Below are 57671 nucleotides of genomic sequence, written 5' to 3'. Positions count from 1 at the left end.
AGCCCGCTTGCAGGGTCTTTTGCATGATTGTCGGCTCCTTATTCTCTATTTCTTGTCGGTCTGTCCGGACTGCCGGTTTGGCTGGGCGTTAAACTGCTGGCCGTTAACCGTTTTGCTGTCCGGGCCAGCAAGGTACAGGTAGGTCGGCATGATATCTTCGGGTGAGGCAACAGTAACGGGATTCTCCGCAGGAAACGCGGCCGCACGCATATTGGTGCGCGTCGCACCCGGGTTGATGCTGTTGATTCGTACCTGCGAGACCCCGTCCAGCTCATCCGCCAGGGTCTGCATGAAGCCTTCGGTGGCGAACTTGGAGACGGCATAGGCGCCCCAGAAGGCGCGGCCCTTGAGGCCGACGCCGGAGCCGGTGACGATAATCGAGGCGTCTTCGGCTTTTTCCATCAATGGCAACAGCGCTTTGGTCAGGCCGAACATGGCCGTCACGTTTACGCGCATGACCTTTTCGAATACATCCAGCCGATAATTCGCGATGGGCGTACGCTGGCCCAGTAGGCTGGCATTGTTGACCAGGCCGTGCAGTGCGCCGAATTCCTTTTCAATACCCTCGGCAAGTGCATCAAACTCCGCCTCTCCGACACTTTCCAGGTCCATCGGGAAAATAGCTGGCTGCGGGTGGCCGGCTGCCACGATTTCGTCGTACACCGCTTCGAGCTTGGCGGTGGTGCGGCCCAACAGGATCACTGTCGCGCCGTGTGCGGCAAAGGTCCTGGCGGCGGTTCGGCCAATGCCGTCGCCGGCGCCTGTCACCAGAATGATTCTGTTTTCCAGCAGGTTCGCCGGTGCCTGGTACTGGCTGGCATCATTGGTCATGGTACTTCCCGGAATGTCTTATTGGAGGTAGGTATTTTTGAGTAGCGGCCAGATTTCACTGCCATGGTCAACAATATGATCCGCGCCCCAGGTGTCGACTGCGGTTTCGCCGTCCAGGTACCCGTAGGTACAGGCAATGGTGGGCATCCCTGCGGCGCGACCGGCGGCAATGTCGCGCTCGTGGTCACCGACGTAGATGGCCTCTTCCGGAGCGCAGCCGATCTTTCGGCAGGCCAGCAGGATCGGGTCCGGGTGCGGCTTGCGCCTCTCGGCGTGCTCAGGGCAGATTACCGCGCCCGGGGTGGGCAGGTAGTCAAACGCCGCCATCAACGGGACGGTGTAGAGTTCTGGCTTGTTAGTGACAATGCCCCAGGCGATGCCGTGCTCGGCAAGTTTGTCTATCAGGTTTTCGAGCCCGGGAAACAGCACGGTCTTCTCGGCCAGGTGGGTTAGGTAGCGCGCCAGAAACCGGTCCCGTAACTCGATAAACCCGGCGTCGCCTTCATTGACGTCAAAGCCCAGCTTGACCATCGCGCGGGTGCCATTGGAAACCACCTCTCTTACCGCGGATTCGGGCAGGGGAGGCAGGTTGTCCTGCTGGCGGATTTCGTTGAGTACGACCGTAAAATCCGGCGCTGTATCAAACAGTGTGCCGTCGAGGTCGAACAGGACTGCGCGAAGCATGCGGGATTCCAGTTGTTTATTCAGGGCGCGTTACATGAACAAGATAGTTTACATCTACGTCGCCTTCCTTGAGCTTGTAGGCCTTGGTGAGCGGGTTGTAGGTCATGCCGGTTATGTGCTGCAGCTCCAGCCCAGCCTCCCTGATCCACTGCCCCATCTCTGAAGGGCGAATGAACTTGCCGTACTCGTGGGTGCCCTTGGGCAGCATCTTCATAACGTATTCTGCGCCGACAACGGCAAACAGCCAGGCTTTGGCGTTGCGGTTGATGGTGGAAAAAAACAGATTGCCGCCAGGTTTTACCAGAGCGGCGCAGGCGCGAATGACCGATGCCGGGTCCGGTACATGCTCCAGCATCTCCAGGCAGGTCACCACGTCAAAGCTTTCGGGCTCCTGTTCTGCCAGCTCTTCCGCTGTGATCTGCCGGTAATCGACCTTGGCGCCGGACTCCAGTGCATGCAGTTTCGCCACGGACAGCGGTGCCTCGCCCATGTCGATACCGGTGACTTCAGCACCGCGCTGGGCCATGGATTCCGCCAGGATGCCGCCGCCGCAACCTACGTCGAGCAGTTTCTTGCCGGCAACCCCGGCCCGGGCATCGATGTAATTGGCGCGCAGGGGGTTGATGTCATGCAGAGGCTTGAACTCGCCGCTCTTGTCCCACCAGCGGCTCGCCAGCTGTTCGAACTTGGCAATTTCAGATTGGTCGACGTTACGCATGGGTAAAGCCTGTATTTCAGATGTTGGTGCCGGAGGTTACCGCAGGGTGTGCGGGTGTTATTTCAGCGGGCGATATTAGCACGGCCGCCAAGCAACTGTCGGGAATGTGGGGAATATGTGAGGCAAAGAAGCGGGCAGGTTTTACGTGCCAACTCATTGCTGGCGAAAAAGTGAGCAGGGTGTCTGTTTTTGCTGCTGATTCAGCGTCTTGCGCTTGTCCCTGCGGCTGCTTTGCGGGTTGATGCCGGATAGTAGAACGGCGCCAATTATGGTACGATCGGGCGCTTTAACGCTGGTCTCTGCCGCGGGGGTAAAGTGGCATTCCAGCGACGTCTCAGGCGGCCTTTCCACGGCTTGCATTTGAATAGGAAAGCCAGGTTTTATGGGCGAGTTAGCCAAAGAAGTATCCCCGATAAACATCGAGGAAGAATTAAAGCAATCGTACCTGGATTACGCGATGAGCGTAATTGTGGGGCGGGCGCTTCCCGATGTGCGTGACGGGCTCAAGCCGGTGCACCGTCGCGTGCTGTTCGCGATGAACGAGCTGAAGAACGACTGGAACAAGCCGTACAAAAAATCAGCGCGTGTTGTTGGTGATGTGATCGGTAAGTACCACCCGCACGGCGATTCCGCGGTATACGACACCATCGTGCGTATGGCTCAGCCTTTTTCCATGCGCTACATGTTGGTGGACGGGCAGGGTAACTTCGGTTCCATTGATGGCGACGGCGCTGCTGCCATGCGATACACCGAGATTCGCATGGACAAGATCTCTCACGAGATCCTGGCGGACCTCGATAAGGAAACCGTTGATTTCGTAGATAACTACGACGGTTCCGAGCAGATCCCCGAAGTGCTGCCTTCCCGCGTGCCCAACCTGCTGGTAAACGGCTCCGCCGGTATCGCGGTGGGTATGGCGACGAATATCCCGCCGCACAACCTGTCCGAGGTGATCCGTGGCTGCCTGGCCCTGATCGATGACCCCGAGATCAGCGTTGACGGCCTGATGGAATATATCCCTGGCCCGGATTTCCCTACCGGGGCGACCATTAATGGCCGCGCTGGCATCCTGCTGGCCTACCGGACAGGGCGTGGCCGTATCTACGTACGCGCCAACGCCGAAATCGAGCGGGATGAGAAAAAGAACAAAGAAACCATCATCATCACCGAGATCCCGTACCAGCTGAACAAGGCGCGATTGATCGAGAAGATCGCCGAGCTGGTGAAGGATAAGAAAATTGATGGTATCTCCGAGCTGCGGGATGAGTCTGACAAGGACGGCCTGCGCGTGGTTGTGGAGCTCAAGCGCGGCGAGTCCGGCGAAGTGGTCTTGAACAACCTTTACTCGCAGACCCAGCTGGAAAGCGTTTTCGGTATCAACATGGTGGCGCTGGTCAACGGCCAGCCGAAAGTGCTCAATCTCAAGGAGCTGCTGGAGTACTTCGTTCGCCATCGCCAGGAAGTGGTGACGCGCCGTACGGTATACCTGCTGCGCAAGGCGCGTGAGCGCGGGCATATCCTCGAAGGTCTGGCAGTTGCCATCTCCAATATCGACGAGGTGATCGAGCTGATCAAGGCGTCTCCGAGTCCGGCCGAGGCAAAGGAAGCATTGATGGCTCGCGGCTGGGCTGTGGGCGATGTGCAGCAGTTCCTGGAGCGTGCCGGTGCCGACGCGTGTCGCCCGGATGACCTTCCGGCAGAATTTGGTCTGCGCGACGGTAACTATTACCTGTCAGCGGCCCAGGCCCAGGCGATTCTCGAGCTGCGCCTGCACCGTCTCACCGGGATGGAGCACGACAAGCTGCTGGCCGAGTACAAGGAGCGCCTGGAGCAGATCGCGGAATACCTCGAGATCTTGGGTAGCGCAGAGCGCCTGATGGAGGTAATCCGAGAGGAGCTGGAGATCCTGGACAAGGAGTTCGGTGACGAGCGACGTACCCAGATCGTTGAATCCCGTCAGGACCTTACCGTTGAGGACCTGATTACCCCGGAAGACCGTGTCGTGACCATCTCCCATGGTGGCTATGCCAAGGGGCAGCCGCTGGCGGACTATCAGGCACAGCGTCGCGGCGGTATGGGCAAGTCTGCAACCCAGGTGAAGGACGAGGACTTCGTCGAGCACCTGCTGATTGCCAATACCCACGATACCATCCTGTGTTTTACCAACGCGGGTAAGGTCTACTGGCTCAAGGTCTATGAATTTACCCCGGCAGGGCGCCAGTCCCGCGGCCGGCCGATCGTCAATATGCTGCCGCTGGAGCAGGGGGAGCGAATCAGCAGTATTCTGCCGGTCTCTACCTATGACGACGACAAGTACATTTTCTTCGCAACGGCCAATGGTACGGTCAAGAAGACCGCGCTTTCCGCTTATTCCCGCCCGCGCAGCGTAGGCCTGCGTGCGATTGAGCTGGAAGAAGGTGACAAGCTGGTCGGCACGGCCATTACCGATGCCTCACAGGACGTTGTGCTGTTTACCACTGGCGGTAAGGCCGCGCGCTTCAGTGGTGACGCGGTGCGCTCTATGGGGCGTGTATCTCGCGGCGTGCGCGGTATCCGTATGCCGGAAGGCGTGGAGGTTATCTCCATGGTGATTCCGGAAGAGGATGGCTCCGTGATGATCGTTACCGAAAATGGTTACGGCAAGCGCACCTCGGTGGATGATTTTCCGACCAAGGGTCGTGGCACCCAGGGTGTAAAGGCGATTGCCGAGAGCGAGCGCAACGGTGCCATGATTGGCGCCTGTCAGGTACACCAGGGTGAGGAGATCATGCTGATTTCGGATCAGGGTACCCTGGTGCGCACCCGCGTTAATGAAGTGTCTGAACTGGGCCGTAATACCCAGGGTGTTCGCGTGATTCGCCTGAAAGAGGGTGAAAAGCTGGTTGGCCTGGCGCGCGTTCAGGAAACCGAGTCTGATGACGAAGAAGGCTCAGAAGTCGCCGCGCCTGCGGAAGACTGATGGCAAGTTTGCGGGCCTCCGGGCCCGCAATATTACCCGCGCCGTAGCTGCCGCGGGATTATCACTCCACCTTCAGGGAAAGATGGTGTCTCCCGATGAGAAAATTCAATTTTTGTGCCGGTCCGGCTGCCTTACCTGAACCGGTTTTGCTGCAGGCGCAGCAGGAGCTGCTGGACTGGCAGGGGCGTGGCTGTTCGGTGATGGAAGTCAGTCACCGCTCGCCAGAATATGTGGAAGTCGCGCAGCAGGCGGAACAGGATCTGCGCGATCTGCTCTCGATCCCCTCCAACTATAAAGTGCTTTTCCTGCAGGGTGGGGCCAGTGCGCAATTTGGCGCGGTGCCGCTCAACCTGATGCAGTCGGAAAAGCCTTTGGCGCAATATATCCATAGCGGTCACTGGGCCAACAAGGCCATTGCCGAAGCGCGCCGTTTCGGCGAAGTAACGATTGCCGGTTCCTCCGAGGATAAGGGTTTCACTTATGCTCCGGCGGAAAGTGCTCTGAAGCTGGATCCGGCAGCGGATTACCTGCACTACACCCCGAATGAGACCATTGGTGGAGTGGAGTTCCCATATATCCCGGACTCCGAATCGCTGGGCGTGCCACTGGTTGCAGACATGTCCTCCAATATCCTGTCCCGCCCGCTGGATGTCAGTCGCTTCGGTGTGATTTACGCCGGTGCGCAGAAGAATATCGGGCCTTCCGGGTTGGCGGTGGTCATCGTCCGCGAGGACCTGCTGGATCGCGCGCGCCCTGAAATTCCCCGCATTCTGCACTGGCGTGTATCCGCCGATGCCGATTCGATGGACAACACTCCGCCGACCTTTGCCTGGTACCTTGCCGGGCTCGTCTTCAAGTGGTTAAAGGAGGTTGGCGGCCTCGAGGCGATGGAAGAATTGAACCGGCGCAAGGCTGAGAAGCTTTATGCCTATATCGACGGCAGTGACTTCTACAGCAACCCAATTGCCCGGGACAGCCGCTCGCGTATGAATGTGCCTTTCGTCCTGCGGGACGACAGCCTCGACGGGCTTTTCCTGCAGCAGTCGAAAGATGCCGGCCTGTTGAACCTGAAGGGGCATCGGGTGGTTGGGGGTATGCGCGCGAGTATCTATAACGCGATCCCTGAAGAGGCTGTGGATGCGCTGATCAGCTTTATGGACGATTTTGCCCGCCAGCACGGTTGATTCGTACACGGCCTGGCAGGTTTGACGCGTTTGCCGGAACCAGTGGGGCAGGTGTTTTTAGGGATGCTGGTACTAGGGGTGCTGGTATTGGGGATGCCGGTAATTAGGGATGAGAGATGTCTGACGAACATAAATTGAAAGAGCTGCGCGAGCGGATCGATGCCATCGATTCCGATATCGGCAAGTTGATTTCCGAGCGCGCGCGCTGTGCGCTTGAGGTTGCCGCGGTGAAAAAGGCCGCTACCGAATCGCCAGGTGCCGATACCACAGCGCCAACCCTCTATTATCGTCCGGAGCGTGAGGCGCAGGTGCTTCGCCGTGCCATGGAACGAAACAGCGGTCCTCTGGACGATGAGGAGATGGCTAGGCTTTTCCGCGAGATCATGTCCGCGTGTCTCGCGCTCGAGGAACCCATCAAGGTCGCTTTCCTGGGTCCGGAAGGGACTTTCACGCAACAGGCTGCCCTGAAGCATTTTGGTAACTCGGCGGTGACCCGTCCGCTCGGCGCGATCGACGAGGTGTTCCGTGAGGTTGAGGCCGGTGCGGTCAATTTTGGCGTAGTGCCGGTGGAGAACTCCACCGAGGGTGTGATCAACCATACCCTCGATACGTTCATGAATTCCAACCTGAGAATCTGCGGTGAGGTGGAGCTGCGTATCCACCATCACCTGATGATCTCGGATGTCACCCGCCAGGATTCCATCACCCGGGTGTACTCCCATGCGCAATCACTGGCCCAGTGCCGCAAGTGGCTGGACTCGCATTTCCCTCATGTTGAACGGATTGCGGTCGCGTCCAATGCAGAGGCCGCCCGGCGCGTAAAGGGGGAGTGGAACTCCGCGGCAATCGCCGGTGATATGGCCGCAGACCTTTATGGCCTGAAGATCCTTGCTGAAAAGATTGAAGACCAGCCGGATAACTCTACCCGCTTCCTGATCATCGGAACCCAGGAAGTTCCGGCCAGCGGCGATGACAAAACTTCGCTGATGGTCTCGATGCGTAACAATCCCGGTGCGCTGCATGACCTGCTGGAGCCGTTCCATCGCTACCGTATTGACCTGACCCGGGTGGAAACGCGGCCTTCGAGTTCAGGTACCTGGAATTACGTGTTCTTTATTGATTTTGCCGGGCATGTCGACGATGAGCGCGTCGCCAATACTCTCCACGACGTGGGTAATCGTGCGGCAGACCTGAAAGTGCTCGGGTCCTACCCGCGCGGTGTGCTGTGATGGAGCCGGTAATCAATCGTCTGGTGGTGTTCGGGGTCGGCCTGATTGGCGGCAGCCTTGCGCTGGCGTTGAAGCGTGCCGGCGCCTGCCGTGATGTGATCGGCGTGTTCCGCCGTGAGCGTTCGGCGCAGGAGGCGCTTGCCCTGGGGGTGTGTGATTGTGCTTATACCGACCCGAGGGATGTCTTGCCCGGGCTTGGTAAAGGCGATGTCGTTTTTGTCTCGGTACCCACCCTTGCCGTAGCGGGCGTCTTCGAGCAATTGCGCGAAAGCCTGCCAGAGGGAGTGACGGTTACGGATGGTGCCAGCGTAAAGGGCAGCGTCGTTGCGGCTGCGGAGAAAGTCTGGGGCGCCGTGCCGGAGTTCCTGGTGCCCGGCCACCCGATCGCCGGCTCGGAGCGCAGCGGTGCAGAGGCAGCCAAGGCCGATCTGTACAAACACCACCGGGTGATCCTGACCCCGATGGACTCTGTCAGTGGCGAGCATCTTGCCCGTGTTGAAGCCATGTGGGCTGCTGTCGGCGCTGAGGTCCTGACCATGTCTGTGGCGGAGCACGACGAAGTGCTGGCGGCTACCAGTCATTTGCCGCATGTCATTGCCTATGGCCTGGTCGATACCCTCGCGCACGATTCGGAAAACCAGAATATTTTTCGCTATGCGGCGGGGGGCTTCCGCGATTTCACCCGCATAGCCTCCAGCGACCCGGTAATGTGGCGTGACATCATGCTCGCCAATGGTCCGGCAATCCTGAAGTCAATCGACCTGTTTACTGCCAACCTCGGTGAATTGCGCAAGGCAATTGCCGATAGTGATGAGGCCCGTCTCACCGGTGTCTTTACGCGCGCAAAGGCCGCCAGGGATCGGTTTACCCGTATGCTCGCGCGCAAGTCTTTCTCGGAACCCTTGATAGAAGAAATGGATGATATGGAAGGAAAAGAGGTCACGTTTGTCGTACGTCCCGGCGGGACGGTGAATGGGGATATTCGCGTGCCCGGTGACAAGTCGATGTCACATCGCTCGATTATGCTGGGCTCGCTGGCCGAGGGGGTTACCGAGGTTGAGGGGTTCCTGGAGGGCGAGGACGCGCTCGCAACTCTGCAGGCGTTCCGGGATATGGGTGTTGTCATCGAGGGGCCGGACAAGGGCCGGGTCACCATTCACGGTGTTGGTATGCACGGTTTGAAAGCACCTGCGGGGCCGCTGTATCTGGGGAACTCCGGCACTTCCATGCGCCTGCTTGCAGGTCTGCTGGCCGGTCAGGCGTTTTCGGCGACGCTGACCGGTGATGAATCCCTGTCGCGCCGGCCAATGAATCGCGTTGCGGAGCCGCTGCGGCAGATGGGCGCGGACATCACGACTGCGGAGGCGGGCCGGCCGCCACTGCAGATCGGCGGTGGTGCAAAGCTGCAGGCGATCGACTACAAATTGCCGATGGCGAGTGCGCAGGTAAAGTCCTGTGTGCTGCTCGCCGGCCTCTATGCGGATGGGCGTACCTATACAACTGAGCCTGCGCCGACCCGAGACCATACCGAGCGTATGCTGAGTGGCTTCGGTTATGCGGTGGAGCGTGCGGGTGCGACTGCCTCCGTCAACGGTGGCGGCAAGCTGTTTGCGACAAAGATCGATGTGCCGGCAGATATATCCTCTGCCACATTCTTTATGGTTGCCGCGGCAATCACGCCGGGCTCCGATGTGACCCTGCGCCATGTTGGTATCAATCCGACCCGGGACGGGGTGATCAATATCCTGCGTCTTATGGGGGCGGACATCGAGCTGTCCAACCAGCACGAAGTGGGCGGTGAGCCGGTGGCGGATATCCGGGTGCGCTATGCATCGCTGAAAGGTATTCGCATCCCGGAGGACCAGGTACCCCTCGCAATCGATGAGTTCCCGGCGCTGTTTATCGCGGCCGCCTGTGCTGACGGCGAGACTATCCTGACTGGTGCGGAAGAGTTGCGGGTCAAGGAAAGTGATCGTATCCAGGCCATGGCGGACGGATTACTGTTGCTCGGTGTCGATGCCAGGCCCACGCCGGATGGCATCGTGATTCAGGGCAAGCCGGAGGGTCCGGCTTTTACCGGCGGTAGCGTGGACAGCTGCGGTGACCACCGTATCGCCATGTCCTTCACCGTTGCCGGGTTGCGCGCTGCGGATGCGATTACCATCGATAATTGTGCCAATGTCGCAACCTCATTCCCGAATTTTGATCAGCTGGCGGCAACGGTGGGCATCGGCCTGGACGTGCGCGACTGACTCCCGAAAAGTATTCAGAAGAGGTATTGAATGGCTGAGCAAGCCCCAGTAATCACCATCGACGGGCCCAGCGGCTCCGGCAAGGGCACTATCGCCAAGTTGCTGGCGGAGAAGTTGGGCTTTGCACTGCTCGACAGCGGTGCCCTGTATCGGCTCACGGCACTGGCCGCGATTCGGGCTGAAGCCGATCTGGAAGATGAGGCCGATGTGGCGCGTATCGCCAGCGGGATGGATATCTTCTTCGATGTGTCCGGTGAGGAGGTTGCAGTCACGCTGGATGAGGATGACGTGACCCGCGCAATCCGTATGGAGGATGTGAGCATGGCGGCATCCAGGGTCGCGGCTTTGCCGATGGTCCGTGCAGCGTTATTGGAGCGCCAGCGCGCATTTCGCAAGATGCCGGGCCTGGTCGCAGACGGGCGCGATATGGGAACCACAGTATTCCCCGACGCGCCGGTCAAGGTGTTCCTGACCGCCAGTGCGGAGGAAAGGGCGCAGCGGCGCTTCAATCAGTTGCAGGAAAAAGGGGTTTCTGTTAGCCTCCGCGACCTGCTGGAGGACATCCGCGCCCGCGACGAGCGGGATACCGTCCGGTCAGCCTCTCCTTTGAGGCCTGCCGGGGATGCAGTGCAGCTGGACAGTACCGAGCTTACAATTTCTCAGGTGCTGGATACTGTACTGGAACTGGTGCGCGATCGCTTGAAAATGTGAGTCGCGTGCGGGTCCGAAGGTTTCGATCAGCGGCCGGGAGCAGCCAGAATTGCCCGGCCGTTATCGTAATGACAACCAACCCATGTTGCTGGCGGCATGGCAGGGGCAGGAAATGGGGTCAGATCAAACTAGTTTGAGATTGGCTCCTGCGGGTCGAAATGATCAAAACGAAATTGATCTGACCCCGATTTTTATCCCCTTTATTTATAGGTAATGTAATGAGCGAAAGCTTTGCTGAATTATTTGAAGAGAGCCTGAAAAGCGTTGATATGGTTCCCGGTTCCATCGTGACCGGTGTTGTTATCGACGTGGATCGCGACTGGGTCACTGTACACGCTGGCCTGAAGTCCGAAGGCGTAATCCCGGCTGCCCAGTTCCTGAACGAAGCAGGTGAAATCACCCTGCAGGTTGGCGACGAAGTTCAGGTTGCCCTGGAAGCTGTTGAAGACGGTTTCGGTGAAACCCGTCTGTCCCGCGAGAAAGCCAAGCGCGCTGAAGCCTGGAAAATTCTGGACGCAGCACACGCTGCTGACGAAGTTGTTAAGGGTGTTATCAGCGGCAAGGTCAAGGGTGGCTTCACCGTTGACGTGGCCAACATCCGCGCATTCCTGCCTGGCTCTCTGGTAGACGTTCGTCCGGTTCGCGACACTGCGCACCTGGAAGGCAAAGAGCTCGAATTCAAGGTTATCAAGCTGGATGCCAAGCGTAACAACGTTGTGGTTTCCCGCCGTGCTGTTATGGAAGCTGCGACTTCCGAAGAGCGCGAAGCCCTGCTGGCAAACCTGCAGGAAGGCCAGTCCGTCAAGGGCGTGGTCAAGAACCTGACCGACTACGGTGCATTCGTAGACCTGGGCGGTATCGACGGCCTGCTGCACATCACCGACATGGCCTGGAAGCGCATCAAGCACCCGAGCGAAATCGTCAATGTTGGCGACGAGATCGACGTGAAGGTCCTGAAGTTCGACCGCGAGCGCAACCGTGTATCCCTCGGCCTCAAGCAGCTGGGCGAAGATCCGTGGGTGTCCATCACCCAGCGTTACCCGGAAGGCAGCCGCGTGAAGGCTGTTGTTACCAACCTGACCGACTACGGCTGCTTCGCGGAGCTGGAAGAAGGTGTGGAAGGCCTGGTACACGTATCCGAAATGGATTGGACCAACAAGAACATCCACCCGTCCAAGGTTGTCCAGCTGGGCGACGAGGTCGAGGTTATGGTTCTGGATATCGACGAAGAGCGTCGTCGTATCTCCCTCGGCATCAAGCAGTGCCAGGAAAACCCGTGGGATGCCTTCGCGAAGAAGTTCGCCAAGGGCGACAAGGTCTCCGGTAAGATCAAGTCCATCACTGACTTCGGTATCTTCATCGGTCTGGACGGCGCCATCGACGGCCTCGTACACCTGTCCGACATCTCCTGGAACGAAAGCGGCGAAGACGCTGTTCGCAACTTCAAGAAGGGCGACGAGCTGGAAACCGTTATCCTGGGTATCGACTCCGAGCGTGAGCGCATCTCCCTGGGTATCAAGCAGCTGGAGTCCGATCCGTTCAGCGATTACGTGGCTGAAAATGATCGCGGCACCATCGTTAAAGGTACCATCAAGGAAGTAGACGCCAAGCAGGCGATCGTCACTCTGGCAGACGAGGTTGAAGCCGTACTGAAAGCCTCTGAAATCAGCCGTGACAAGGTGGAAGACGCGCGTAACGCCCTGAATGAGGGTGAAGAAGTTGAAGCCAAGATCTCCAGCGTCGATCGCAAGAACCGTGTCATCAGCCTGTCCATCAAGTCCAAGGACGTAGCTGAAGAGAAGGAAGCGATCAAAGAGCACAGCAAGAAGCAGGCAGCAGAAGTGCAGCCGGCTACCATCGGTGACCTGATCAAGGCGCAGATGAAGAAGTAAGGCTAAATTTTAGCCAGCTGTGATATCAGGCGGGGTTTCCCGCCTGGCGGAAAGCCGGACTGGGGTTGCCCAGTCCGGCTTTCTATTAGATGATTGGGTTTCTGTAATAAAAACAATGACCTGTGCCTGTGCGGCGGGGTTATTGAGGCTGCCTGAGAGGTATTGAGGCGACGATTCCTAGACTTTAGTGAAGGGCCTTGATGGCATGACGAAATCCGAGCTGATAGAAAGAATTGCCGCGCGTCTGGACCAGTTACCGGTCCGGGACGTGGAACTGGCCGTGAAAGTCCTGCTCGATACCATGTCGAATGTTCTGGCCGCAGGCGAGCGGATCGAAATTCGCGGATTTGGCAGCTTCTCCCTCCACTACCGTGCGCCGCGCACCGGCCGCAATCCCAAAACCGGCGATACTGTTAAGCTTGCCGGGAAGTACGTACCGCATTTCAAGCCAGGCAAGGAACTGCGCGATCGGGTCAACCAGAGCATGCAAATGGAAGAGATGGTCGACTATTGAGCGGCCCGGTAAATAGCTATGCCCGGCAATGGAATTGCCGCGATCTGTAAAAATGGAGGTGCCTGTGGCACTGGTTCGATGGTTTGTATGGCTTATCTACATTCTGGTAGCACTGGGACTTACCGCTTTTGGCCTGTACTTCGGCTTTGAAAATGCCACCGCGGTTTCCCCGAAAATACTCGGATACAGCCTGCCCGAGATCAACCTCGGCTTCTGGCTCGTCGCTTTCCTGATTCTCGGTCTCCTGATCGGGATGCTGCTCGGGCTGGTGAATATGTTCGCCACCCGGACACGTATTCGCAGTCTCTCCAACCAGTTGGATAAAGCCCAGCAGGAGCTGCGCCTGGTTCGCCAGCAAAGGCTCGGGGACAGCTAGCTTGAGCGACCTTACGTTTTTTATCTTTATCTTTGTCGCCATTGCAATCGGCTGGTACCTGGGCCGAAAGAGCGGCAGCAAGCGGGCGAAGCGCGACAAGCGCCAGGAAGCGCTCACCCGCACCTATGTGCAGGGTCTCAACTTCCTCCTCAATGAAAGGCCGGATGAGGCCATTGAAGCTTTTATCGACTCCCTGGAAGTGACCCCCGTCACTTTCGAGACCCATCTCGCCCTTGGCAGTCTGCTGCGTAAACGGGGGGAATCCGACCAGGCCATCCGCGTGCACCAGAACCTGCTTGCGCGCCCGAGCCTCTCCAATGAACAGCAGCAGAAGTCACAGCTGGAGCTCGCGCGTGACTATATTTCTGCGGGTTGGCTGGACAGGGCGGAGCGCCTGTTGCAGGAACTGGTGGAACAGTCCCAGGAATTGCGCAGTACCAGTCTCGAACACCTGATTGAAATTTACCGCGATGAGCGTGAGTGGGCGCGGGCTATCCATGCAGTTAGCATGCTGCATGGCAAGCGATTCAAGAAACTGCCGCCGGAATGGGCGCATATACAGGCGCATTTCTGTTGTGAAATGGCAGAGGAAGCGCTGAAGGCCAAGGATTACCTGAGCGCTCGCAAGCACCTGAAGCTGGCGCTGGAATATGACAAGGATTCGGTTCGGGCCAGCCTGCTCTGGGCAAAGCTGGATTTCAGTCTCGGAAGCTACCGGGATGCAATCAAGGTGTTGCGCCGTATTCCCAGGCAGAACCCGGAATATATTGCGGAGACGCTCGAGCTGCTCGAGGCGAGTTACGAGGCGCTGGGTGATGAGAAGGGGCTGATCAAATACCTGGAATCGCTGTTGAAAGAGTTTCCTTCCAATAGTGTGCTGATTGCCCTCGCGGAGCGCATCAAGAACGACGAGGACGAAGCTGAGGCGGCGGCCTTTATGGGCAAGCAACTCCAGGCACGGCCCTCCCTGCGCGGGCTGGCGCGATTCCTCGATATGCATATCGACAACACCCAGGGTCGGGCAAGGGAAAACCTGTCGATCCTAAAGGGTATGGTGGATCAGCTTGTGGCCACGCGGCCGCAATACCGCTGCCACCACTGCGGCTTTTCCGGGAATCAGTTGCACTGGCTTTGCCCGAGCTGCAAGCATTGGGATACTGTTCGCCCGGTCAAGGGCATCGAAGGCGAATGACCTGCAAATCCAAGTTCTGAATATTAATTATGTCTGATATCCAATCCCCGATTATTGTTGCGCTGGACTACCCGAGCGCGGAAGAAGCGCTGCAAATGGCAGCGCGCCTTGATCCCGCGTTGTGCCGGGTCAAGGTAGGCAAGGAGCTGTTTACTTCAGAGGGGCCGGACCTGGTTCGGGCCCTGGTGGAGAAGGGCTTCGATGTTTTTCTTGATCTCAAGTTTCATGACATCCCCAATACCGTGGCCGGTGCGGTCAGGGCGGCCGCGCGGCTCGGCGTGTGGATGGTCAACGTACATGCTACCGGTGGCGAGAAAATGATGCGTGCTGCTGCTGAGGCATTGACTGAGTTTGGCGAGAATCGCCCGTTACTGACTGCGGTAACTGTTTTGACCAGTACCTCGCCGGAAGAGCTGGCGCCAGTGGGAATTGATCGGGGGTTGCGTGAACAGGTTGTCGCGCTGGCAAGCCTGGCCAAGCAATGCGGCCTTGACGGTGTGGTGTGCTCTGCGGAAGAGGCGTCAATGCTGCGCGATGCCATCGGTGAAAATTTTTCGCTCGTGACACCGGGTATTCGCCCGCTTGGCAGTGATCGCGGTGACCAGCAGCGTATCGTAACGCCATCGCAGGCAATGAAAAATGGCTCGACCTACCTGGTGATCGGCAGGCCAATCACGAAAGCGGAATCGCCGGTAGATGCGCTGCGCAATATTAATGATGAGCTGCAGGCCTGACCCCGGGCGCGCCCTATTAATAGTTAAAATGTTGGATTGAATTCGGGAAGTGGATTGGTAGAGTGCCCCCGCCAGCTGAAGAATTCGTAGCTGGTGTAAATCAAATAGGACAAATGGGGTTCAGGATGAATCGTATCTCTACTGTTGTAAAAATCTTTTTTCTATCCGTCTTTCTCGCTGGCAGTGTCGTTTCCGGCACAGCCTTGGCAGAGGCGCCCGAGTCGGCGGCCATGGCGAGCGTGAATATTAATACCGCCAGTGCGGAAGAGCTGGCGGAAAAGCTGAAAGGCGTGGGCGAGAGTAAAGCCCGTTTGATCGTCGCCTATCGTGAGGCCAATGGCAGCTTTGGGTCTGTCGAGCAACTCACGGAGGTCAAGGGTATCGGCAAATCGACCATTGAAAAAAACAAGGGCCGTATTCTTCTTTAACGGCCCGATTTGAGAAAAGCGCCTGAGGGCGCTTTTCTTTTTGTATTGGAGGGGAGTCAATTGCGCTGGGTCATCATTGGCGGAAGCGGATTTATCGGGAGAAGCCTTTGTAGTCACCTTGTAGCAGGTGGTGAAGAGGTGGTGTCCGTTTCCCGTGCGCGAGAGCATCCCGTAGCAGGTGTACAACAGTTGCAGCGCGACCTGCTCGCACCTGAGCCTTTCAACGGGCTGTTTCAGGCGGGTGACAAAGTTATTTTTCTGGCTGGCCTCGCATCGCAGGTTGCCTGCGCAAGGAATCCGCAATTGTCCTCGCGCCTGAACCGCGAGTTGCCGGTTTCCTGCCTGGCCCGGGCGGATGAGGCTGGGGTCGAATCCTTTCTTTTTCTCAGTAGCGTCAAGGCGGAGCAGCCTCTGGGCGGCGGTGCGCTAACAATCGAATATGCGGGCGGTACGCCACGTGCGCAATATGGACGGGACAAGGCTGCCGCTGAAGTGGAACTGATCGGTGCGGGTTCGCGCTGTCGCGTCAACGTGTTGCGTCCCGCAAACGTTTATGTAGATAAATTGAGCCCTTTACATGAGGCTGCACCGCGGGGCGTGCTATCCGCAGCCATGTCCATTGTGCGGCTTGCAGGAAAGTTGCCGCACGCAGGTCGCAGAAGCTATGTGGGCCTCAGTGATCTCTGTGAGGCTATCGAGTGCGTGATCAAAAAATCGTCAATTGATCGGCAGGTCTTTAACGTCGCTGAGCCCAATTATCCGGCGCTTGGGGAGGCTGTTGCACGATATGCTGGCCAGCAGGTAGGGGAGAGCAGGCTGCTGTCCGGTTTACTTGCACTTGTCAGTTGGTCGCAGCGCAACATGGGCAAAATTGGGTTAGAATCCCCGGCTGTTTTCAATCTTGCCAGGGACATGGTCCAGAGCGAGGTATACAGTGCGGCGAAGCTACGTTGCATGGCCGGTTGGCAGCCGCTATCGCGCATGGCTGTCGTATAAAAAATGTTCTGAGCGGGCGGGGTTGCCCGGGGATCAATAGATGTTGTCGAGTTCCCAGTTTGTGCTGGCATTGGTAAGCGGTTTTACGCTCAGTACTCTGGCAATCGTCCTGCTCCTTCGTTACGCCAACAATTTTGCACTGGATCACCCCAACCAGCGTTCGTTGCACGACTTCCCGGTGCCTCGAACCGGGGGGTGGGCGATCGTACTGGCCGTCGCCACCTCCCTGTTGATTCTGGGGCAGGAGATCTCCCTGTTTGTATGGGGGGCATTCCTGGTCTTGTTGGTGGTTTCTGCTATCGACGACCTGCGCGGCCTTTCCTCACTGGTGCGCCTGGTTGCACAATTTGTGTCTGCCGGGCTGGTAATTGTGCATTTTTTCTCCGATTGGCCGCTGCTCTGGCAGCTGGTGTTATCTGTTGTAATTGTCTGGAGCGTGAATTTGTTTAACTTTATGGATGGGTTAGACGGTTTCGCGGGCTCTATGGCAGTCGTTGGCTTCACGACCCTTGCAATTGTTGCCCAGATGCGTGGCGATGCCACCCTGACGTTGGTATCTGCGGTGCTCGTCGCATCTTGTATCGGGTTTCTGCGGTTTAATTGGCCGGGTGCCAGGCTTTTCCTGGGGGATGCAGGTTCTACTTTCCTGGGGTTGACGGCAGTCGTGATCAGCCTGGATGGCGTGCGCAGGGAAGTCTTTTCGCCTCTGCTACCGTTGCTGGTTTTCCTGCCGTTCTGGCTCGATGCTAGCCTGACGCTGACAAAAAGAATACTGAGCGGCCAACGCTGGTGGGAGGCCCACAGGGAGCATTTCTACCAGAGAGTGGCCCTGAAGCACGGAAAGCGCTTCGCGCTGTACCTTGAGCTGGGCATCATGCTGGCCCTGGCTGGTACAGGGCTCACACTGGCCAGACTGGAGTTAGTCTGATGTCCGGAAATAACATGGTGCCCGTACATCGGTCCACCCAGGGAGGGGGTAGCTTGAGCAAGACTAGGAAGTTGGTTCGCAAGAACGTTAAGCCGCTGGCGATGCTGGGCTTCGACGGCCTGATGCTTTCCTTTGCGCTGGTTTTGGCCCTCGGCCTCCGGCTGGGCAGCTACGAGGGGCTTCTCTCGACCTCTGTGTTGGCCTGTTTTCTTCTCACCCTGGCCAGTAGTGGAATTATTTTCCTGAAGCTGGGGCTGTATCGCACCGTCATCCGTTACATGGGGCAGCAGGCGATAGTTGCCGTGCTGCAGGGCGTAACGGCTTCCGCTGTAATTCTCGCGGTGACCTCCTTCCTGACTTACGCGGAAATTCCGCGCTCAGTGCCGCTGCTTTACTGGTGTTTCGCACTGATTACCGTGGGCGGTTCACGCTGGCTGGTGCGCGCCTATTACCAGATGGCGCTGGAAATTCACAAGAAGCGCGTGGCGATCTACGGGGCGGGCACAGCCGGTTTGCAGCTTTACAAGGCGCTGATCCACGGCGAGGTTTACAAGCCGGTGGCGTTCTTCGACGATAACGTTTCCAAGCAGCAGACCCTGATCGATGGGGTGCTGGTCTACAACCCGTCCGAGATCCTCGATGTTGTTCGCGATCGCGGTATTGCGGAAGTGTTGCTGGCGATGCCGGGCGTTCCGCGCAGGCGTCGCCGGGAGATCACCAAGAACCTGCGGGAAAATGGCCTGATCGTAAAGGTGATTCCAGGGCTGGAGGAGCTGGTTGATAGTGCCGGTCGCACGGAAGACGAGTCTCAGCTTTATGAAAATATTTTGGGGCGCGCCCCGGTCGAGCCCCAGCGCCAACTGATAGAGAAGTCGATTCGCGACAAGGTCGTGGTTGTGAGTGGTGCAGGTGGTTCCATCGGTTCCGAGCTGTGCCGGCAGATCGTACGCTGGGATCCCAGGCAGCTGGTGATGCTGGAGAGCTCTGAATTTGCGTTGTACCAGATTCAGAGGGAGCTTGAGCAACAGCAGCAGGATGACGGACGCCATATCCCGGTGATTCCGCTATTGTGCGATGTGCGGGACCGCAGTCGTGTTGCAGAGATTATCGATGCCTTTGGTGTGCAGACCATTTACCACGCCGCGGCCTACAAGCACGTGCCGCTGGTGGAGCAGAATGTGGTGCTGGGCGCTGCCAATAATGTACTCGGGACGCTATCGATCCTTGAGGCTGCGGTTGCGGCAGAAGTCGAGCAGTTTGTCATGGTTTCTACCGACAAGGCGGTTCGACCCACTAATGTGATGGGGGCCACCAAGCGCTTTGCGGAGCTGCTATGCCAGGACTTTGGCCGCAGGACCAAAAAGACCCGCGTCTGTATGGTGCGCTTTGGTAATGTGCTTGGCTCATCAGGTTCGGTTATTCCACTGTTTACAGACCAGATCAACGCAGGTGGTCCGGTAACCGTTACGCATGCCAAGGTGACCCGCTTCTTTATGACGATAACCGAAGCCTCCGAGCTGGTACTCCAGGCGGGTAGCATGGGGCGTAACGGGGATGTATTCGTCCTGGATATGGGTGAGCCTGTACGTATCTATGATCTCGCAAAGCGCCTGATCCAGATTATGGGGCATTCGGTTAGGGATGAAGACCATCCTGATGGCGATATTGAAATCCAGGTCACCGGCCTGCGCCCCGGTGAAAAACTCTACGAAGAACTGTTGATGGGCGACAATGTATCCGGCACCGACCACCCGATGATCATGCGTGCAGAGGAGGAGCGTCTCAATAGCTCCGAGCTGGAGCTGCTGGTAGGCGAGTTGCGTGAGGCGTGCCTGGCGCACGACAGCGAAACGGTGCACGCATTGCTGCTCAAGGCCGTAAAAGGCTATCAGCCGCAGGAAGGTATGACAGACATTGTCTGGCAGCAGCGTGCAGGCAGGGAAGGCGCGGCGGAAAAGCCGACAGCAGAGATCAAGCGTTTCGAAGCCCGCACTACCTTCTAGGACCTTCCCGGTTTATTAGTGAGGTGGGGCTGCCGATAATGGCGCCGGCAAACTTGAGACAGTCGAAAATAAAAAGGGCCCCTCACTTGCGTGAGGGGCTTTTTTGCTATTTGGCCCCTCCGGGGGCCGGGCAAATATGCCGGCCCCGTTCGCGAGGGTGAAGCAGTGCTTCACCGGGGACCTCGCTCACCCAACTGGGCTCTTCTCGCCCAGCGCTGCGCCATAAATAAAAAAGGCCCCTCACTCGCGTGAGGGGCCTTTTTGCTATTTGGCTCCGCCTGCTGGGCTCGAACCAGCGACCCAATGATTAACAGTCATTTGCTCTACCAACTGAGCTAAGGCGGAACTGTCTTGGCTGTAGTGCCGAAGAGGCGCGTATATTAATGAGCGACCTGTGAGGGGTCAAGGGTAATTGGGTGAATTGATTGAATTTTTTGGCCCCTCCGGGGCCGGGCCCTCTTCAGATCGGTAGCGTGGGCCGGCCCCGTTCGCGGGGGTGAAGCAGTGCTTCACCGGGAACCCCGCTCACCCAACTGGGCTCTTCTCGCCCAGCGCTGCGCCATAAATAAAAAGGGCCCCTCACTCGTGTGAGGGGCCCTTCTTTATTTGGCTCCGCCTGCTGGGCTCGAACCAGCGACCCAATGATTAACAGTCATTTGCTCTACCAACTGAGCTAAGGCGGATTGGAAGATGGCGCGTATCTTATAGTCCGTTCCTGGAGCGGTCAACTGCTTTTTCGACTTTTTGCTCTGCAAGCTTTTGATTTGTATGCATTTTGTCCGAAGCTGCAACCGCGCCGCCAATCCGGCTAAAATGTCGGCTTTACATTACAGCGTTGGATTTATGGAAAGTCGGGACTTCGAAGTCGTTTGCAAGTACGAGCCGGCGGGAGACCAGCCGGGCGCAATCGACGCTCTGGTCAAGGGGATTGAGAGTGGTCTGACTCACCAGACCCTGCTGGGCGTGACCGGCTCCGGTAAAACTTTCACCATGGCCAATGTGATCGCGCGCACCCAGCGCCCGACGATCGTGATGGCGCACAACAAGACACTGGCGGCGCAGCTTTACGGCGAGTTCCGGGAGTTCTTTCCCCACAATGCGGTCGAGTACTTCGTTTCCTACTACGACTACTACCAGCCCGAAGCCTATGTGCCGTCTTCAGACACCTTTATCGAGAAGGACGCCTCGGTAAATGATCATATCGAGCAGATGCGCCTGTCGGCGACCAAGGCACTGATCGAGCGCCGCGATGTCATTGTGGTGGCGACGGTTTCCGCGATCTACGGTCTCGGTGACCCGGACAAGTACCTGAAGATGGTGCTGCACCTGGATCGCGGTGACCTGATTGACCAGCGTGCCATCCTGCGCCGCCTGGCGGAGCTGCAGTACACCCGCAACGACGCAGACTTCCGCCGCGCAACCTATCGCGTGCGCGGTGACATCATCGACATTTACCCGGCAGATTCGGACATGGAGGCGATCCGCGTATCCCTGTTCGATGAGGAGATCGAGGATCTGTCGCTGTTTGACCCGCTTACCGGCGAGATCCTGCGCAAGGTGCCACGGGCAACCATCTTCCCCAAGACGCACTACGTGACCCCGCGTGAGACCATCCTGAGTGCGCTGGAGGATATCAAGGAGGAGGCCAGGGAGCGGGTCAAGCAACTGCGCGATAACGAAAAGCTGGTGGAAGCGCAGCGGCTGGAGCAGCGGGTCAAATACGATGTGGAGATGATGCAGCAGCTGGGCTACTGCACAGGGGTGGAGAATTACTCGCGTTACCTGTCCGGTCGTGCGCCGGGAGAGCCGCCACCGACGTTGTTCGATTACCTGCCGGCCGATGCCCTGCTGATGATCGACGAGAGTCACGTGACGGTGCCGCAAATTGGCGCCATGTATCGCGGCGACCGTTCGCGTAAGGAAACCCTGGTCGAATACGGTTTCCGCCTGCCGTCGGCGCTGGATAACCGCCCCATGAAGTTTGAGGAGTGGGAATCCCTGTCACCTCAGGCGGTCTTCGTGTCGGCGACGCCCGGGCACTACGAGGCGGAGCATGCCGGTGCGGTGGTGGAGCAGGTGGTGCGGCCCACCGGGCTGCTGGATCCGCTGGTGGAGGTGCGCCCGGCCACTACCCAGGTGGATGATGCACTGTCCGAGATTCGCGCGCGCGTGGAAAAGGATGAGCGCGTCCTGATCACGGTACTGACCAAACGCATGGCGGAAGACCTGACGGAGTACCTGCTAGAGCAGGGTGTGCGGGTGCGTTATCTGCACTCCGACATTGACACGGTGGAGCGGGTGGAAATCATTCGCGACCTGCGTATCGGTGAATTTGACGTGCTGGTCGGTATTAACCTGCTGCGGGAAGGTTTGGATATGCCGGAAGTCTCGCTGGTCGCGATCTTCGATGCGGACAAGGAGGGTTTCCTGCGCTCCGATAGGTCGTTAATCCAGACTATCGGCCGGGCAGCGCGCAATGTCGCGGGTACTGCGATCCTCTATGCCGACAGGGTAACTGACTCCATGCGCCGTGCCATCGGCGAGACCGAACGCCGCCGGGCCAAGCAGGAGGCCCACAACCTGGAGCACGGTATTACCCCGCAGGGCATCAAGAAAAGCGTGGTGGACATCATGGAGGGCGCAGTGGCGCCTGGTGCACCGGTCAAGGGGCGGCGCAAGGTCGCGGAGAAGGGCAAGAAGTACGCAGTTGACCAGGAGCCCATGTCGGACGCGCAGCGATTCAAGCGCATCGATGAGCTGGAATCGCAGATGTTCGAGGCGGCAAAAAACCTGGAGTTTGAGTCCGCCGCGAAGCTGCGTGACGAGATCGAGCGGCTGAAAACCGGGCCCCAGTAAAAAGTGCAGATTGAGGTTGAAAACGCCAAAACCCGGTGGTAGAGTGCGCACCACTTCGACAGGGCGTCTGTCCTGATCGAGCCTCAATAGACCCGTAGCTCAGTTGGTTAGAGCGCTGTCTTGACATGGCAGAGGTCACCAGTTCAAATCTGGTCGGGTCTACCACTTCCCCCCTTTTTTCTTTATTGCTCGCATCCCGAACTCTCCCTTTCGAATAGGGTCTGAGTGGTTGATCTGTGGAATCTTTGGGGTCAGAGCCAGCGCTCTGACCCCATTTATCCAATTGCTAGGGTCAGAGCCGTAGATTCTTGGGGTCAGAGCCAGAGCTGTGACCCCAGATATCGCCCTACGGGGTCAGAGTCTTTAACTCTGCCCCCGATTGTCATCATTGCCTTGGTGTGAAGCTGCCGCTTTCCTGTCGTGGCGGGAACTTCTCGAAGGTCGCCATGAACTTCCCGACCAGGTCCTTCAGGGGAACCATCACGAACATGTGCCGCAGTAGCCAGTCATCGTAATAAGCGGACTCTTTAGGTGCTTCCTCGAACGGGTCGGACCTCAGGTTGACGATGAGGGGCGCCTTTCTCGGTTCCTGTGCCAAAAGCCAGGCCTTAATCCCATGGTGGGTCTGGGTGCTGAAGTGGAACTTGTAGTCCTTGTAGCGCACAGTACCCAGTGAGCCATCATCGACAAAGCCGAAGAACACATCGCGGGGGCCATTTTTCTCCTTCCCTGTAAGGTAAGGCAGGAAATTGTAGCCATCGAGGTGGACTTTGTACTTTTTGCCGTCTGCCGAATGCCCCTTGAGTAATTTCTCCTTGATGTCCGGTTCACCCACTGTGGCCATGATGGTCTGCAGCCAATCTTCATGAGAGATGATCTCGTTGCTTGTCTGCCCGGCTTTGATCGCAGAGGGCCAGCGAACCAGTAGGGGCACGCGAAGGCCCCCTTCCCAGGTGGTGGCTTTTTCTCCCCTGAAGGGGCTGCTGCCGCCATCCGGCCATGAAAACTTCTCCGCGCCATTGTCTGTGGAATAGATCACGAGCGTGTTGTCCGCGATCCCCAGGTCATCCAGCTTCTTGAGCAATTGGCCGACGTGGGCGTCATGCTCTACCAGGCCGTCGGCATAGATGCCTTTGCCTGTCTTGCCTTCACTCTCTTTCTTCAAGTGCGTGAAGATGTGCATCCGCGAAGAGTTGAACCAAACGAAGAAAGGCTTCTTGGCTGAATGCGCGCGGTCGATGAAGTTCAGAGTCGCGCCGAGAAATTCCTCGTCGACGGTTTCCATGCGTTTAGTTGTAAGGGGGCCGGTGTCCTCAATCTTGCCATCCGCAGTGGATTTGATAACACCGCGCGGCCCATATTTTTTGCGAAATGCAGGATCTTTGGGGTAGTCGGGATGCTCCGGTTCCTCTTCCGCATTAAGGTGATACAGATTGCCGAAGAACTCGTCAAATCCATGTGCGGTGGGTAGGTGCTCGTCGAGATCCCCCAGGTGGTTTTTACCAAACTGTCCGGTTACATAGCCATGTGCCTTCAGCAGCCTCGCGATGGTGGGGTCTTCTTTCTGAAGCCCTATCGGGTCACCTGGCATACCAATCTTTAACAGACCTGTGCGCTTGGGAGATTGCCCGGTAATAAACGCAGCCCTGCCGGCGGTACAGCTTTGCTGTCCGTAGGCATCGGTAAACATGATGCCTTCTCTACCGATGCGGTCGATGTTCGGGGTCTGGTAACCCATCATGCCGTGGTTGTATATGCTCGGGTTGAACCAGCCGATATCGTCGCCAAATATAACCAGGATGTTTGGTTTTTCTGCGCAAAAAGCGAATGCTGGAAAGAGCAATAATGTGGACAACAGCGATATTGCGAATGATTTTCGCGTAATTCTCGATGCTGGATTCACCCGAATGTACCTCGCTTTGTATTTAGTGTTTAATCTATTACCTAACCATGGCGCAGGGCGCACCTTGATAGTTTTTCCAGCTGCGTGACCCCATTTTCGCAGGGTATTCAGGAGGGATAGCGGCATTGGCATATTTGCAGCGCATCTGTTTTGGCTTGCTTGTGGCTTTGGGAGCCAGCGTGGCAAACGGCATCGAAACACCCGAGTACACCGTCATCAAAACCTACCCGGATTTCGAGTTGCGGCAATATAAGCCGCACCTCATTGCTGAGGTAGAGGTGATGGCGACCTTCGAAGATGCGGGAAGCGCCGCGTTCGGAGTCTTGGCGGCTTACATCTTCGGTGAGAACCAGTCCGAATCAAAAATGAAAATGACGGCGCCGGTGCAGCAGGAGTCCAGAGAGAAAATTGCGATGACGGCTCCTGTTTCGCAGCAATCGGTTGCCGACGATCCGGATGAGAAGAAGCGTTATCGGGTCAACTTCTTTATGCCCTCCAAGTACACCATGGAAACCCTGCCACGCCCGAATAATCCCGCCGTAAAAATTCGCGAGGTGCCTGCCAGGACTCTGGCGGTGAGGCGGTATCGTGGCAGCTGGAGTACCAAGCGCTACCGCAAGGAAGAGGCCGCGCTGCTGGAGGCATTGAAGCGGGAGAGTCTCAAGCCAGTGGGTATGCCTATCTTCAACCGCTATAACTCGCCATTCTCGCTGCCGGTGATGCGGACCAACGAGGTCGCGATCGAAACCCAGAACGACTAGTGGGGTCAGAGCCAAATGGATGGGGTCAGAGTCGTTGACTCTGACCCCATTAGTTTCTGACCCCACTTATTTTGCATTTGCGCAAAAAGTCCACAATTCCGCCTGCCTGCGCGTCTTGTAACAATATCCGTGCCCGGGTATACCTCTGAACTGAATACTTTTTTGGGCTGCTCACCTAAAGACGGCAGTTCGTTTCAGGAAGATCAACAGGGGGCGCCTATGCGCAGTTTACTTGCTGTCTGGGTGGTATTTATTGCTTTGGCTTCTGGCTGCTCCAGCGAGGGCGGGAAGGAGCCTGTCGGGCTAGAAAAAATTGATGCGCTTTTCATGCGCTATGCCGGCGACGACGTGCCGGGCGCGGCCGTTATGGTGATCCGGCATGGCGAAGTGATCTACCAGAAGGGGTTTGGGTGGGCGAACCTGGAAACGCGTGAGCCGGTGACGCCGAGTACCAATTTCCGCCTGGCCTCTGTCAGCAAGCAGTTTACCGCGATGGCGGTAATGCAGCTGATCGAAAGGGGTCTGCTATCTCTCGATTCAAAACTTTCCGAAGCGCTCGAAGGTTTTCCGGCAATCGGTGAAACCATCACCATCAGGGATCTGCTCAGGCACACCTCCGGCCTGGTAGATTACGAGGGGCTGGTGCCAGACGGTCAGTCTGAGCAGGTTAGGGATGCGGACGTATTGAAGCTCGTGTCCGCCAATCCGGAAGCCTATTTCCCCGCTGGGGAAACTTATCAGTACAGTAACTCCGGTTACGCCCTTCTGGCTTTGATCGTTGAATCTGTTTCCGGGCAGAGCTTCAGCGATTATCTGCAGGAGCACGTTTTCAGTCCAGCTGAAATGTACGCTTCTGTCGCCTTCGAGAAAGAACGTCACAAGATTCAGAACCGTGCCTACGGTTATTCGATCGCGGAAAATGGCGCGGTGTCTCGTACGGACCAGAGTGTATACAGCGCAGTTCTCGGTGATGGCGGTGTTTATTCAAGCTTGAACGATCTCTTCCTCTGGGATACGGCCCTGTACCAGGAAGAGCTGTTGAGCCCCGAGTGGCGGGCGGAGTTATTCCGGGATCAGGGCAACGGCGCCGGTGAGCCTATCCAGTATGGATTTGGTTGGCGGCTCGAGGATTACGCCGGCCACAACGTGACATACCATACGGGAAGCAGCAAGGGTTTCCGCAACGTACTGTACCGAATCACGGATGAGCGGCTGACCGTGGTTATTCTCACAAACCGCAACAGTTATGCGCAGCTAAGCCCGCTGGAGCTGGCGCGCCAAACCGTCGATATCGTACTGTCGGAAAGCTGAAAGGGAGAGCACAATGAAATTCTCAGTAGCGCGTTTATTGGTTGCTGTACTTGGCCTTGCCGTATCGTTTGCTGCGCTGGCGGAAAGCGTGGATCTGGCCATCAAAAATGCAAGAGTGGTAGATGGCACCGGTAGCCCGGCTTTTAACGCAGACGTTTATGTCGATGCGGGCAGGATCGCGCGAATCGATACTACCCAGACCGCGAAGGTTTCGGCGCGGCGCACCATCGATGCCGGTGGTCGGGTGTTATCGCCGGGATTTATTGATTTACATTCCCACGGCTCGGCAAAGTCACAAGGTGCTTTTGAAAACTTCATCTCTATGGGGGTGACCACGATCTCATTGGGGCAGGATGGTTTCAGTCCTGCCGTCAGGGATTTGGCGACATGGGTTGGCGAGGTGCGGTCCGGTGGCATCAATCCCAATTTAGCGCTGTTTCTCGGCCACGGTACGCTGCGAGGCATGGTTGGGATTGAGGCGGGTGCACAGATTACCCCGCAGCAACAGGCCGAAATGCAGTCGATCCTGAAAAGCAATCTGCCTTATGCGTTCGGTATGACCACAGGTCTGGAGTATTCACCTGCGCTGTATGCGGCGGAGGATGAACTGCTTGCCCTGGCACAGGTTGTGGGCAACGAGGGCAAGCTCATCATGAGCCACCTGCGCAATGAAGATGACCAAGCGCTTGAAGGCTCGCTCCGTGAGCTGATTCGGCAGGGACAGTTTGCCCGCGTCCATGTGTCGCATTTGAAGGCGGTGTACGGCAAGGGGGAAGCGAGGGCGGAACAGATCCTTGCCTTGCTGGACGCGGCGCGGCAGCAGGGCGTAGATATTACGGCGGATGTCTACCCCTACAATGCCAGCTATACCGGAATCGCCATCGTCTTTCCCGACTGGGCCAAGACCCGCGTGCAGCTGGCCAGTGTCATCTCCTCCAGGCGGGTAGAGCTTGAGGAATTTATTCGGAACAAGGTCAATGCGCGCAACGGTCCCCAGGCAACCCTGTTTGGAACCGACCCCTATACCGGCAAAACCTTGCAGCAGGTTGCAGCAGAGGCTGGTAAGCCCTTTGAGCAGGTACTGATCGACGATATCGGTCCGGAAGGTGCGTCCGCGGCTTACTTTGTGATGGATGAAGCGCTGCAGACCCGCCTGATCGCCGACCCTATGGTGGCGGTGTCATCGGATGGCAGTCCCACGGGCTTCCATCCGCGTGGTCATGGGACCTTTGCCAAGGTAATCGAGGAGTTTGTGGTCAATAAACAGATGCTGTCGCTCGAGCAGGCGATTCACAAAGTCAGTGGCTTCCCGGCCAGTGTCCTGGGTTTGAAAACCCGGGGGGTAGTTGCAGAGGGCAATGCCGCAGACCTGCTGATTTTTGATCCAAAGCTGGTCAGGGCGACGGCCACCTACAGTGCGCCCCATACTCTGGCTACGGGCTTTGATTATGTTTTCATCAATGGGAAGTCTGTCCTTGAGCAGGGGAAGTTCTCTTCAGCTGCCCCGGGCAAGGTGCTGGATCCGCGCATTGAGCGGTGATGTGCGGGGCCAGAGTCAAAGACGTTTGGGGTCAGAGTCTTTGACTCTGACCCCGCCAATCCAACTTAGGGGTCAGAGCCAATGGCTCTGACCCCATTTGTCCGCCACTTCTCCATACCCACTTCCAAACCTACACTGCAGAGCAGTCGTGTGCGTTGAATCCGGCGCCCGGGAATTTGTGATCACTTTCTTGTGTTTTTCTGTTAAATGTGATCACATTTGCCTGTCAAATCAGAATCAACGGGGCGGGCTTGAGTTGCCACCCCGGTAAAACTTCGGAGTCAGTATGGATAAGAAGCTTCTCCAGTCCGCCGATGCGGCGCACCTCATGCACCCGTTTTCCGATTTCAAGGAGATGGTCGAAGAAGGCACGCGCCTGATCACCAATGCAGAAGACGCCTACATTGTCGACGTAGACGGCCACCGTATGCTGGATGCCATGTCCGGCCTGTGGTGCTGCAACCTGGGTTACAGCCGCAAGGAAATCATCAAGGCCATCGACGATCAGCTGAATACGCTGCCTTACTACAACAGCTTCTTCCAGTGCACCACGCCGGCTTCTGTTGAGTTGGCCAGAGTGATTTCCGAGATCGCGCCGGAAGGTATGAACAATGTGTTCTTCACCGGCTCTGGCTCCGAGGCGAACGACACCAACTTGCGCATGATCCGCCGTTACTGGGACCTGAAAGAGCAGCCTGAGAAGCGCATCATCATTTCCCGCAAGAACGCCTACCACGGCTCCACCATTGCCGGTGCGAGCCTCGGTGGCATGAACGGTATGCACAAGCAGTTCAGCCGCCTGGACAACATCGTCCACATCGACCAGCCGTACTGGTTCGAAGAGGGCGGCGATATGTCCCCGGAAGAGTTTGGCATCCATGCGGCAAATGCCCTGGAAACCAAGATTCAGGAGCTGGGCCCGGAGCGTGTTGCTGCGTTTATCGCCGAGCCGATCCAGGGTGCCGGTGGTGTGATCATTCCGCCGGAGAGCTACTGGCCGCAGATCAAGAAGATCCTGGCAAAGTACGACATCCTGATGGTGATGGATGAGGTGATCTTCGGCTTTGGCCGTACCGGCCAGTGGTTCGGTAGCCAGTACTACGATATCCAGCCGGACCTGCTGACCTTCGCCAAGGCGGTGACCAACGGTTACTACCCGCTGGGCGGTGTTATGGTGGGCGACAAGGTGGCCGACGTGCTCAAGTCCGGCGGTGGCGAGTTCACCCACGGCTATACCTATTCCGCACACCCGGCGGCCTGTGCGGCAGGCCTCGCGACCATCAATATCCTGCGCGATGAGAAAATCATCGAAAAGATGGCCGAGGATACCGGTCCGTACCTGCAGCAGCGCTGGAAGGAGCTTGGCGAGCACCGTATCGTGGGAGAAGCCCGTGGTCTCGGCTTTGTCGGTGCGCTGGAGCTGGTCAAGGACAAGGCAAGCCGGGCGCGCTTCGATGATAAATGCACCGCCGGTGCCATCTGTCGTACAATGAGCATCAAGAACGGGCTCGTCATGCGGGCCACGGGGGATGCCATGATCATCGCACCGCCGCTGATCCTGACCCGCGAGCAGGTAGATGAGTTGATTACCAAGGCCGAACGTGCCCTGGACGACACTGCCGAGGCACTGGGCGTTTAAGCCCGCAATGCTTCCTGATAACAGGCCCGCTAGTCGGGCCTGTTATGCGTTTGAGGTCCGTGTATTTTTGACCTTTATTTGACCGGTTTTAAAAAGCCTCTGCCTGACAAGGCGCTGAAAAGAAGAACTTAGATGTCGCAAAAATCCGTTAAGCCACTTTCCTGCCCCGAAGAGATTGCCCGTCAGTCATTGCAGTTCCTGGACGAGAACCCGGACCTGGTGTGGGTGGAGGCGTTCGTCTTCGATCTCAACGGTGTCCCGCGCGGAAAATTGGTGCCGGTTGAGTCCGCCCGCAAGCTGTTCAGCGCTGGACTGCAGCTGCCTCGCAGCGCCCTGAGCCTGGATATCTGGGGTAGGGATGTCGAGGACAGCCCGCTGGTATTCGCCAGTGGCGACAGCGACGGCGTCTGCCTGCCGGTCTCCCCGTTGACCCATGCGCCCTGGCACGATGAGCCAACGGCACAGGTGCAACTGCAGATGGTTGAACCGGATGGCTCGCCATTCTTTGGCGATCCGCGTGGCCTGCTGGAAAGCGTTTGCGCGCGCTTCAAGAAGCTTGGCATGACCCCGGTTGCGGCGACGGAACTGGAGTTCTACCTGCTGCAGGACGAATCCGATGACAACGGCTACCCGATACCGGTAGCCCAGTCTGAAACCGGTATCGTGCCGGCGACCGACGTTTATGACCTGTCTGCTGTGAACGAGCAGCGCGAGTTCTTTGACGATGTGCGACGCGCCTGCGAAATGCAGGAAATTCCCGCCGATACCATCCTCAAGGAATGTGCGCCGGGTCAGTACGAGATCAACCTGAACCATACCGACAACCTTGTCGAAATCGCTGACAAGACCCTGTTATTCAAGCGCATCCTGAAAGGCGTTGCCCGCAGCCATAACATGCGTGTCTCCACCATGGCCAAGCCATTCGGCGACCTGGCCGGTAGTGGTATGCACGTTCACTTGAGCCTGGTCGATGAGTCTGGCAAAAACCTGTTCGACAACGGCACTGTGGAAGGTTCTGACCTGCTGCGTCACGCCGTTGCCGGCATGATGGCCACTGCCAATGATTCCATGGCGATCTTCGCGCCGCATTCCAATTCCTATCGCCGCTTCCAGGAGAGTTCGCATGCGCCTCTGGGCATCGCCTGGGGCTACGACAACCGCACCACAGCGCTGCGCATTCCCGCCAGCCCGCCGGCGGCGCGCCGCTTTGAGCACCGCATCAGCGGCTCCGATGCAAACCCGTACCTGGTGCTTGCGGCAATCCTCGCGGGTGTGCTGCACGGTATCGAAAACAAACTGTTGCCGCCGGAGCCCGTGAAGGGCGATGCCTACCAGGTAGAAAGCGAAATGCTGGTCAATACCTGGTCGGGCGCAAATCGTCGTTTCGAACAATCCGACGTCTGGCACAAGTACTTTCCGGAAAAATTTACCAGCCTTTACCAACTATTGAAGGCACAGGAATTCCGTGAAATTTCCATGCGGATTACCGATGTGGAATACCAGAGTTACCTGAACCGCGTTTAGGTTATTTAGCCTTCATTGAGAAGGGGCATGTGAGAAGTTCGTGCGGCAGGGTGGAACCGATGCCGCGCGTGACTGTCTCATAGACTGGTGAAACTGGTTGTTTCCCCGGTCAAAATAAATTGGTGCCCGAAATGAAAAATGCGTTCCGCCTGCTGCTTGCCGCTCTGTTTCTCCTGCCTTTATTTGCCCTGGCCAACGGGCTCCCGGATGCGCGCCATATCCAGGTATCTGGCACCGCATACGTTGAGGCGCTGCCCGACTATGTGGAAATCTCACTCTCCATTTCCGAGACCGCAAGTACGCTCGAAGAGGCCAGGAAAGCCGTTGATGTGCGCACCCGCAGTGTGCTGGAGGCGGCCGCGTCGGGCGGGGTTCTGGAAGAGGATATCGATGCTTCCCTCATCAGTGCGCAACCGGAGTACGAATACGCCAATCGTGGCCGTGTATACAAGGGTGAGCGCGTAAACCGCTCGGTGACTTTGAGGTTGCGGGACCTCGAGCGTTATTCGGAGCTGGTCCAGAAGCTGACGGGCTCCGGGATTACGCGCCTCGAGGGCATCAGTCTGCACCACAGCAAGATTTCAGAACTAAAGAGTGAGGCGATGAAGCTCGCCATCGCCGATGCCAAAACCAGGGCGGAGATTATCGCGGCGGAATTCGGCGCCAGTGTCGGCGCAGTGTACGGAATCTCCGCCCAGGCTTCAGGTCCCTCACCGGTTTTCCGTGGTGGGATTGCCGGAGCGGCGGCCATGTCAGCAGAATCCGCACAGGCTGATCAGGGTGCCGGCCTGAAGATCGCCAAGCAGAAGATCCATCAATCAATCTATGCCGTCTTCACCCTGAATTAGGTTGCGTGCGGGGTTACTTGCGCCGACGGTCCGGGCTGACCGGCGAGTTGAAACCACTGCGGGAGCCGGGGTCGCAGGAAGTAATCCTCGGTACGCCAAATTGTGCGGGGCCGGCTGAGCGGGCGAGAGTCTCTGCTATACCTATTTACAGGCAAGGCCATGTTGGAATCTGACTTGTGCATTGTCGTTATGCTCTCCTCCTTAAAGTGTGTTCGAGAAATATTGCCCGCCACCGGCGGGCTTTTTTTTGTCTGAAATTTGGCTGATTCGGGCCGAAAGTAACCGCGATTATTGGTTTTGCCTGTTCCACTGGTATGAATTGCCTGTCCCGTTTTCAGTCCTGTTGTCAGCCCCGGGGCGGCTTCTGGTTGGCGGCGGTGCATGCGTGTATCCTTGGGCCCTTAACAAGATAAAAAACGCGGCAAACTGTTGAATGCCGTGGTTCGATCTGGGGCACTGGGGAGCTTGGATGACCGCCTTTGAGAAGTATGACGACGGTCTGGTGAGTGAGAGGCTTACCGAAGGAAGCAGCGGCAAACCGCTGCGCATCTGCCTGCTCGGATATCGCAGTCATCCCTATTGCGGCGGGCAGGGCGTCTATATCCACTACCTGAGCAAAGCGCTTGTCGCGGCAGGTCACAAGGTGGATGTGATTTCCGGTGAACCGTACCCGGTACTGGATGAGCGGGTTCGTCTGATCAAGATGCCCGGCCTGAACCTGTTCGAGGCTGAAAGCCATATTCGCGCGCTGCGCTGGCGCCACCTCAGGTCGTGGGCAGATTTCAGTGAGTGGTGGCAGATGGCCACTGGTGGTTTTGGCGAGCCCTACAGCTTCGGCCGCCGGGTGGTGCACTACCTGCGCAAGCACCGCGATGAATACGATATCGTCCACGATAACCAGTCCCTCTGTTCCGGCCTGCTGGAACTGCAGCGTATGGGTGTACCGGTCCTTGCCACTATCCACCACCCGATTACCCGCGACCGCCGCATTGCTTTGGAGGCGGCGCCAACCTGGGGTTACAGACTGCTGGTGCGGCGCTGGCATTCCTTCCTGAAAATGCAGAAGCGCGTGGCCCGCCGGTTGCACCACATAACCACAGTATCCCGTTGTTCGTTCGAGGATATTCGCCGGGATTTCTCGGTGGAGCCCGAGCAGCTGCGCCTGATATACAACGGTATCGATACCGATGTGTTCCGTCCGTTAGAAGGTGTTACAAAGGTTCCGGGCAGGATTATCACGACTGCTTCAGCAGACCAGCCACTCAAGGGCCTGCGCTACCTGCTGGAAGCCGTCGCTGGACTGAGGGCCGCGCATCCGCGTGTGAGCCTCCGGGTGATAGGCAAGTTGAATCCGGACGGCCCCACGCAGAAATTGCTGGATGAACTGCAGCTGGGTGATTGCGCCAGCTTTGTCAGCGGCATTTCGACCGAGCAGCTGGTGGAGGAGTACAACATGGCGGAGGTCGCAGTGGCGCCCTCGCTCTATGAAGGCTTCGGTTTGCCCGCCGGTGAGGCGATGGCCTGCGGCGTTCCAATTGTCTCCAGCGACGGTGGTGCATTGCCTGAAGTCGTGGGTGATGCGGGCATGATCGTGCCGGCAGGGAAAAGCGCAGCGTTGCGCGATGCACTCGAGCGGTTATTTGACGAGCCGGCGACACGTGAGCGGCTTGCTGCTGCCGGCCGCGAGCGGATCGACAACAGTTTCTGCTGGCGACTGGCTGCACAGCAGGTTGTGGGTTACTACCGTGAAATCATTGCCGTAACCCAATCCGGTGGCGTGCACGCGGCGAATGAGCCGATTGCCGGGGGTGCACAATGATCACGGTCGATTTTGAAAAGCTTTCCCTGGGGCCGGGGCAGAAGGTGCTGGACCTCGGTTGCGGCGAGGGGCGCCATGCAACCAATATCTTCCTGCATGCAGATGTGGTTTCGGTTGGCATCGATATGAGCCAGCGTGATGTAACCAGCGCGCGGGATAAAGCGCAGCCGTTTGTCGATGCAGCCGACCAGGAGCGTGGCGGCGAAGGTGTGCTGGCATTCGGGGTGGGCGACGCACTATGCCTGCCATTTGCCGCCGATACCTTCGATGTGGTGGTTTGCTCGGAGGTGCTGGAGCATATCCCGGATTACGAATCGGCCCTGCGTGAAATCGACCGGGTGCTCAAGCCGGGCGGCGTGTTCGTTGCCAGTGTGCCTACATTTTTCCCGGAGTGGGTGTGCTGGAAATTGTCCAGTGCCTACCACCAGGTGGAGGGTGGTCATGTGCGTATTTTCCGTGAGCGGGGCCTGCGCGGCGATATCGAAGCGCTGGGTCACCGGTATTTTGCGCGGCACAAGGCCCATGCGCTGCATTCGCCTTACTGGTGGTTGCGCTGCCTGTTGTGGGATTCACAGGACTCGTCGCGACTCGTGCGCTGGTATCACAAATTGCTGGTCTGGGACCTGATGCAGAAGCCGGCCCTGACGCGCTGGCTGGAAAAGCTGCTTAATCCGATTCTTGGAAAAAGTATTGTGCTGTATTTCGTAAAACCGGAGTCGCCGGAGGTATCGTCAACGCCCCCGGCTGATGATCCTGTGGGGCTGCCTGCATGAGTCCGGTGATGTTGCAGAAGGGGATCTTCCCCGCGGAGATGATGCGCCAGTCGGTAGAATACATTCTGTCGGTGCAGCAGGAAGACGGTGCCATTCCCTGGTTTGAGGGCGGCTATGCGGACCCGTGGGATCATGTCGAAGCGGCGATGGCACTGAGTATCTGTGGTGAATATGAAGCGGCCAAGAAAGCCTACGACTGGCTTGCCGGGCTTCAGCTGGAGGACGGCAGCTGGTGGGCCGCCTATAAAGGCGGCGAGATTCATAATCGCGAGCGGCGTGAAACCAACTTTGTTGCCTATATTGCGACCGGTGTCTGGCATCATTTTCTGCTGACCGGGGATCGGGCATTTCTCGCCGACCTGTACCCAACGGTCCGGCGCGCGCTGGATTTCGTGGTGTCGCTGCAGACCGAGTTTGGTGAAATTCACTGGGCAGTAGACAGTGAAGGGCAGCCAATGCGCGACGCGCTGGTGACCGGCTGTGCGTCCATCTACAAAAGCCTGGAATGCGGTATCAATATCGCGTTTACCCTGCAGCAGGATTTTGATTGCTGGCGCACTGCACGAGCGAAGCTGGGTGAGGCCCTGAGCAATAAGCCGGAAAGGTTTGACCGCACCTGGGAGAGTAAGGACCGTTTTTCCATGGACTGGTTTTACCCGGTGCTGACCGGCGTATTCAGCGGCGGTAGTGCGCGGGAGCGCCTGCAGGAAAAATGGGATCAGTTTGTAGTGGATGGCCTTGGGTGCCGTTGCGTCAATGACGAGCCCTGGGTAACGGTGGCCGAATCCTGCGAACTGACCATGGCGCTACTGGCCGCCGGGGAGGCGGGCAGGGCGCAGCAGCTTTATAGCTGGCTGCATGAATGGCGCGATGGCGACGGTGGCTACTGGACCGGGTATGTGTATCGCGATGATGCGATTTGGCCGGCAGAAAAAACCACCTGGACTGCAGCGGCCATTGTACTGGCGGCAGATGCGCTGACCGGGCACACGCCGGCCAGCAAGCTGTTTACCGCCGTACAGTTGTTGGATGAGTGCCTGACGGAGAAGCTGCCGGAAGCTGACAGCTCGAGGGAAGGCGCGGAGGTTCTGGTCGCCCGCTGAGTTTACAGTCTGCGCAAGATGCCGAGTGTATTGACGGTTTCCAGGGCCTCGAACTGGCCCGAGGCCAGGGCAAGCTTGTAGATATCGTAGGGCGCCTGACCGCCGTCTGCGGGGTCGGGGAAGATATCGTGGATTGCGAGCAGGCCGCCCGGCACCAGGTGGCGAGACCAGCTGCGGTAATCGGTCAGCGCGGCTTCCAGTGAGTGGCCGCCGTCAATAAATACCATGCCGAGCGGTGTTGCCCAGTGTCTCGCTGCAACACCTGAAGGGGCCACGACCGGAACGACGGTTTCTTCCAGCCCGGCGAGACGCATGTTGCGGCGAAACTCTCTGAAGCTGTCCATCAACTCGGCTTGCGGATCAAACAGGTCGGCGTCGTGGTATTCCTCACCCGGCTGGTGCTCTTCGGAGCCGCGGTGGTGGTCTACGGCGAACAGGGTGTTGCCGGTTTCGCGTGCTGCAGTACCGAGGTACAGGGTGGATTTGCCGCAATAACTGCCGACTTCCAGGATCGGTCCCTGGCGGGCGCAGGATATTGCCAGTTGATAGAGTGCTTCTCCTTCGTCGCTGGCGAGGAAGCCTTTTACTTCGTTGATGTCGATCGGGAAATGGATATCAGGCATTTTATATACAGCAGTTCGCAGGTTTGTTTGGGAATTCTGTTGAAGGTCCAGTTGCAACCCTAGCGGCAGGAATTTTCAAATGCAATCCTGAAAGCGCGTGTGGGATTGGGGTTCAGGAGAATTGGTTTGCGCAGAGATCACAGGCCCTACTGGCTGAAGAAATTACAGTTGCGATGGCGTCGCTGGCGTACCCGTTATTTCCTCGTACCGCAATTCGATGCCATCGGGCGCGAGCCTGAGGTGATGGATCCCGGTAGCGTGCAGCTGTTCGGCACCAATATCTGCGCAGGCGATTTCCTGCACCTCATCTCGACCCCGGATAACTGCATTCGGCTCACTACATTTGGCCATCGCGGCAAGCAGGCGCGTATCTCGATCGGCGACTATGTGCTGATCTCCCCGGGCGTGCGTATCTCGGCAGAGGAGTCGATCTCCATCGGAAATGGCTGCATGTTTGCCGCAAATGCCTATATCACCGATTCTGACTGGCATGGTATCTATAATCGCACCCGGCCATTTCGTTGTACCCGGCCTGTTGTGCTCGAGGACAACGTGTGGATTGGCGATGGTGCCACCGTCTGCAAGGGGGTAACCATCGGTGAGAATTCGGTGGTGGGTGCCGGCAGCGTGGTGACAAGGGATGTGCCGGCCAACGTGGTGGTGGCCGGTAACCCGGCAAAGGTGATCAAGGAGATCAATCCCCGGCGCCGCATGATCACCCGCGAGGCATTGTTTTCCGATGCGGCGCGGCAGCGATATAACATGGATGCCCTGGACCAGATGTTGCTGGAGGGGAATTCGATCTTCGGCTGGGTGCGTTCCCGGCTGATGCCGCGGCGCGGTGACTAGTTCGAAAAGACTGAATCGGGTGCCGTATTTTAAGAAACGGACTTTGGTAACTGGCAGGTTGGGCCTGACGTGAATAAAGAAAGTGTTGTCCTGGTGGGAATGCCGGGAGCCGGCAAGAGCACCATCGGTGTATTGCTGGCGAAGGAATTGGCCAAGGATTTTGTCGACACCGATGTGTTGATCCAGCTGCGGGAAGACAAGACCCTGCAGCAGATCCTCGATGAGACCGATTATATGAACCTGCGTCGCATTGAGGGTGAAGTGCTGCAGGACGCGGACCTGCCAAACTGCGTGATCGCGACCGGCGGCAGTGCGGTCTACAGTGAGCCGGGTATGGCGCGCATGCGCGAACTGGGACCTATCGTTTTTCTCAAATGCAGTGCGGATGAACTGCGCCGCAGGATCCACAACTACGAAACCCGCGGCATCGCCAAGCGCCCGGAGCAGAGCTTTGCCGACCTGTTCGCGGAGCGTCAGGCTTTGTATGAGCGCTATGCGGATATAACGGTGGAGTGTGATGCGAAATCACAGGAAGTCATTCTTTCGGAATTAAAGTCGCAGTTAGACTGACTGGGGAACAGCGCCGTTTCTAGAAGGCGTTATCGGGGCGATGCCGTGGTGAGGCAAAACCCAGCGTCACCACGGCAAGCGAGTTAGCTTTTAGAGTGGCAGTTGCGTTGTGTACTTCACCTGTTTCAAGGCAAAGGTCGAATTAACCGACGCCACATTCGGCAGGTGTACCAAAGTACGCTTCAACAGCTGCTCATAGTGTTCTACGCTGTCCACGACAACGCGCAGAACGTAATCCTTGTCGCCGCTGGTGGAGTAGCATTCGACCACTTCGCGCACATCCTGGACCGCATTTTCGAAGTCATTTAATGAGGCTTCTTCGTGGTTCTGGATGGTGATGTAGCAGTATACTGTGACTCCGAGGTCGAGCTTGCGCGGGTCCAGCAGGGTAACCCGGCCGCGAATGACGCCTTCGCTCTCCAGCCGCTTGATCCTGCGCCAGCAGGGGGTGTGGCTAAGGCCGACCTTGTCGCCCAGCTCTGCCATGGAGTAATCGGCGTTATCCTGCAGGGCGCGCAATATCTTGCGGTCGAAGTCATCCAGTTCTGTAGAGCGCTTCATATTTTAGTTTTATCCTATTAAATACAGTTTTGCCGAAAGGATTGTCATAATTCTAATGGCTTTCGCGTTAAAAAAGCAATGATTCGTCCTGCCCAACCCTCTACTATGAGCCCATAATAAATAATCTGCACAAAGGTATTTCTATGGTCGCAAGCAGTAGCCCGGCAGGCGATGGCGCTGGCAGCGAGTCTCCGCGCAAGGCCGTGTCCCTCGATGACCGCTACACCACCCTGAAGGGGCAGGTGTTGATGTCCGGCATTCAGGCGCTCGTTCGCCTGCCAATCGACCAGATGCGGATGGATCGCGCCCGCGGCCTCAATACCGCCGGCTTTATTTCCGGTTACCGCGGCTCACCCCTCGGCGGCTATGACACCCAGTTGACCGCCGCCCGCAAGTATCTCGATGAGCACAATATCCGCTTTATTCCCGGTGTGAACGAGGAACTAGCCGCCACATCCGTCTGGGGCTCCCAGCAGGTGGGGCTGTTTGACGGCGCCGATTACGACGGTGTCTGCGGCATCTGGTACGGCAAGACCCCCGGTGTAGACCGCTCCTGTGATGCCTTCCGCCACGCCAATGCTGCCGGCTCCTCCAAGCACGGTGGTGCGCTGATTGTCGCCGGTGATGACCACGGCTGTAAGTCATCTTCCTACCCGGGGCAGTCCGAGTTTGCATTCGTGGATATGCACATCCCGGTGCTGAACCCCTCCAATGTGCAGGAAGTGCTGGACTACGGGCATTACGGCCTGGAGCTTTCCCGTTTCAGCGGCTGCTGGGTAGCCCTGATCACCCTGGCGGAGAACATGGACAGCGCCGCGGTGGTGGAGATAGACCCGGATCGGGTGCAGTTCAGCTACCCGGAAATCGAAGTGCCCGAGGGCGGTCTCAATATCCGCAAGCAGGATGCGCCGCTGGCGCAGGAAGAGCGCCTGTGGAAATACAAGCGCCCGGCGGCGCTGGCATTTGCGCGTGCCAACAAGCTCAACAAGGTGGTACTGGAAAACGATAGTGCAACCCTCGGTATCGTTACCGCGGGCAAGGCCCATATGGACCTGATGCAGGCGTTTGAAGACCTCGGTATCGACGAGCAAAAGGCCAAAGACCTGGGTATCCGCATTCTCAAGGTTGGCATGACCTACCCGCTGGACGTGCCGGGCATTCAGGAGTTCGCACGGGACCTGGATTACCTGCTGGTGCTGGAAGAGAAGCGCAGCCTGATGGAAGTGCAGCTGAAAGAAGAGCTGTACAACGTACACGTCAAGGATCCGCATTTCCCGAAAATTCTGGGCAAGGTCGACGAGAACGACCAGGCCCTGATGCCGATGTACGGCGAGCTGTCGCCGGCCATTATTGCCGAAGTGCTCGGCAAGATCCTGCCGCTGGACCAGCTCGGCGAGCGTGCCCAGCATCGCCTGCAGCGCCTCAATGCGCTGGCCGAGCGTATCGCGCACCAGGCTGGTAGCAGCGTATCGCGCCTGCCGATGTTCTGTGCCGGTTGTCCGCACAACCGCTCCACCAAGGTGCCGGAAGGCTCGCGTGCGCTGGCGGGAATCGGCTGCCACTACATGGCGCAGTGGCTGGATCGTGAAACCTATACCTTTACCCAGATGGGCGCGGAGGGTGTTAACTGGATCGGCCAGGCGCCGTTTACCAGTGAGAAGCACGTCTTCGTGAACCTCGGCGATGGTACCTATTTCCATTCGGGCATCCTCGCTATCCGCGCCTCCGTCGCGGCCAAGGTGAATATCACCTACAAGATCCTGTACAACGATGCGGTCGCCATGACCGGCGGCCAGCCGCACGATGGTGAGCTGCACCCGGACCTGATCTGCACCCAGGTGCTGTCAGAGGGTGTCAAACGCGTCGTGCTGGTGATGGATGACGTCGACAAGTATAAGGGCGTACTCACGTTCCCGTCGGAGGTGGAGATTCGTCATCGCGACCATATGGAAGCGATCATGCAGGAACTGCGTGAAGAGGAGGGCGTCTCGGTCATTGTCTATGACAAGACCTGTGCCAACGAACTGCGTCGCCGGCGGAAGCGCGGCCTGGCGCCAAAAGCCGAAGCGCGCCCGTTTATCAACGACCTGGTGTGTGAAGGCTGCGGTGATTGCGTCAAGCAGTCCAGCTGTATTGCAGTGGAGAAGGTGCAGACGCCGCTCGGCGACAAGCGCCGTATTAACCAGACCGGCTGTAACCAGGATATGTCCTGCCTGAACGGTTTCTGTCCGTCGTTTGTGTCCGTCAAGGGCGGTAAGCTGCGCAGGCCTGCTGGCGTGGGTGATGCCCTGTGCGATGCGGCAGACAAGCTGGCGGAGCCGCAACTGCCTGCGATTACTGACCCGTACAACCTGCTGGTAACCGGTGTCGGCGGTACTGGTGTGGTTACCATCGGTGCATTGCTGGCCATGGCGGCGCACATCGAAGGCAAGGCGGCCACCACGCTCGACCAGACCGGTCTGGCACAGAAGGGTGGTGCGGTCTATTCCCACATTCGCTTTGGCAACCAGCCGGAGCAGCTACAGGCGGTGCGCATTTCCGATGGCCGCGCCGATGCGTTGCTGGCCTGCGACCTGATCGCTGCGGGCAACCTGCAATCCTGCCTGGCCAAGCTGGATGAAACCCACAGCCGTGCGGTGGTAAACACCCACCTGACGCCAACCGCTGCCAGTGTGATCGGGCGCGAGGATGTTAGCTCGCCGCAGGCGGTGCTCGACACCATCAGCGCCGCAGTGATGGAGATGTCTTCGGTGGAGGGCCATGCCCTGACCAAAGCCGCGCTCGGCGATACGATGACCGCAAATATTTTCATGCTCGGCTACGCCTGGCAGGCAGGCCTGTTGCCGGTCGGTCGTGCGGCGCTGGAGCAGGCAATCGAGCTGAATGGCGTTGCCATCAAGGCCAACCTGCAGGCGTTTTCTGCAGGACGCCTGGCCTATGCCGATCGCGCCGCGCTGGATGCAATGCTGGACGGCGAGGAAATCGGCATCAAACTGCCGCAGACCCTGGACGACATTATTGCCCATCGTGCAGAGCACCTGACCGGTTACCAGAGCAAGCGTCTGGCCACCCGCTACCTGAAGCTGGTGGAAAAGGTGCGCGAGGCGGAAGTTGCCATAGATGGGGATTCCTCGGAGCTCTCCAAAGCGGTTGCGCAGAACTATGCGAAGCTGCTCGCCTACAAGGATGAATACGAGGTTGCACGCCTTTATACCGATGGCCGCTTTGCGGAAAAGATCGCCGAGAATTTCGATGGCGATTTCGAGCTGGATTTCCATATGGCGCCGCCGCTGCTGAGTCGTTTCGACCCGCTGATCGGTCGCCCCCGGAAAATGAAATTCGGCGGCTGGATGATGAAGGCATTCGGCATCATGGCCAAGCTCAAGATATTGCGCGGTACACCGCTGGATATCTTCGGTTACAACCGTGAACGCCGCGATGAGCGCGCCCTGATCCGCGACTATGAAAAGCTGGTGGACCAGGTGTTGGGTGATCTGAACGCCGAGAACCTGGACGCCGCTGCAGACCTGCTGAACTACCCGGATATGATTCGCGGTTACGGCCCGGTCAAGGATGCCAATATCGAGCAGACCAGGCTGGAGTTGCGCCTGTTGACGGAGCGCTTCCGTAACCCGGAGGCTGCCAACAGCCCGGTACAGGAGTTCGACCCGACCAAGCAGAAATATGCGCCCGGTGGCTAGTAGCCCGGTGCTCTGACTGTGTCAAAAACAAAAGGCCGGCTGATTTCAGCCGGCCTTTTGCGTCTATTTGCGTTTACTTTTGAGCGGTGGCTATTATTTTCTCGCCAGCTGGAAACCGCGCTTCTCCAGCTCCTCGATAACGCTGCCCGGGCCAACCAGGTGTCCGGCACCGACCACCACAAACAGCTTGCCATGTTCCTTGCTGAGGTTGTCGATTCTGCCGGCCATATTGCGGTTGCGCTCGAAAAACAGCATTTCGTAAAGCTTCGTCATTTCCGGTTGCTCCTTGAGAGGCTCACCGATAAACATATTGTACAGGCCTGCCGCATCCCCACTTTTCCACAGGCTGGTCATCTTCGGCAGCATGGTTTCCATTTCGTCCACTTCCTGCAGGGTCTTGCGCAGCAGCAGATCCTGTTGCGGCAGGTTGTTGAGGATCTCGAGCTGCGGCAATACACCCTCGAGTTCCAGAATCTTGCCGTTTTTCCCGTAGGCCGCCTGCAGGAAGTGGAGGTCAATACCGTGCTGTGCACTCAGTCCCATGCGCTGGAACTCCAGCATGCTGATGGAGAGCATGGCGATCGCCGGCTTTTGCTGGGCGAGCATGGCTTCCGGTACGCCGCGGCTGGCGGCCCAGTCCGCGAACATCTTGTAAGTACTCGCACTCAGCTCGGTCTTGAGGTTGGTGCCCACCGGGTAGAGGGACATGGCCGCGACTTTCTTCTGTGCTTCCATGTTCTGCGAGAATTCCACTGTGTCCGCCTCTACAACGAGGGCGTCTGCCTCGGCAAAACCCTTCTCGATGTCTGCACGCAGCGGGTAGAAGTCTTCGTTGGCAACATGGATGGAGCCCAGCACGTAGAGTTTTTCTTCTCCGCGGCTCGCCTCCCAGAACAATGCCTTGTCATTGGCGGCCTGGGCAAAGTTGGCCAGCGCAAACAACAGGCTGAATGTAAGCAATTGCTGGAACCAGGCCGGTTTCCGGTAGTTTTTCATGGGGTGTTCAATCCTTGATATTTAACAGATAAATAAGCTTTCCCTGGCAGGGCGAACAGTGTGACAAGGCGCCGGCCGATTGCAATAGGCTGGCCAGAACCGCTGACGTGACGGCGAAATGATGGCAGAATTTGGCGTTCGTTTTTCCCTGCGTGGTCCGGGCGGCGTGGAATCCGTCGGCGCCCGCGCGTAAACAGTAATAAAAACAAGGAATCCGGGATGTCGCTGACTATTTCCCCTATTTATGCTGCCCTGCTTGCCATTCTCCATATTGCCCTCGCATACCGTGTGACGGTTGTGCGTCGCGCCCAGAAAGTGGGGGTGGGTGATAACGGCAGCCACGACATCCTGGTCGCTGTGCGTGCCCATGGTAATCTGATCGAAAACGCACCTTTCGCCATCGCACTGCTGTTGATGGCAGAGCTTAACGGCCTGTCCGGCATGTGGTTGCACATCCTCGGGGCCGCTTTCCTGATTGGCCGCATCGGTCATGCCTATGGCTTTGCCGCCGGTAATGGTGGTGTGCACTTCTGCCGTTACTGGGGTACCGTTTTCTCCTGGGTTGTGATCCTGGCACTGGCGCTGGTCAATCTGAAGCAGGTCGTGCTGGGCTAGTCCGGCACGGCTCAACGGCGGGGCCGCGCGGCCCCGGTTGGTTTTGCGGCAGTCGTTCTTTATACTGCCGCCTCATTTTGTCGTCTATGTAGTACAAAAAGGCCGTCCGGTCGGTCACGCATAGTGTTATTCATGCGGTCTTTCGTAGGGATCGCCACTGAAAGAAAGGAAGTCTCATGCCTGTCATTACTCTCCCCGATGGTTCCAAGCGGGAATTCTCCCATCCGGTTTCTGTTCACGATGTCGCTGCCGATATCGGTGCCGGACTTGCCAAGGCTGCGCTCGCCGGCGTAGTGGATGGCAAGGAAGTCGATACCTCTTACGTTATCGAAAACGATACCCAGCTTGCGATCATCACCGATCGACAGGACGAGGGCCTGGAAGTGATCCGTCACTCCACCGCGCACCTGCTGGCCCAGGCCGTCAAGCAGCTCTACCCGACCGCCCAGGTCACCATCGGCCCGGTGATCGAGGACGGCTTTTATTACGATTTCGCCTATGAACGCCAGTTCACCCCGGAAGACCTGGAGGCCATCGAGAAGCGCATGGCCGAGATCGCCAAACAGGACATCCCGGTAGAGCGCCGTGTGATGCTGCGCGAAGACGCCATCACCTATTTCAAGGGTATGGGCGAAGATTACAAGGCGGAGATCATTTCCGATATTCCGCAGGGTGAGCAGATCTCCCTGTACCGCCAGGGCGATTTCGAGGACCTGTGCCGCGGCCCGCACGTGCCGTCCACCGGCAAGCTCAAGGCATTCAAGCTGACCAAGGTTGCGGGTGCCTACTGGCGCGGCAACTCCGACAACGAGATGCTGACCCGCGTCTACGGTACTGCCTGGGCCAACAAGAAAGACCTGAAGGCCTACCTGCACCGCATCGAAGAGGCGGCCAAGCGCGACCACCGCAAGCTGGGCAAGAAGTTCGACTACTTCCATATGCAGGAAGAAGCGCCGGGCATGGTGTTCTGGCACCCGAAAGGCTGGTCCATCTATACCGCCATCGAGCAGTACATGCGCCAGCGCCAGCGCGAGTATGACTACAAAGAGGTCAAGACCCCGCAGGTGGTGGACCTGTCCCTTTGGAAGAAGTCAGGCCACGCCGACAAGTTCGGCGACGACATGTTCATGCTCAAGGCCGAGGAGCGCGAGTTCGCGGTCAAGCCGATGAACTGCCCGTGTCACGTACAGGTGTTCAACCAGGGCCTGCGCAGCCACCGCGACCTGCCGCTGCGTATGGCAGAGTTCGGCTCCTGCCACCGCAACGAGCCGTCCGGCTCCCTGCACGGCATCATGCGTGTGCGCGGCTTTACCCAGGATGATGGCCATATCTTCTGTACCGAAGAGCAGATCCAGTCGGAAGTAGCCACATTTATGGAGCTGCTGCACTCCGTATACCGCGATTTCGGCTTTGAGGACGTAATTTACCGCCTCTCTACCCGCCCGGAACAGCGCGTGGGTACCGACGAGATGTGGGACAAGGCAGAGAAGGCGCTGGCGGATGCGCTGAATGCCGAAGGCCTGCCGTGGGAAGAGCTGCCGGGCGAGGGTGCCTTCTACGGGCCCAAGATCGAGTTCTCCCTCAAAGATTGCCTGGGCCGGGTATGGCAGTGCGGCACCATTCAGGTGGATTTCTCCATGCCGGGCCGCTTGGAGGCCCAGTATGTGGCGGAAGATGGCTCGCGCCAGACCCCGGTAATGCTGCATCGCGCGACCCTTGGGTCATTCGAGCGTTTTATCGGCATCCTGATCGAGAACTATGAAGGCGCTTTCCCGACCTGGCTGGCGCCGGAACAGGTTTCTATCCTGAATATTACTGACCGACAGGCCGAATATTGCCGAAATCTCGAAGATCGCCTGTCTGCAGCCGGCTACCGAGCCGTTTGTGACTTGAGAAACGAGAAGATCGGCTTTAAAATCCGCGAGCACACCCTCCAGAGGGTCCCTTATCTGCTGGTGATCGGCGATAAGGAAGTAGAAAACAGGACTGTGGCCGTGCGGACACGTACCGGCGAGGATCTGGGCACCATGGATATTGAGGCCTTTGAAAAGATTCTTGCGGACGATGTGAGCCGTCGCGGCCGTATTGCTGTTTCTGAAGCGAAAAACTAATTAGGAGCACTAGCTATTAAACGAGGCGATCAAAAGGGCGCAACAAAGAAGGCCCGTACCAACGATCAGATTAAAGCGGACCCGGTTCGGCTGATCGGTCCGGCAGGTGACCAGGTAGGCGTAGTTGCGCTGAATGACGCGCTTGCCGCTGCACAGGAAGTATCACTGGATCTCGTTGAAATTGCTCCGGACTCTGACCCCGTAGTCTGCAAGATCATGGACTACGGCAAGCATGTGTTTGAGGCCAAGAAGGCCAAAAACGCTGCCAAGAAAAAGCAGAAGCAGCAGCAGATTAAAGAAATGAAGTTCCGTCCGGGAACCGATATTGGCGACTACAAGATCAAGTTGCGTAATATCACCAAGTTCCTGGAAGAGGGTGACAAAGTCAAAGTGTCCCTGAGGTTCCGTGGCCGTGAAATGGCGCACCAGGAGCTGGGCATGGAGATGATGAAGCGTATTGAGACCGACCTTGTCGATCTGGGGGTTGTTGAACAGCACCCGAAGATGGAAGGTCGCCAGATGCTGATGGTGCTCGCACCCAGCAAAAAGAAAAAGTAACAGGTCCCTCCGGGTCCTGTTCTTTTAAGGTGTCATTGCCCTGCAGTGTCGCACCTATACCGAGTGGCTGGGCTAATTTTGGCTGCCTCGTTCACTCTGAAATCGGAAGATTGAAAGCTGGTGATTGGTGGGGTCAGATCGAAAGATCTGCCCCGAATAAATGGGGTCAGATCCAAATAGATCTGACCCCACTTGTTAACTATTTGCCACAGTCTTCCCACTATTTACTTTCAATTGGAGTACTAAAAATGCCGAAAGCTAAAGTACACAGTGGCGCCGCCAAGCGGTTCAAAAAGACCGCAGCTGGCTACAAGCACAAGCACGCGAACAAGAGCCACATCCTCACCAAAATGACGACCAAGCGTAAGCGCCACCTGCGTGGCACTAACATTATGCACCCGTCTAATGCGATCTCTGTAGATCGTATGTTGCGCGCCAAGTAATTGGCCGTTTTACAAGGTATTTAAGAGGATTGAGTTATGGCCCGTGTAAAACGTGGTGTTGAGGCGCGTCGTCGTCACAAGAAAATTCTGAAGCAAGCAAAAGGCTACTACGGTGCGCGTTCACGCGTATTCCGCGTTGCCAAGCAGGCAGTCATCAAAGCAGGTCAGTACGCTTTCCGCGACCGTCGTGTCAAGAAGCGTAACTTCCGTCAGCTGTGGATCACGCGTATCAACGCGCAGTCCCGCCAGGAAGGCCTGAGCTACAGCCGCCTGATCGCTGGTCTGAAGAAAGCTGAAATCGCTCTGGACCGTCGCGTACTGGCCGACCTGGCTGTACACGACAAGGCCGCATTTGCTGCAGTTGTTGAAAAGGCAAAAGCAGCTCTGGCAGCCTAAGTAGCGTTTAAGGCCGGGTCTTCCGGCTTTGGCAACATTTGTTGCCAGCTTCAAGATAGGGAAGGGCTGTTGCAGTCCTTCCCTATTTTTTTGTGGTATCGACAGGGCCACGATCAATGGGGTCAGAAATGATTGGGGTCAGAGCCTTGGCTCTGACCCCTTAAGTTGGGGGCAGATCCCTGGGGTCAGAGCCAAAGCTCTGGCCCCTTAAGTCGGGGGCAGATCCCTGGGGTCAGAGCCAAAGCTCTGACCCCTATAATCGGACGGCTGGGGTCAGAGCGTAAGCTCTGACCCCACATATCCTGAACCCATCGATCGCGGAACCTATCGACCGGAATTTTATTTATCTCGTTCATCGGAGTAATTGATGCAAGATTTGCAAATCCTCACAGACGAGGCACTGGCGCTGGTAAGCAAGGCCGAAGACCTTGCTGCGCTGGATCACGTGCGTGTTGAGTACCTGGGTAAGAAAGGCCAGATTACCGCACTGCTGAAAAGCCTGGGCAAGCTCTCTGCAGAAGAGCGTCCCGCCGCTGGTGCAAAAATCAACGAAGCCAAGCAGCAGGTACAGGAGCAAATCAACGCCAAGCGCGCTGCCCTGGAAAACGCCGCCATCGAGGCCAAGCTGGCCAGCGAGACCATTGATGTGACGCTGCCGGGTCGCGGTGAAGCCCAGGGCGGCATGCATCCGGTGACCCGCACCATGCGCCGCATCGAGGCCATCTTTGCGCGTATCGGTTTCGATGTGGAAGAGGGTCCGGAGATCGAGGACGACTACCACAACTTCGAGGCGCTCAATATCCATGAGCACCACCCGGCGCGTGCCATGCACGATACCTTCTACGTGGACGACACCACCGTTCTGCGTACCCACACTTCCCCGGTGCAGATCCGCACCATGGAAAACCAGGAGCCGCCGATTCGCATCGTCTGCCCGGGCCGTGTGTATCGCTGCGACTCCGACGTAACCCACTCGCCGATGTTCCACCAGGTAGAAGGCCTGGTAGTGGACAAGGACATCAGCTTTGCGGACCTGAAGGGCTGCGTAGACCAGTTCCTGAAAGCGTTCTTCGAGGCCGAAGTGCCGGTGCGCTTCCGTCCGTCCTACTTCCCGTTCACTGAGCCGTCCGCGGAAGTGGATATTCAGTGCACCTCCTGTGGCGGTGAAGGCTGTCGCGTGTGCTCCGGTACCGGCTGGCTGGAAGTCATGGGTTGCGGCATGGTCCACCCGAATGTCTTCAAGCACTGCGGTGTCGATACCGACGTGTATTCCGGCTTTGCGTTTGGCATGGGCGTGGAGCGCCTTGCCATGCTGCGCTACGGCGTAAACGACCTGCGCCTGTTCTTTGAGAACGACCTGCGCTTCCTGAAGCAGTTCTAACGGACTGCCGGCGCAGGCAAGCAGACAGCTGGGGCGAACAGAGTTCGCAAACGAGAAACAGAATTTGTAGGCGCGGCACAAGGCCGCGAATGGATAAGAAATGAAATTCAGCGAATCCTGGTTGCGGGAGTGGGTAAGCCCGGAACTGAGTGCACAAGAGATTGCAGACCAGATCACCATGGCCGGCCTTGAGGTCGACGCGGTCGAGAAGGTGGCCGGTGACTTTGCCGGCGTTGTCGTGGGTGAGATTGTCGAGTGTGAGCAGCACCCGGATGCAGACAAGCTGCGCGTATGTAAGGTGCAGGGCCACCCGGATGGCGAGCAACAAGTAGTGTGCGGTGCGCCGAACGCGCGCGTCGGTATCAAGATCCCGTTTGCCCTGGTGGGTGCGGTTCTGCCGGGTGACTTCAAGATCAAGAAAGCCAAGCTGCGCGGTGTCGAGAGCTTCGGCATGCTGTGTGCGCAGACCGAACTGCAGGTTGGTGAAGACAACGACGGTATCTGGGAGCTGCCGGCCGATGCCCCCACAGGCACCTGCCTGCGGGAGTACCTGCAGCTGGACGATGCCGCTATCGAAGTGGACCTGACCCCGAACCGTTCCGACTGTCTCGGTATGAAAGGTATTGCCCGTGAAGTGGGTGTACTGAACCGCCTCGCGGTATGTGAGCCAGAGATTGCCCCGATTGCGGCGGTGAACGAAGACGTATTGCCGGTGGCACTGGAAGCCGGTGATGCCTGCCCGCGCTACGTCGGCCGCGTGATCCGCAATGTGCGTGTCGACGCGGAAACCCCGCTGTGGATGCAGGAAAAGCTGCGTCGCAGTGGTAACCGCTCCATCGACCCGATCGTGGACGTCACCAACTACGTATTGCTGGAGTTGGGCCAGCCGATGCACGCCTTCGACCTGAATACCCTCAAGGGTGGCATCAAGGTGCGCTTGGCGGAGCAGGGCGAAGACCTCACGCTGCTGGACGAGCAGGAAGTGAAGCTCAATGCCAATACTCTGGTTATTGCGGACCATGAGCGCGCAGTCGCCATGGCCGGCATCATGGGCGGCAACGACACTGCCGTCACCGACGCCACCAGGGATATCTTCCTGGAGAGCGCCTTCTTCGCACCGCTGGCGATTGCCGGCCGTGCCCGTTCCTACGGCCTGCATACCGATTCCTCGCACCGCTTCGAGCGCGGCGTGGACTACCAGCTGCAGGAGCAGGCCATCGAGCGGGCCACCCAGCTGCTGCTGGATATCGTTGGCGGTGAGCCGGGCCCGGTGATCGTGGAAGAACTGGCGGAAGCCATGCCGGCGGAGCGCCGCGTGACCCTGCGCCGCGCCAAGGTGACTTCCGGCCTCGGTCTCGAGATTGCCGATGCCGATATCGTGGAAATCCTGACCCGCCTGGGCCTGGAGAAGGTCGACGAGGACGGCGAGGGCTGGACTTTCATCGTGCCGAGCTTCCGCTTCGATATCAGCATCGAGGAAGACCTGCTCGAGGAGCTGGCCCGTATTTACGGCTACAACAATATCCCGACTCGCTCGGTCACCGCGGCGCTGGACATCCTGCCGGACGACGAAGCGGCCATGGGTCTGGACCCGCTGCAGGACACCCTGATTGCGCGCGGCTACCAGGAAGCCATCACCTTCAGCTTTATCGATCGCGAGCTTTCCAAGCTGTTCGATCCGGAAGTCGAGCCGGTGGCCCTGAAGAATCCGATCAGCGCGGACCTCGCCGTGATGCGCACCAGTCTGATGCCGGGCCTGGTCAAGGCGTTGCAGCACAACCTCAACCGCCAGCAGGGCAGGGTGCGGCTGTTCGAATCCGGCCTGCGCTTCGTGCCGGGTGCGGAGCTGGTGCAGGAACCGGCACTGGCCGGTGTCATCTACGGCAACCGTGTGCCGGAGAACTGGGCCAACGGCAGCGACAGTGTGGATTTCTTCGACCTCAAGGGTGACCTGGAAGCGGTACTGGCGCACGCGGCCGACCCGGCTTCCATCTCCTTTGCGGCAGGCAGCCACCCGGCACTGCACCCGGGCCAGTGTGCCCAGGTACTGCGCCACGGCGAGCCGGTGGGCATCATCGGTGCGCTGCACCCGCAGTTGCAAAAGCAGCTGGACCTGCCCAAGGCGGCCTACCTGTTCGAGCTGGACCTGACTGCCATGGGCGACGCGCGCCTGCCGGCGTTCAAGCCTCTGTCCAGGTTCCCGGAAGTTCGCCGCGACTTGGCACTGCTGGTGGACCGTTCAATTCCTGTACAGGATTTGCTCAATAGCGCCCGCGAAGCGGCCGGTGAATGGGTGACGGACTTCAAGGTTTTTGACCTTTATGAGGGCAAAGGTATTGATTCTTCTAGAAAAAGTGTGGCATTGGGCTTGACGTTCCAGCATCCATCACGCACTCTAACTGACGAAGAAATTAGTACCGCTGTCAATGCAGTGGTCGAAAAACTAGAACAAAAATATAACGCCAGCCTGCGGTAAGAAATAACCGCCCGCCCAGTAGAGACGGCGCCGCAGGTGAGCAGAGAATGACCAGCAATGGCCTGCTCTGTGCGGCGTCGGGCGCATTACCGCCTTCCCATGGCGGGATGCCGGGACTTCTTGGGCAGGGAACCAATGGCAGAGGCACTGACGAAAGCCGGATTGGCCGAAAAGCTTTACGAGGAACTTGGCTTCAACAAGCGTGAAGCCAAGGAAGTCGTCGAGTATTTCTTCGAGGAAATCCGTACAGCCTTGGAACACAACGAGCAGGTCAAATTGTCCGGATTTGGCAATTTTGACCTGCGCGACAAAAGCCAGCGCCCCGGTCGCAACCCCAAGACCGGTGAAGAAATTCCCATCTCCGCTCGACGCGTAGTCACATTCAAGCCCGGACAGAAGCTGAAGGCACGCGTGGAAGAAGATGCTGGAACCGACGAATAACAACGAACTCCCCGTAATTCCCGGCAAGCGCTACTTCACCATCGGTGAGGTCAGCGAGCTCTGTGCCGTGAAGCCGCACGTGCTCCGCTACTGGGAGCAGGAATTCCCGCAGTTGAACCCGGTCAAGCGCCGCGGTAACCGCCGCTACTACCAGCGCGAAGACGTGGTCCTGATCCGCCAGATCCGTGGCCTGCTGTATGACCAGGGTTACACCATCGGTGGCGCACGCCAACAGGTGGGCAGCAATGGCGAGCCGGCGCCCAATGCGAAGCAGGGCGTTTCTACCTATATACCGGAGATGATCCGCGAGCTCGAGGACGTCCTCAAGCTGCTGGAACCCGAGGCCTGACGGCCGGATTCTGCCCGGTCATGCGTGAACAGGGCGCCATTTCAGTACTTGCAATCCGGTCGCCTTGTTGTATTATGCACGCCTCGCTACGATCGTAGTGAACCCTTAGAAATCAGTAACTTAGCGTACTGATCTCCTCCGTCGGGCTGTAGCGCAGTCTGGTAGCGCACTACACTGGGGGTGTAGTGGTCGTCGGTTCAAATCCGGCCAGCCCGACCATTTCTTCTTGCTTTTCTTAACCTCGCACATCTTCCTCGTAAAAGATTCTTTTGTGCTCAATCTACTGCGCGTTTTGATAAAGGGGTCAGAGTCTTCGACTCTGACCCCAAAAATTATCGAGTGTGACCCCAGAAATTCTTCCCGGTCTATTGGGACTGAAGGGGTCAGAGTCATAACTCTGACCCCACTAATTCGAGCCGTCGACTCTGACCCAAACGGTGGCGTGTTATTCCTTGCATGCGGTAGGATTATCGTTCTATTAGAAATACTAATAACGAGCCTGCATTTTGGAAAAAGGAATGGAATTCGGGGCAGGGCGCTCCCGAAAAATAGCGCGCGCGGCCTTTGTTGCGATTGCAGGGTTACTGGCAGGCGCACTCGTAAATGGTCACTCCGGCGGTCTGAACAGCGAGGGTTGTCATAACGACCGCAAGCGTGGTGAATACCACTGCCATAGAGCGCAGGCCCAGTCAGTTGATCGGGTAGCGGATTCTCCGAAGGCGCCACCGAAGCAGTCTGTGCGTTCCTTTCGTCAGGCAAAAGAAGTGCTGCGCACGCAAATATATAAAGATCCCACCTTTCAGATTGGTTTCTACTCCAATTGTCGTTTTATTCCGGTCGGCAAAACATTGGTTCCGGATTGGAGCGGATGCGGTTTTGTGCCACGTAAGAACGTTAACAGAGCCAGTCGCATTGAGTGGGAGCATATAGTGCCGGCCTGGCATATTGGGCATCAGCGGTTGTGCTGGCAAGCAGGTGGTCGAAAGAACTGCAGTCGCAACGATCCGATATTTTCAATGGCAGAAGCGGATATGCACAACCTGGTACCTGCGATAGGCGAGATCAACGGCGACCGTTCGAACTACAGATTTGGGGAGCTTGGAGGCATGCCGAGCCAGTATGGAGCCGTGCCGGTGCTGATCGATTTCAAGCGTCGTGTGGTCCAGCCTCCAGCAAACGTAAAAGGCAATATCGCCCGGACCTATTTTTATATGTCGGAAACTTACGGGCTTAACCTATCAAGTTCACAGGAAAAGCTTTTTGCTGCCTGGGATCGCCTGGATCCCGTTGATTCCTGGGAGTGCAAGCGTAATCAGCTAATCGCGGGAGTTCAGGGTAATGAAAACCTGTTTGTCTCCAACGCGTGTTCGTAGATTGAGCCGGGTCCCGTCAGCCGTCGCTTTGCAGATGGCGGTCAAACCAATCGATCATCTCTTGCCGGACATTGATCGGCGGTGCTTCCTGGAATAGGCCCAGATCATGACCGGCTTCTGGTATCGTGACCAACCGCGACTCCACCCCCGCTTCCTGCAACGCGCTGTACATGGCCTCGCTCTGGGCATATGGCACTACTCTGTCTTTTTTGCCGTGTACCAGTAGCACTGGTGCATCATCCGCTGAGACATGCCCCACCGGTGATGCTTCCCGGTAGAGTTCTCCTTCAGCGGACTCCGGACCCATCCTTTGCCAGTACACCGCACCCAAAAATGAGGCAACCACATGGCGTGCGCCTTCGGGTGAGCTGGCAAACGCAAGTAAATCTCCCGGCCCAGCGAGTGCTACAACCGCCTGGGCCTTTGAACTGTCGTTGTGCAGGCGGCGTCCATCGATTGTGCTGTCCTCGTCGAGGGTTCCGAGCATGTGGGCGAGGTAAGCACCTGATGACATACCTGCGGCTCCGAGAAGATTGGGGTCAATTTTGTACTTTTCACTGTTGCGGCGGATAAACCGCATAGCGCGCCTGGCATCCTCTACAGCTGCGGGGTAGTGGAAGCGTGGCGCGGCCCTATGATCAATGGTAAACACCGTGTAGCCTGCCTTCACCAAGGCCGGCGCGCCGAACTCCGGAAACATCGCCATCTCCCTCAGTGGCTGGGCCTCGTATGACAGCTCCTGATGCCAGCCGTTACCCATGATAAAAACGATACCTTTACCGTTTGGCTGGTCGGGAAAGTGGACATCCATCAATAGAGCGAGACCTGAATGCATTCCGTAGGCGACATTTTTTTCAATCTTGGATTGGGGGAAGGCATTGGACGATAGAAAAGCTAGCAGGCAGCTGCATATAAAAACTGGGATTTTGCGCATTTCATGCTCCTCTGTGAGTTGTTATATCTAATTCACTGCGGTGGCTGCTTTTTCGGGGCGCTAGCAGTTGCATATGTGAACTTTTTAGTCCGAATGTCGGTTTAACTAATGGCCAAAAGGAAAGCAATTACATCGAATAACAGTTGAAACGGACTGTAAATATATTTTCCTAATTTTCTAGGAAAGGTCTTTCCGGTAAGTCAACGGCGTAACCCCCGTCCACCCCTTAAACGCCCTTATAAACGAGCTTGCCTCGGAAAACCCGGTGCGGAACGCAATCTCCTCCACTGACATATCCGGCCTGGCGAGATGCTCTATCGCCAGGTCTCGCCGCAGTTGTGCTTTAAGGTCGCTGTAGTTCAGCCCTTCATCGTTTAGTGATCGGCGCAGGCTCTTGGGATTGACCTGAAGCTTCTCTGCAATTTCCGGAAAGGTAGGTACCTGGCTCAGGTCATCACCAATGGCTTCGCGGGTGCGCTGGCTCCAGCTCTTTTCCTGATAATCATTAGCCACGGTGTTGTAAAGCGGGTGTCGCAGGAATTCAGTAAGTGTTTCCGGCGTTTGCTTGATGGGCTTCTCCAGCAGTTTTCGCTCGAATACCAGGTGGCAGGTATCGGCGTTGAATACTGTCGGCGCACCCATAAAGAGGGGCCGGTACTCACGGATATGGTCTGGCTGGGGGTAGGGCAGCTGCGCTTCCTTGATAGGCACATCGGACTGGGCGAGCCAGCACAGGAGCCTGTGCAGGGAGAAGGTAAACAGCTCGTAGGCGTAGGGCTCCAGCCGTTGCTTATCGGCGGGTGGTTGATTGAGCTCCAGCGTGGCCGTATCGCCTTCGCTCTTCCCCGGGATTGTCAGGCTGGGCAGCAGGCCGATGCCGAGGATGTTGTAGAACAGGCAGTAGCGCTTCAGTGCCTGCCCCAGGGTCTTGCACTGGATCAGCCAGTGACACATGGCGGACCACTGCCCGATCCTGAACGGCTGCGGGCAGTAGCCCAGCATCTCATCGCCCATTTCATGCATCACCAGGCTTTGCAGTCTTGCGTACTGGCGCGCACTGACGCGCGCCTGGCTTTCCTTCAACAGGCGGGGAGAGATGTGTACACGTCGCAGTAACTGGCTGACATCGTGGCCCTGCTGCCGTGCATGTTTGAGTACCGCTTTCACAAAAACAACGTGAATCGAATTATCCCGCATCTAATTCCATCCGCTTTTTGACGTGTTTTTCTACATTGTTCCGGCTGCAGTTCAAAGCTCTTCATGCGGGGAACAAAATGTCTATTTTTGTCCCCCATCATCATTGTTTCACCCGGCTTTCGCAAGCAGGATTGGATTTAACGTACATATTTTCGATCTGATCAGGAATCCAGAAGAGAGCAGGGAGCACGCTATGGCGCCAAATACTGCGTATATCTACGATGCAATTCGTACCCCGAGGGGGAAAGGGAAGAAAGACGGCTCCCTGCATGAAGTAAAACCGGTCGCGCTTGGAGCCGGGTTGCTGAAGGAGCTGCAACAACGGCATGACCTGGACACCAGCCGGGTAGATGATGTGGTAATGGGCTGTGTGTCGCCGGTCGGGGAGCAGGGCGGTGATGTCGCCAAGACCATCGTGCAGTTTGCGGAGTGGGATGAGAGTGTGGCCGGTGTGCAGCTGGACCGCTTTTGCGCGTCTGGGCTGGAGGCGGTCAATATCGCGGCCATGAAGGTCGCGTCCGGGTGGGAAGACCTGGTTGTCGGCGGTGGCGTTGAGTCCATGTCGCGCGTGCCTATGGGCGCGGCTGGCGGTGCCTGGCTCAATGACCCCGAAGTGAATATCCACAGTGGCGCCATCCCGCAGGGAATCGGCGCAGACACCATTGCCACGCTGGAGGGTTGGAGCCGGGAAGATGTGGATGCCTTTGCCCTGACTTCGCAGCAGCGAGCGGCCCATGCGCAGAGCAACGGTTATTTCGATCGCTCCGTGGTTCCTGTGAAGGATCTCAACGGGGTAACAGTGCTGGCCCGGGATGAATTCATCAAGCCGGCCACCACCATGGATATCCTGGCGAAGCTGCGGCCCTCGTTTGAAGGCATCGGCGGGCTCGGTTTTGATGACCTGATGATGCGCAGGTATCCGCAGGTCCCGGCCATTGACCATGTACACACCCCCGGTAATTCCTCCGGCATTGTGGATGGTGCTTCTGCGGTGCTGATTGGCTCGGAGCAGGCCGGTAAGGATCTTGGGTTGACGCCCCGCGCGCGCATTGTGGCTACCGCGGTGCTGGCAACCGACCCCACCATCATGCTGGTGGGCCCGGGGCCAGCCGCCAGGAAAGTGCTGGCCAAGGCCGGCATGACCACGGCGGACATCGACCTGTTCGAAATCAACGAGGCCTTTGCCTCTGTGGCGATGCGTTTTATGCAGGACCTCGACATCCCCCATGAGATTACCAATGTTAACGGCGGCGCGATTGCGATGGGGCACCCCCTCGGTGCCACGGGTGCCATGCTGATCAGCACCATGCTGGATGAGCTGGAACGGCGGGGCCTGAAGCGCGCCTTGATTGCGCTCTGTGTCGGCGGCGGTCAGGGCATTGCCACCATTATCGAACGGGTCTAAGCGGCATACCGACCGTTTAGACGCGTACCGCAGTAAGCGAAAGGAATTGAGCAGGGTAAGAAACCATGAGTGACAAGATCCACGGTTTTATCTACGAAAAAGACAGCGACGCCATCGTAACCATCACCATGGATATGGATGGGCCGGTCAATGCCATGAACGGGCAATACCGCGAGGCCATGGCCGTGATACCGGGCATGCTGGAAGCGGAGCTGGAGAGTGAGCAGGGCCTAAAGGGTGTGGTGCTGGCCTCCGCAAAAGGGACCTTCTTTGCCGGTGGCGACCTGAAGGAATTGTCTTCTGTGCCGAAGGGTGCGGAAGAGGGGCAGTTCCGCATGATCGAGGACAAGATCAAGGCACCGCTACGCCGACTGGAGAAACTGCCGGTGCCGGTGGTGGCGGCAATTAACGGCGCGGCGCTTGGTGGCGGTTTCGAGATCTGCCTTGCGTGTAATCACCGTATTGTTGCCAATCACTCCAGGGCACAGATCGGCCTGCCGGAAGTGACCCTTGGCCTGCTGCCGGGTGGTGGCGGCGTGGTGCGCTCTATCCACCTGCTGGGTCTGGAGAAAGCGTTGCCGTTCCTGCTGGAAGGCAAGCGCATGTCGCCGCAACAGGCGCTGGATGTGGGCTTCGTCGATGCCCTCACGGATATGGTTGAAAAACTGGTGCCGGCGGCCAAGGCCTGGATCAAGGCCAACCCGGAAGCCTGTGTGCAGCCCTGGGATATGAAGGGGCACAAGATTCCGGGCGGCGATGTGTGGAACCCGAAAGTGGTCAATACACTGGCCGTGGCGCCAGCCGTGAATTTCCGTAAGACGCGGGGCCTGCTGCCCGCGCCAGAGCGCATCCTGGCGGTGGCGGCAGATACAGTGACGGTCGACTTTGAGTCTGCGCTGCGGATCGAATCCCGCGGCCTCGCCTACCTGATCACCACGCCGCAGGCCAAGAACATCATCACCTCGAGCTTTTTCCAGCTCAACA

49 protein-coding genes and 4 tRNA genes (2 of these 53 running past the window's edge) are annotated in these 57671 nt (G+C 57.8%); 41 read left to right on the top strand and 12 right to left on the bottom strand.

The annotated features are described in order from the left end of the window. The 4 genes in view from QSJ80_RS13930 to ubiG are tightly spaced (at most 20 nt apart) and all read right to left on the bottom strand, a layout consistent with a single transcriptional unit that may run on beyond the window. Positions 1-25: the start of a hypothetical protein gene (locus QSJ80_RS13930; RefSeq protein ID WP_285765078.1), read on the bottom strand. It extends 419 nt beyond the left edge of the window; only the first 25 of its 444 coding nucleotides appear in the window; its start codon is at positions 23-25; its stop codon lies off the left edge, out of view. A 20-nt stretch (positions 26-45) separates the two neighbouring features. Next, positions 46-831: a YciK family oxidoreductase gene (locus tag QSJ80_RS13925; RefSeq protein WP_285765077.1), complete on the bottom strand. Its 786-nt coding sequence runs from the start codon at positions 829-831 to the stop codon at positions 46-48. Between the two features lie 18 nt (positions 832-849). After that, positions 850-1515 carry an HAD-IA family hydrolase gene (locus QSJ80_RS13920; RefSeq protein WP_285765076.1) on the bottom strand — a complete coding sequence of 222 codons (666 nt, stop codon included), beginning with the start codon at positions 1513-1515 and terminating at the stop codon, positions 850-852. 16 nt (positions 1516-1531) lie between these two features. Further along, positions 1532-2233 (bottom strand): bifunctional 2-polyprenyl-6-hydroxyphenol methylase/3-demethylubiquinol 3-O-methyltransferase UbiG, encoded by a 702-nt coding sequence (ubiG, locus tag QSJ80_RS13915; protein WP_285765075.1) that lies wholly within the window; start codon positions 2231-2233, stop codon positions 1532-1534. 382 nt (positions 2234-2615) lie between these two features. Between ubiG and gyrA the strand changes: the two genes are divergently transcribed. From gyrA to QSJ80_RS13845, 14 genes are all read left to right on the top strand, one after another. Next, positions 2616-5192 carry a DNA gyrase subunit A gene (gene gyrA / locus QSJ80_RS13910; protein ID WP_285765074.1) on the top strand — a complete coding sequence of 859 codons (2577 nt, stop codon included), beginning with the start codon at positions 2616-2618 and terminating at the stop codon, positions 5190-5192. 95 nt (positions 5193-5287) lie between these two features. After that, positions 5288-6376: a 3-phosphoserine/phosphohydroxythreonine transaminase gene (gene serC, locus QSJ80_RS13905; RefSeq protein ID WP_285765073.1), complete on the top strand. Its 1089-nt coding sequence runs from the start codon at positions 5288-5290 to the stop codon at positions 6374-6376. 116 nt (positions 6377-6492) lie between these two features. Further along, a complete protein-coding gene (gene pheA / locus QSJ80_RS13900; protein ID WP_285765072.1) occupies positions 6493-7605 on the top strand; it encodes a prephenate dehydratase in 1113 nt (370 codons plus the stop codon). After that, a complete protein-coding gene (locus tag QSJ80_RS13895; protein WP_285765071.1) occupies positions 7605-9857 on the top strand; it encodes a bifunctional prephenate dehydrogenase/3-phosphoshikimate 1-carboxyvinyltransferase in 2253 nt (750 codons plus the stop codon). The genes pheA and QSJ80_RS13895 overlap by 1 nt, the downstream gene beginning before the upstream one ends. Positions 9858-9887: 30 nt before the next feature. Then, the gene (gene cmk / locus QSJ80_RS13890) at positions 9888-10568 is read left to right on the top strand and encodes a (d)CMP kinase (protein WP_285765070.1); all 681 of its coding nucleotides are present in this window, start codon (positions 9888-9890) and stop codon (positions 10566-10568) included. A 218-nt stretch (positions 10569-10786) separates the two neighbouring features. After that, entirely contained in the window at positions 10787-12460 is a 1674-nt protein-coding gene (gene rpsA, locus QSJ80_RS13885) for a 30S ribosomal protein S1 (RefSeq protein WP_285765069.1), read from the top strand. A gap of 205 nt (positions 12461-12665) precedes the next feature. Beyond that, positions 12666-12974 (top strand): integration host factor subunit beta, encoded by a 309-nt coding sequence (gene ihfB, locus QSJ80_RS13880; RefSeq protein WP_285765068.1) that lies wholly within the window; start codon positions 12666-12668, stop codon positions 12972-12974. A gap of 64 nt (positions 12975-13038) precedes the next feature. After that, complete coding sequence (locus QSJ80_RS13875; RefSeq protein ID WP_285765067.1) at positions 13039-13350, top strand: lipopolysaccharide assembly protein LapA domain-containing protein; 312 nt, start codon at positions 13039-13041, stop codon at positions 13348-13350. A 1-nt stretch (position 13351) separates the two neighbouring features. Next, positions 13352-14542, top strand: coding sequence for a lipopolysaccharide assembly protein LapB (gene lapB / locus QSJ80_RS13870; RefSeq protein ID WP_285765066.1), 1191 nt, complete (start codon positions 13352-13354; stop codon positions 14540-14542). 29 nt (positions 14543-14571) lie between these two features. After that, positions 14572-15276 (top strand): orotidine-5'-phosphate decarboxylase, encoded by a 705-nt coding sequence (pyrF, locus tag QSJ80_RS13865; RefSeq protein ID WP_285765065.1) that lies wholly within the window; start codon positions 14572-14574, stop codon positions 15274-15276. A 125-nt stretch (positions 15277-15401) separates the two neighbouring features. Further along, on the top strand, positions 15402-15704 hold the full coding sequence (locus QSJ80_RS13860) for a ComEA family DNA-binding protein (protein ID WP_352176469.1): 303 nt from the start codon (positions 15402-15404) through the stop codon (positions 15702-15704). Positions 15705-15713: 9 nt separating this feature from the next. Then, positions 15714-16700 (top strand): NAD-dependent epimerase/dehydratase family protein, encoded by a 987-nt coding sequence (locus QSJ80_RS13855; RefSeq protein WP_352176468.1) that lies wholly within the window; start codon positions 15714-15716, stop codon positions 16698-16700. 40 nt (positions 16701-16740) lie between these two features. After that, positions 16741-17628, top strand: coding sequence for an MraY family glycosyltransferase (locus QSJ80_RS13850; protein ID WP_285765063.1), 888 nt, complete (start codon positions 16741-16743; stop codon positions 17626-17628). Positions 17629-17681: 53 nt separating this feature from the next. Beyond that, positions 17682-19631: a polysaccharide biosynthesis protein gene (locus QSJ80_RS13845; RefSeq protein WP_285765062.1), complete on the top strand. Its 1950-nt coding sequence runs from the start codon at positions 17682-17684 to the stop codon at positions 19629-19631. A 269-nt stretch (positions 19632-19900) separates the two neighbouring features. Here the strand turns inward: QSJ80_RS13845 and QSJ80_RS13840 are convergent. Further along, positions 19901-19976: transfer RNA gene (locus tag QSJ80_RS13840), tRNA-Asn, on the bottom strand. A 262-nt stretch (positions 19977-20238) separates the two neighbouring features. After that, positions 20239-20314: transfer RNA gene (locus QSJ80_RS13835), tRNA-Asn, on the bottom strand. Positions 20315-20474: 160 nt separating this feature from the next. Between QSJ80_RS13835 and uvrB the strand changes: the two genes are divergently transcribed. Both uvrB and QSJ80_RS13825 read left to right on the top strand, forming a co-directional pair. Continuing rightward, positions 20475-22487: an excinuclease ABC subunit UvrB gene (gene uvrB, locus QSJ80_RS13830; protein WP_285765061.1), complete on the top strand. Its 2013-nt coding sequence runs from the start codon at positions 20475-20477 to the stop codon at positions 22485-22487. Positions 22488-22575: 88 nt separating this feature from the next. Next, positions 22576-22652 (top strand) — tRNA-Val (locus tag QSJ80_RS13825). Between the two features lie 220 nt (positions 22653-22872). Here QSJ80_RS13825 and QSJ80_RS13820 read toward each other — a convergent pair. After that, positions 22873-24351, bottom strand: coding sequence for an arylsulfatase (locus QSJ80_RS13820; protein WP_434219187.1), 1479 nt, complete (start codon positions 24349-24351; stop codon positions 22873-22875). 218 nt (positions 24352-24569) lie between these two features. Between QSJ80_RS13820 and QSJ80_RS13815 the strand changes: the two genes are divergently transcribed. The 9 genes from QSJ80_RS13815 (at position 24570) to QSJ80_RS13775 (ending at position 35708) form a co-directional block, all read left to right on the top strand. Further along, positions 24570-25151 carry an SOUL family heme-binding protein gene (locus QSJ80_RS13815; protein ID WP_285765059.1) on the top strand — a complete coding sequence of 194 codons (582 nt, stop codon included), beginning with the start codon at positions 24570-24572 and terminating at the stop codon, positions 25149-25151. A gap of 129 nt (positions 25152-25280) precedes the next feature. After that, complete coding sequence (locus tag QSJ80_RS13810; protein ID WP_285765058.1) at positions 25281-26462, top strand: serine hydrolase domain-containing protein; 1182 nt, start codon at positions 25281-25283, stop codon at positions 26460-26462. Between the two features lie 88 nt (positions 26463-26550). Next, positions 26551-28002, top strand: a complete 1452-nt coding sequence (locus QSJ80_RS13805; RefSeq protein ID WP_285765057.1) for an N-acyl-D-amino-acid deacylase family protein — start codon at positions 26551-26553, stop codon at positions 28000-28002. 286 nt (positions 28003-28288) lie between these two features. Continuing rightward, positions 28289-29641: an aspartate aminotransferase family protein gene (locus tag QSJ80_RS13800; protein WP_285765056.1), complete on the top strand. Its 1353-nt coding sequence runs from the start codon at positions 28289-28291 to the stop codon at positions 29639-29641. A gap of 132 nt (positions 29642-29773) precedes the next feature. Further along, a complete protein-coding gene (locus QSJ80_RS13795; protein WP_285765055.1) occupies positions 29774-31165 on the top strand; it encodes a glutamine synthetase family protein in 1392 nt (463 codons plus the stop codon). 131 nt (positions 31166-31296) lie between these two features. After that, a complete protein-coding gene (locus tag QSJ80_RS13790; RefSeq protein ID WP_285765054.1) occupies positions 31297-32013 on the top strand; it encodes an SIMPL domain-containing protein in 717 nt (238 codons plus the stop codon). Positions 32014-32482: 469 nt separating this feature from the next. Then, positions 32483-33832 (top strand): glycosyltransferase family 4 protein, encoded by a 1350-nt coding sequence (locus tag QSJ80_RS13785; RefSeq protein ID WP_285765053.1) that lies wholly within the window; start codon positions 32483-32485, stop codon positions 33830-33832. Continuing rightward, a complete protein-coding gene (locus QSJ80_RS13780) occupies positions 33829-34605 on the top strand; it encodes a class I SAM-dependent methyltransferase (RefSeq protein ID WP_285765052.1) in 777 nt (258 codons plus the stop codon). The genes QSJ80_RS13785 and QSJ80_RS13780 overlap by 4 nt, the downstream gene beginning before the upstream one ends. After that, entirely contained in the window at positions 34602-35708 is a 1107-nt protein-coding gene (locus tag QSJ80_RS13775) for a prenyltransferase/squalene oxidase repeat-containing protein (RefSeq protein WP_434219185.1), read from the top strand. The genes QSJ80_RS13780 and QSJ80_RS13775 overlap by 4 nt, the downstream gene beginning before the upstream one ends. Positions 35709-35710: 2 nt before the next feature. Here QSJ80_RS13775 and QSJ80_RS13770 read toward each other — a convergent pair whose 3' ends face one another. Further along, positions 35711-36331: a class I SAM-dependent methyltransferase gene (locus QSJ80_RS13770; protein ID WP_285765050.1), complete on the bottom strand. Its 621-nt coding sequence runs from the start codon at positions 36329-36331 to the stop codon at positions 35711-35713. A 126-nt stretch (positions 36332-36457) separates the two neighbouring features. Here QSJ80_RS13770 and QSJ80_RS13765 point away from each other — a divergent pair, with 126 nt between their 5' ends. Further along, positions 36458-37180, top strand: coding sequence for an acyltransferase (locus QSJ80_RS13765; RefSeq protein WP_285765049.1), 723 nt, complete (start codon positions 36458-36460; stop codon positions 37178-37180). 69 nt (positions 37181-37249) lie between these two features. Next, on the top strand, positions 37250-37750 hold the full coding sequence (locus tag QSJ80_RS13760) for a shikimate kinase (RefSeq protein ID WP_285765048.1): 501 nt from the start codon (positions 37250-37252) through the stop codon (positions 37748-37750). Between the two features lie 90 nt (positions 37751-37840). Here QSJ80_RS13760 and QSJ80_RS13755 read toward each other — a convergent pair whose 3' ends face one another. Beyond that, positions 37841-38311, bottom strand: a complete 471-nt coding sequence (locus QSJ80_RS13755; protein ID WP_285765047.1) for an Lrp/AsnC family transcriptional regulator — start codon at positions 38309-38311, stop codon at positions 37841-37843. 143 nt (positions 38312-38454) lie between these two features. Between QSJ80_RS13755 and QSJ80_RS13750 the strand changes: the two genes are divergently transcribed. Further along, a complete protein-coding gene (locus QSJ80_RS13750; RefSeq protein WP_285765046.1) occupies positions 38455-42012 on the top strand; it encodes an indolepyruvate ferredoxin oxidoreductase family protein in 3558 nt (1185 codons plus the stop codon). Between the two features lie 93 nt (positions 42013-42105). On the opposite strand, the gene QSJ80_RS13745 is transcribed toward QSJ80_RS13750, so the two are convergent. Beyond that, the gene (locus QSJ80_RS13745; protein WP_285765045.1) at positions 42106-43008 is read right to left on the bottom strand and encodes a TraB/GumN family protein; all 903 of its coding nucleotides are present in this window, start codon (positions 43006-43008) and stop codon (positions 42106-42108) included. A 219-nt stretch (positions 43009-43227) separates the two neighbouring features. On the opposite strand from QSJ80_RS13745, the gene QSJ80_RS13740 reads away from it, so the two are divergent. From QSJ80_RS13740 to QSJ80_RS13690, 11 genes are all read left to right on the top strand, one after another. Beyond that, positions 43228-43623 (top strand): MAPEG family protein, encoded by a 396-nt coding sequence (locus QSJ80_RS13740; RefSeq protein WP_285765044.1) that lies wholly within the window; start codon positions 43228-43230, stop codon positions 43621-43623. Between the two features lie 176 nt (positions 43624-43799). After that, complete coding sequence (gene thrS / locus QSJ80_RS13735; RefSeq protein WP_285765043.1) at positions 43800-45734, top strand: threonine--tRNA ligase; 1935 nt, start codon at positions 43800-43802, stop codon at positions 45732-45734. A 15-nt stretch (positions 45735-45749) separates the two neighbouring features. Beyond that, entirely contained in the window at positions 45750-46292 is a 543-nt protein-coding gene (gene infC, locus QSJ80_RS13730; RefSeq protein ID WP_285765168.1) for a translation initiation factor IF-3, read from the top strand. 248 nt (positions 46293-46540) lie between these two features. Continuing rightward, positions 46541-46735 carry a 50S ribosomal protein L35 gene (rpmI, locus tag QSJ80_RS13725; protein ID WP_285765042.1) on the top strand — a complete coding sequence of 65 codons (195 nt, stop codon included), beginning with the start codon at positions 46541-46543 and terminating at the stop codon, positions 46733-46735. Positions 46736-46771: 36 nt separating this feature from the next. Further along, positions 46772-47131 carry a 50S ribosomal protein L20 gene (gene rplT, locus QSJ80_RS13720; RefSeq protein ID WP_285765041.1) on the top strand — a complete coding sequence of 120 codons (360 nt, stop codon included), beginning with the start codon at positions 46772-46774 and terminating at the stop codon, positions 47129-47131. 367 nt (positions 47132-47498) lie between these two features. Then, on the top strand, positions 47499-48512 hold the full coding sequence (gene pheS / locus QSJ80_RS13715) for a phenylalanine--tRNA ligase subunit alpha (RefSeq protein ID WP_285765040.1): 1014 nt from the start codon (positions 47499-47501) through the stop codon (positions 48510-48512). Between the two features lie 100 nt (positions 48513-48612). Then, positions 48613-50988 (top strand): phenylalanine--tRNA ligase subunit beta, encoded by a 2376-nt coding sequence (gene pheT, locus QSJ80_RS13710; protein WP_285765039.1) that lies wholly within the window; start codon positions 48613-48615, stop codon positions 50986-50988. A 135-nt stretch (positions 50989-51123) separates the two neighbouring features. Further along, positions 51124-51429, top strand: coding sequence for an integration host factor subunit alpha (gene ihfA / locus QSJ80_RS13705; RefSeq protein WP_285765038.1), 306 nt, complete (start codon positions 51124-51126; stop codon positions 51427-51429). Next, positions 51410-51778, top strand: coding sequence for a MerR family transcriptional regulator (locus QSJ80_RS13700; protein WP_285765037.1), 369 nt, complete (start codon positions 51410-51412; stop codon positions 51776-51778). The genes ihfA and QSJ80_RS13700 overlap by 20 nt, the downstream gene beginning before the upstream one ends. Before the next feature lie 142 nt (positions 51779-51920). Continuing rightward, positions 51921-51997: transfer RNA gene (locus tag QSJ80_RS13695), tRNA-Pro, on the top strand. Positions 51998-52296: 299 nt separating this feature from the next. Then, entirely contained in the window at positions 52297-53151 is an 855-nt protein-coding gene (locus QSJ80_RS13690; protein ID WP_285765036.1) for an endonuclease, read from the top strand. Between the two features lie 16 nt (positions 53152-53167). Here the strand turns inward: QSJ80_RS13690 and QSJ80_RS13685 are convergent, their stop codons facing one another. Next, positions 53168-54085 (bottom strand): alpha/beta fold hydrolase, encoded by a 918-nt coding sequence (locus QSJ80_RS13685; protein WP_285765035.1) that lies wholly within the window; start codon positions 54083-54085, stop codon positions 53168-53170. 177 nt (positions 54086-54262) lie between these two features. After that, a complete protein-coding gene (locus QSJ80_RS13680; RefSeq protein ID WP_285765034.1) occupies positions 54263-55282 on the bottom strand; it encodes an AraC family transcriptional regulator in 1020 nt (339 codons plus the stop codon). 193 nt (positions 55283-55475) lie between these two features. Between QSJ80_RS13680 and QSJ80_RS13675 the strand changes: the two genes are divergently transcribed. Together QSJ80_RS13675 and QSJ80_RS13670 are read left to right on the top strand one after the other, a co-directional pair. Continuing rightward, positions 55476-56687 (top strand): acetyl-CoA C-acetyltransferase, encoded by a 1212-nt coding sequence (locus QSJ80_RS13675; RefSeq protein WP_285765033.1) that lies wholly within the window; start codon positions 55476-55478, stop codon positions 56685-56687. Positions 56688-56752: 65 nt separating this feature from the next. After that, positions 56753-57671 carry the 5' portion of a 3-hydroxyacyl-CoA dehydrogenase NAD-binding domain-containing protein gene (locus tag QSJ80_RS13670; protein WP_285765032.1) on the top strand. 1265 nt of this gene lie beyond the right edge of the window, so only the first 919 of its 2184 coding nucleotides appear in the window; its start codon is at positions 56753-56755; its stop codon lies off the right edge, out of view.

It is taken from the genome of Biformimicrobium ophioploci (assembly GCF_030270605.1).
In the GTDB taxonomy this organism is placed as follows: domain Bacteria; phylum Pseudomonadota; class Gammaproteobacteria; order Pseudomonadales; family Cellvibrionaceae; genus Biformimicrobium; species Biformimicrobium ophioploci.
Note: the sequence above shows the minus strand (reverse complement) of the source record. Positions and strands in the feature narration are given on the sequence as shown.

Bases quoted from the DNA above. Each gene is read 5' to 3' on its own strand.
- QSJ80_RS13925 (WP_285765077.1), bottom strand. From the start codon at position 831: ATGACCAATGATGCCAGCCAGTACCAGGCACCGGCGAACCTGCTGGAA.
- QSJ80_RS13920 (WP_285765076.1), bottom strand. From the start codon at position 1,515: ATGCTTCGCGCAGTCCTGTTCGACCTCGACGGCACACTGTTTGATACA.
- ubiG (WP_285765075.1), bottom strand. From the start codon at position 2,233: ATGCGTAACGTCGACCAATCTGAAATTGCCAAGTTCGAACAGCTGGCG.
- gyrA (WP_285765074.1), top strand. From the start codon at position 2,616: ATGGGCGAGTTAGCCAAAGAAGTATCCCCGATAAACATCGAGGAAGAA.
- serC (WP_285765073.1), top strand. From the start codon at position 5,288: ATGAGAAAATTCAATTTTTGTGCCGGTCCGGCTGCCTTACCTGAACCG.
- pheA (WP_285765072.1), top strand. From the start codon at position 6,493: ATGTCTGACGAACATAAATTGAAAGAGCTGCGCGAGCGGATCGATGCC.
- QSJ80_RS13895 (WP_285765071.1), top strand. From the start codon at position 7,605: ATGGAGCCGGTAATCAATCGTCTGGTGGTGTTCGGGGTCGGCCTGATT.
- cmk (WP_285765070.1), top strand. From the start codon at position 9,888: ATGGCTGAGCAAGCCCCAGTAATCACCATCGACGGGCCCAGCGGCTCC.
- rpsA (WP_285765069.1), top strand. From the start codon at position 10,787: ATGAGCGAAAGCTTTGCTGAATTATTTGAAGAGAGCCTGAAAAGCGTT.
- ihfB (WP_285765068.1), top strand. From the start codon at position 12,666: ATGACGAAATCCGAGCTGATAGAAAGAATTGCCGCGCGTCTGGACCAG.
- pyrF (WP_285765065.1), top strand. From the start codon at position 14,572: ATGTCTGATATCCAATCCCCGATTATTGTTGCGCTGGACTACCCGAGC.
- QSJ80_RS13860 (WP_352176469.1), top strand. From the start codon at position 15,402: ATGAATCGTATCTCTACTGTTGTAAAAATCTTTTTTCTATCCGTCTTT.
- QSJ80_RS13850 (WP_285765063.1), top strand. From the start codon at position 16,741: ATGTTGTCGAGTTCCCAGTTTGTGCTGGCATTGGTAAGCGGTTTTACG.
- uvrB (WP_285765061.1), top strand. From the start codon at position 20,475: ATGGAAAGTCGGGACTTCGAAGTCGTTTGCAAGTACGAGCCGGCGGGA.
- QSJ80_RS13800 (WP_285765056.1), top strand. From the start codon at position 28,289: ATGGATAAGAAGCTTCTCCAGTCCGCCGATGCGGCGCACCTCATGCAC.
- QSJ80_RS13795 (WP_285765055.1), top strand. From the start codon at position 29,774: ATGTCGCAAAAATCCGTTAAGCCACTTTCCTGCCCCGAAGAGATTGCC.
- QSJ80_RS13790 (WP_285765054.1), top strand. From the start codon at position 31,297: ATGAAAAATGCGTTCCGCCTGCTGCTTGCCGCTCTGTTTCTCCTGCCT.
- QSJ80_RS13785 (WP_285765053.1), top strand. From the start codon at position 32,483: ATGACCGCCTTTGAGAAGTATGACGACGGTCTGGTGAGTGAGAGGCTT.
- QSJ80_RS13780 (WP_285765052.1), top strand. From the start codon at position 33,829: ATGATCACGGTCGATTTTGAAAAGCTTTCCCTGGGGCCGGGGCAGAAG.
- QSJ80_RS13775 (WP_434219185.1), top strand. From the start codon at position 34,602: ATGAGTCCGGTGATGTTGCAGAAGGGGATCTTCCCCGCGGAGATGATG.
- QSJ80_RS13770 (WP_285765050.1), bottom strand. From the start codon at position 36,331: ATGCCTGATATCCATTTCCCGATCGACATCAACGAAGTAAAAGGCTTC.
- QSJ80_RS13755 (WP_285765047.1), bottom strand. From the start codon at position 38,311: ATGAAGCGCTCTACAGAACTGGATGACTTCGACCGCAAGATATTGCGC.
- QSJ80_RS13750 (WP_285765046.1), top strand. From the start codon at position 38,455: ATGGTCGCAAGCAGTAGCCCGGCAGGCGATGGCGCTGGCAGCGAGTCT.
- QSJ80_RS13745 (WP_285765045.1), bottom strand. From the start codon at position 43,008: ATGAAAAACTACCGGAAACCGGCCTGGTTCCAGCAATTGCTTACATTC.
- QSJ80_RS13740 (WP_285765044.1), top strand. From the start codon at position 43,228: ATGTCGCTGACTATTTCCCCTATTTATGCTGCCCTGCTTGCCATTCTC.
- thrS (WP_285765043.1), top strand. From the start codon at position 43,800: ATGCCTGTCATTACTCTCCCCGATGGTTCCAAGCGGGAATTCTCCCAT.
- rpmI (WP_285765042.1), top strand. From the start codon at position 46,541: ATGCCGAAAGCTAAAGTACACAGTGGCGCCGCCAAGCGGTTCAAAAAG.
- rplT (WP_285765041.1), top strand. From the start codon at position 46,772: ATGGCCCGTGTAAAACGTGGTGTTGAGGCGCGTCGTCGTCACAAGAAA.
- pheS (WP_285765040.1), top strand. From the start codon at position 47,499: ATGCAAGATTTGCAAATCCTCACAGACGAGGCACTGGCGCTGGTAAGC.
- pheT (WP_285765039.1), top strand. From the start codon at position 48,613: ATGAAATTCAGCGAATCCTGGTTGCGGGAGTGGGTAAGCCCGGAACTG.
- ihfA (WP_285765038.1), top strand. From the start codon at position 51,124: ATGGCAGAGGCACTGACGAAAGCCGGATTGGCCGAAAAGCTTTACGAG.
- QSJ80_RS13700 (WP_285765037.1), top strand. From the start codon at position 51,410: ATGCTGGAACCGACGAATAACAACGAACTCCCCGTAATTCCCGGCAAG.
- QSJ80_RS13690 (WP_285765036.1), top strand. From the start codon at position 52,297: ATGGAATTCGGGGCAGGGCGCTCCCGAAAAATAGCGCGCGCGGCCTTT.
- QSJ80_RS13685 (WP_285765035.1), bottom strand. From the start codon at position 54,085: ATGCGCAAAATCCCAGTTTTTATATGCAGCTGCCTGCTAGCTTTTCTA.
- QSJ80_RS13680 (WP_285765034.1), bottom strand. From the start codon at position 55,282: ATGCGGGATAATTCGATTCACGTTGTTTTTGTGAAAGCGGTACTCAAA.
- QSJ80_RS13675 (WP_285765033.1), top strand. From the start codon at position 55,476: ATGGCGCCAAATACTGCGTATATCTACGATGCAATTCGTACCCCGAGG.